Annotated in this window: 45 protein-coding genes and 1 pseudogene; 19 read left to right on the top strand and 27 right to left on the bottom strand. The window is 61.7% G+C overall.

The features are described 5' to 3' along the window. From ABJF10_RS04410 to ABJF10_RS04395, 4 genes and pseudogenes are all read left to right on the top strand, one after another. Positions 1 to 217 (top strand): annotated as a pseudogene (locus tag ABJF10_RS04410) (hypothetical protein); the annotation flags it as partial. Positions 218 to 317: 100 nt separating this feature from the next. Next, positions 318 to 1,622, top strand: a complete 1,305-nt coding sequence (locus ABJF10_RS04405) for a hypothetical protein (protein ID WP_348543309.1) — start codon at positions 318 to 320, stop codon at positions 1,620 to 1,622. 44 nt (positions 1,623 to 1,666) lie between these two features. Continuing rightward, on the top strand, positions 1,667 to 2,674 hold the full coding sequence (locus ABJF10_RS04400; protein ID WP_348543308.1) for a methyltransferase: 1,008 nt from the start codon (positions 1,667 to 1,669) through the stop codon (positions 2,672 to 2,674). A gap of 9 nt (positions 2,675 to 2,683) precedes the next feature. Continuing rightward, on the top strand, positions 2,684 to 3,013 hold the full coding sequence (locus ABJF10_RS04395; RefSeq protein WP_348543307.1) for a cupin domain-containing protein: 330 nt from the start codon (positions 2,684 to 2,686) through the stop codon (positions 3,011 to 3,013). Positions 3,014 to 3,023: 10 nt separating this feature from the next. Here ABJF10_RS04395 and ABJF10_RS04390 read toward each other — a convergent pair whose 3' ends face one another. Both ABJF10_RS04390 and ABJF10_RS04385 read right to left on the bottom strand, forming a co-directional pair. Beyond that, positions 3,024 to 3,371, bottom strand: coding sequence for a VOC family protein (locus tag ABJF10_RS04390; protein WP_348543306.1), 348 nt, complete (start codon positions 3,369 to 3,371; stop codon positions 3,024 to 3,026). Between the two features lie 10 nt (positions 3,372 to 3,381). Further along, a complete protein-coding gene (locus tag ABJF10_RS04385; protein ID WP_348543305.1) occupies positions 3,382 to 3,849 on the bottom strand; it encodes a cupin domain-containing protein in 468 nt (155 codons plus the stop codon). 92 nt (positions 3,850 to 3,941) lie between these two features. Here ABJF10_RS04385 and ABJF10_RS04380 point away from each other — a divergent pair, with 92 nt between their 5' ends. The 6 genes from ABJF10_RS04380 (at position 3,942) to ABJF10_RS04355 (ending at position 6,380) form a co-directional block, all read left to right on the top strand. Then, positions 3,942 to 4,334: a helix-turn-helix domain-containing protein gene (locus ABJF10_RS04380; RefSeq protein ID WP_348543304.1), complete on the top strand. Its 393-nt coding sequence runs from the start codon at positions 3,942 to 3,944 to the stop codon at positions 4,332 to 4,334. Further along, positions 4,261 to 4,710: an SRPBCC family protein gene (locus tag ABJF10_RS04375; protein WP_348543303.1), complete on the top strand. Its 450-nt coding sequence runs from the start codon at positions 4,261 to 4,263 to the stop codon at positions 4,708 to 4,710. Before ABJF10_RS04380 ends, ABJF10_RS04375 begins: the two co-directional genes overlap by 74 nt. A gap of 6 nt (positions 4,711 to 4,716) precedes the next feature. After that, the gene (locus ABJF10_RS04370; protein WP_348543302.1) at positions 4,717 to 5,181 is read left to right on the top strand and encodes an SRPBCC family protein; all 465 of its coding nucleotides are present in this window, start codon (positions 4,717 to 4,719) and stop codon (positions 5,179 to 5,181) included. Between the two features lie 10 nt (positions 5,182 to 5,191). Further along, positions 5,192 to 5,668 (top strand): SRPBCC family protein, encoded by a 477-nt coding sequence (locus tag ABJF10_RS04365; RefSeq protein ID WP_348543301.1) that lies wholly within the window; start codon positions 5,192 to 5,194, stop codon positions 5,666 to 5,668. A 35-nt stretch (positions 5,669 to 5,703) separates the two neighbouring features. Continuing rightward, positions 5,704 to 6,039 carry a zinc ribbon domain-containing protein YjdM gene (locus tag ABJF10_RS04360; RefSeq protein WP_348543300.1) on the top strand — a complete coding sequence of 112 codons (336 nt, stop codon included), beginning with the start codon at positions 5,704 to 5,706 and terminating at the stop codon, positions 6,037 to 6,039. Between the two features lie 101 nt (positions 6,040 to 6,140). After that, positions 6,141 to 6,380 carry a hypothetical protein gene (locus ABJF10_RS04355; protein WP_348543299.1) on the top strand — a complete coding sequence of 80 codons (240 nt, stop codon included), beginning with the start codon at positions 6,141 to 6,143 and terminating at the stop codon, positions 6,378 to 6,380. 69 nt (positions 6,381 to 6,449) lie between these two features. On the opposite strand, the gene ABJF10_RS04350 is transcribed toward ABJF10_RS04355, so the two are convergent. The 5 genes from ABJF10_RS04350 to ABJF10_RS04330 form a co-directional block, all read right to left on the bottom strand. Continuing rightward, positions 6,450 to 6,977 carry a hypothetical protein gene (locus ABJF10_RS04350; RefSeq protein WP_348543298.1) on the bottom strand — a complete coding sequence of 176 codons (528 nt, stop codon included), beginning with the start codon at positions 6,975 to 6,977 and terminating at the stop codon, positions 6,450 to 6,452. 317 nt (positions 6,978 to 7,294) lie between these two features. Next, positions 7,295 to 7,720 (bottom strand): YciI family protein, encoded by a 426-nt coding sequence (locus ABJF10_RS04345; RefSeq protein ID WP_348543297.1) that lies wholly within the window; start codon positions 7,718 to 7,720, stop codon positions 7,295 to 7,297. Positions 7,721 to 7,746: 26 nt separating this feature from the next. Then, the gene (locus tag ABJF10_RS04340) at positions 7,747 to 8,259 is read right to left on the bottom strand and encodes a VOC family protein (protein WP_348543296.1); all 513 of its coding nucleotides are present in this window, start codon (positions 8,257 to 8,259) and stop codon (positions 7,747 to 7,749) included. Positions 8,260 to 8,384: 125 nt separating this feature from the next. Further along, on the bottom strand, positions 8,385 to 8,792 hold the full coding sequence (locus tag ABJF10_RS04335; protein WP_348543295.1) for a hypothetical protein: 408 nt from the start codon (positions 8,790 to 8,792) through the stop codon (positions 8,385 to 8,387). Positions 8,793 to 8,822: 30 nt separating this feature from the next. Next, positions 8,823 to 9,389, bottom strand: a complete 567-nt coding sequence (locus ABJF10_RS04330) for a carbohydrate binding domain-containing protein (protein ID WP_348543294.1) — start codon at positions 9,387 to 9,389, stop codon at positions 8,823 to 8,825. A gap of 143 nt (positions 9,390 to 9,532) precedes the next feature. On the opposite strand from ABJF10_RS04330, the gene ABJF10_RS04325 reads away from it, so the two are divergent. Further along, complete coding sequence (locus tag ABJF10_RS04325; protein ID WP_348543293.1) at positions 9,533 to 9,988, top strand: hypothetical protein; 456 nt, start codon at positions 9,533 to 9,535, stop codon at positions 9,986 to 9,988. A gap of 35 nt (positions 9,989 to 10,023) precedes the next feature. Here the strand turns inward: ABJF10_RS04325 and ABJF10_RS04320 are convergent, their stop codons facing one another. The 7 genes from ABJF10_RS04320 to mnmE form a co-directional block, all read right to left on the bottom strand. Next, positions 10,024 to 10,431 carry a hypothetical protein gene (locus tag ABJF10_RS04320; RefSeq protein WP_348543292.1) on the bottom strand — a complete coding sequence of 136 codons (408 nt, stop codon included), beginning with the start codon at positions 10,429 to 10,431 and terminating at the stop codon, positions 10,024 to 10,026. Positions 10,432 to 10,532: 101 nt separating this feature from the next. Beyond that, a complete protein-coding gene (gene lpxD / locus ABJF10_RS04315) occupies positions 10,533 to 11,582 on the bottom strand; it encodes a UDP-3-O-(3-hydroxymyristoyl)glucosamine N-acyltransferase (RefSeq protein WP_348543291.1) in 1,050 nt (349 codons plus the stop codon). Positions 11,583 to 11,591: 9 nt separating this feature from the next. Continuing rightward, a complete protein-coding gene (locus ABJF10_RS04310) occupies positions 11,592 to 12,233 on the bottom strand; it encodes an OmpH family outer membrane protein (protein ID WP_348543290.1) in 642 nt (213 codons plus the stop codon). A 64-nt stretch (positions 12,234 to 12,297) separates the two neighbouring features. Further along, a complete protein-coding gene (gene bamA / locus ABJF10_RS04305) occupies positions 12,298 to 14,568 on the bottom strand; it encodes an outer membrane protein assembly factor BamA (protein ID WP_348543289.1) in 2,271 nt (756 codons plus the stop codon). Positions 14,569 to 14,783: 215 nt separating this feature from the next. Further along, positions 14,784 to 15,875 carry a cyclic dehypoxanthinyl futalosine synthase gene (mqnC, locus tag ABJF10_RS04300; protein ID WP_348543288.1) on the bottom strand — a complete coding sequence of 364 codons (1,092 nt, stop codon included), beginning with the start codon at positions 15,873 to 15,875 and terminating at the stop codon, positions 14,784 to 14,786. A gap of 55 nt (positions 15,876 to 15,930) precedes the next feature. Further along, a complete protein-coding gene (locus ABJF10_RS04295) occupies positions 15,931 to 16,938 on the bottom strand; it encodes a quinone-dependent dihydroorotate dehydrogenase (protein ID WP_348543287.1) in 1,008 nt (335 codons plus the stop codon). A gap of 28 nt (positions 16,939 to 16,966) precedes the next feature. Continuing rightward, the gene (gene mnmE, locus ABJF10_RS04290) at positions 16,967 to 18,292 is read right to left on the bottom strand and encodes a tRNA uridine-5-carboxymethylaminomethyl(34) synthesis GTPase MnmE (protein WP_348543286.1); all 1,326 of its coding nucleotides are present in this window, start codon (positions 18,290 to 18,292) and stop codon (positions 16,967 to 16,969) included. Between the two features lie 219 nt (positions 18,293 to 18,511). On the opposite strand from mnmE, the gene ABJF10_RS04285 reads away from it, so the two are divergent. From ABJF10_RS04285 to eutC, 4 genes are read left to right on the top strand one after another with little or no spacing between them, the layout of a single operon-like run. Next, positions 18,512 to 19,210: an amino acid permease gene (locus tag ABJF10_RS04285; protein WP_348543285.1), complete on the top strand. Its 699-nt coding sequence runs from the start codon at positions 18,512 to 18,514 to the stop codon at positions 19,208 to 19,210. 13 nt (positions 19,211 to 19,223) lie between these two features. Beyond that, entirely contained in the window at positions 19,224 to 20,045 is an 822-nt protein-coding gene (locus ABJF10_RS04280) for an amino acid permease (RefSeq protein ID WP_348543284.1), read from the top strand. Positions 20,046 to 20,057: 12 nt separating this feature from the next. Further along, on the top strand, positions 20,058 to 21,443 hold the full coding sequence (locus ABJF10_RS04275) for an ethanolamine ammonia-lyase subunit EutB (RefSeq protein ID WP_348543283.1): 1,386 nt from the start codon (positions 20,058 to 20,060) through the stop codon (positions 21,441 to 21,443). After that, on the top strand, positions 21,436 to 22,245 hold the full coding sequence (gene eutC, locus ABJF10_RS04270; protein WP_348543282.1) for an ethanolamine ammonia-lyase subunit EutC: 810 nt from the start codon (positions 21,436 to 21,438) through the stop codon (positions 22,243 to 22,245). Before ABJF10_RS04275 ends, eutC begins: the two co-directional genes overlap by 8 nt. A 365-nt stretch (positions 22,246 to 22,610) precedes the next feature. Here eutC and ABJF10_RS04265 read toward each other — a convergent pair whose 3' ends face one another. The 5 genes from ABJF10_RS04265 to ABJF10_RS04245 all read right to left on the bottom strand — a co-directional run bounded on the left by ABJF10_RS04265 (position 22,611) and on the right by ABJF10_RS04245 (position 29,004). Next, positions 22,611 to 24,104, bottom strand: a complete 1,494-nt coding sequence (locus tag ABJF10_RS04265) for a Tudor-knot domain-containing protein (RefSeq protein WP_348543281.1) — start codon at positions 24,102 to 24,104, stop codon at positions 22,611 to 22,613. Between the two features lie 48 nt (positions 24,105 to 24,152). Continuing rightward, positions 24,153 to 24,995 (bottom strand): hypothetical protein, encoded by an 843-nt coding sequence (locus ABJF10_RS04260; RefSeq protein ID WP_348543280.1) that lies wholly within the window; start codon positions 24,993 to 24,995, stop codon positions 24,153 to 24,155. Positions 24,996 to 25,051: 56 nt separating this feature from the next. Continuing rightward, positions 25,052 to 26,176 (bottom strand): histidinol-phosphate transaminase, encoded by a 1,125-nt coding sequence (gene hisC / locus ABJF10_RS04255; protein ID WP_348543279.1) that lies wholly within the window; start codon positions 26,174 to 26,176, stop codon positions 25,052 to 25,054. Between the two features lie 266 nt (positions 26,177 to 26,442). Further along, a complete protein-coding gene (locus ABJF10_RS04250; protein ID WP_348543278.1) occupies positions 26,443 to 28,287 on the bottom strand; it encodes a protein kinase in 1,845 nt (614 codons plus the stop codon). A gap of 9 nt (positions 28,288 to 28,296) precedes the next feature. Continuing rightward, the gene (locus ABJF10_RS04245; protein WP_348543277.1) at positions 28,297 to 29,004 is read right to left on the bottom strand and encodes a hypothetical protein; all 708 of its coding nucleotides are present in this window, start codon (positions 29,002 to 29,004) and stop codon (positions 28,297 to 28,299) included. Between the two features lie 263 nt (positions 29,005 to 29,267). Between ABJF10_RS04245 and ABJF10_RS04240 the strand changes: the two genes are divergently transcribed. Beyond that, on the top strand, positions 29,268 to 30,137 hold the full coding sequence (locus ABJF10_RS04240; protein WP_348543276.1) for an alpha/beta hydrolase-fold protein: 870 nt from the start codon (positions 29,268 to 29,270) through the stop codon (positions 30,135 to 30,137). A gap of 16 nt (positions 30,138 to 30,153) precedes the next feature. Here ABJF10_RS04240 and ABJF10_RS04235 read toward each other — a convergent pair whose 3' ends face one another. The 4 genes from ABJF10_RS04235 to ABJF10_RS04220 form a co-directional block, all read right to left on the bottom strand. Continuing rightward, positions 30,154 to 30,753, bottom strand: a complete 600-nt coding sequence (locus ABJF10_RS04235) for a hypothetical protein (protein WP_348543275.1) — start codon at positions 30,751 to 30,753, stop codon at positions 30,154 to 30,156. Beyond that, a complete protein-coding gene (locus ABJF10_RS04230; RefSeq protein ID WP_348543274.1) occupies positions 30,753 to 31,400 on the bottom strand; it encodes a DUF1080 domain-containing protein in 648 nt (215 codons plus the stop codon). The genes ABJF10_RS04235 and ABJF10_RS04230 overlap by 1 nt, the downstream gene beginning before the upstream one ends. An 89-nt stretch (positions 31,401 to 31,489) precedes the next feature. Continuing rightward, positions 31,490 to 32,416 carry an alpha/beta hydrolase-fold protein gene (locus ABJF10_RS04225; protein ID WP_348543273.1) on the bottom strand — a complete coding sequence of 309 codons (927 nt, stop codon included), beginning with the start codon at positions 32,414 to 32,416 and terminating at the stop codon, positions 31,490 to 31,492. A gap of 68 nt (positions 32,417 to 32,484) precedes the next feature. Beyond that, positions 32,485 to 33,546: a DUF4105 domain-containing protein gene (locus tag ABJF10_RS04220; protein WP_348543272.1), complete on the bottom strand. Its 1,062-nt coding sequence runs from the start codon at positions 33,544 to 33,546 to the stop codon at positions 32,485 to 32,487. Positions 33,547 to 33,696: 150 nt separating this feature from the next. On the opposite strand from ABJF10_RS04220, the gene ABJF10_RS04215 reads away from it, so the two are divergent. Together ABJF10_RS04215 and ABJF10_RS04210 are read left to right on the top strand one after the other, a co-directional pair. Continuing rightward, entirely contained in the window at positions 33,697 to 34,215 is a 519-nt protein-coding gene (locus ABJF10_RS04215) for a DUF2314 domain-containing protein (RefSeq protein WP_348543271.1), read from the top strand. Positions 34,216 to 34,224: 9 nt separating this feature from the next. Next, positions 34,225 to 34,605 (top strand): hypothetical protein, encoded by a 381-nt coding sequence (locus ABJF10_RS04210; protein ID WP_348543270.1) that lies wholly within the window; start codon positions 34,225 to 34,227, stop codon positions 34,603 to 34,605. 10 nt (positions 34,606 to 34,615) lie between these two features. Here the strand turns inward: ABJF10_RS04210 and ABJF10_RS04205 are convergent, their stop codons facing one another. From ABJF10_RS04205 to ABJF10_RS04190, 4 genes are all read right to left on the bottom strand, one after another. Beyond that, positions 34,616 to 34,993 carry a response regulator gene (locus tag ABJF10_RS04205; RefSeq protein ID WP_348543269.1) on the bottom strand — a complete coding sequence of 126 codons (378 nt, stop codon included), beginning with the start codon at positions 34,991 to 34,993 and terminating at the stop codon, positions 34,616 to 34,618. An 84-nt stretch (positions 34,994 to 35,077) separates the two neighbouring features. Then, the gene (locus tag ABJF10_RS04200) at positions 35,078 to 36,511 is read right to left on the bottom strand and encodes an NAD(P)/FAD-dependent oxidoreductase (RefSeq protein WP_348543268.1); all 1,434 of its coding nucleotides are present in this window, start codon (positions 36,509 to 36,511) and stop codon (positions 35,078 to 35,080) included. A gap of 164 nt (positions 36,512 to 36,675) precedes the next feature. After that, a complete protein-coding gene (locus tag ABJF10_RS04195; protein ID WP_348543267.1) occupies positions 36,676 to 38,079 on the bottom strand; it encodes an OFA family MFS transporter in 1,404 nt (467 codons plus the stop codon). Positions 38,080 to 38,082: 3 nt separating this feature from the next. After that, positions 38,083 to 40,632 (bottom strand): FdhF/YdeP family oxidoreductase, encoded by a 2,550-nt coding sequence (locus tag ABJF10_RS04190; protein ID WP_348543266.1) that lies wholly within the window; start codon positions 40,630 to 40,632, stop codon positions 38,083 to 38,085. Between the two features lie 254 nt (positions 40,633 to 40,886). Between ABJF10_RS04190 and ABJF10_RS04185 the strand changes: the two genes are divergently transcribed. Continuing rightward, on the top strand, positions 40,887 to 41,457 hold a 571-nt coding region (locus tag ABJF10_RS04185; protein WP_348543265.1), incomplete at its 3' end, for a DUF935 family protein.

Below are 41,457 nucleotides of genomic sequence, written 5' to 3'. Positions count from 1 at the left end.
CGAAGTCCTCCGCCAGATCGGCGTCCCGGACCTGCCCCCGCGTCCGGTGAAAGTCCCCCGGGCCAAACGCCCCCGGAAGCCGACGCCCCCGGCCGAGCAGACGCCGACCGAAACCGCCACGGAGGAAACGCCCGAACCAATCAGCGAAGAGCAACAGGAGGCCGTGAGCGCGCCGGAAAACTCCGAAGAATCCGGCGGGTCCGTCGGCGGCGCATGAAGGTAACTCAAGCCAAATCAAGGTAAATCAAGCCTTCTCAAGCCTCGAAATTTTCTCACGGGAGTATTTTCCCGCGCGGCTCGAGCGATCACTATCAGTCATGCCTCTCCCCGATCGCTCCTCCGCACTTCGTCTGGGACTGCTGCTCGCGTTGCTGTTGCTGGGGATAACCGTCCACGGCGTCCGTGGCGAAACACCGGCCGTCCCGGCGGACGACAGCGCGCTCTCAAAAGCCTTCGTCGAGCAGGCGCAGATCGTGAGCAAACCCGCGACCGAGCAGTACGCGCATCAATCCTCGCTGCGCATCGTGAAGGGCATCGGTTACGCGGTTTATCAGTGCAACGAAACGACACCCGAGGAGAACAAGAGCGGGCAGATTGCGCGCCTCGCCATCTTCGAGATCGCAAATCCCACCGCGACAGCGAGGTGGGTGGATATCTCCGCGGCGGGTGATACGTCGAACGGGCTGACCATCGGCGGGAAGTTCGTCTCCGCGCCGATGCTCCATCGCCTCGACGACGACACGCTGCGTATCTTTTTCACCTCGCGTTTTGCCGCCGATCCGGGACCCGCTTTCCGCGTTTTTTTCAAAGACTATACCATCTCCACCGGCGCGCTCTCCGGCCTGCATGCGGCGCGCTGCACCATCGCCAAGCAACCGGAAGTCATGCTCGATCTCACTCCGGATGCCATCCAGCGGCATCTCGATTTCCTCTTCGGGGCTGGCGTGGGGGCGCAGTTCTCGAGCGGCCTCAGCACCGCGGGCGATTTCCTGCCGTTCGACGGCCAACTCTACAGCACCATCCAGATCAAGAATTCGCAGGATGGCCGCACCCGGCTCCTGACGAATGTGCTCATGCGCAGTGCCGACCAGGGTGCGACGTGGGAGTTGCTCGGCGCGCCCGATCCGCGACTTCTGCCCAGCGCGTTCCAGATCCTGGCCGAGCCGGCGCTCACGCAGGACTCGAACCACATCTACCTCCACCTCCGCTCCAATGTGGACACGACCGGCTATGTGCTCAGCAAGGCGGCCAAATCCGATCTCTATCATTTCGATGCCCCCGTCACGAAATGGACTTTCGGCATCGGCCGCCCCGCGATCTGCGATTGCGGTGCACCACTCGGGCTCGTGGCCATGTTCACCGCTCCCACGGTGCACATGTTCCCTTACACCGTGACCCGCAACAAGTGCGACGTCGTGCGGATCGATCCCACTTGCACCACTTACACCCGCGCCTTTTCCATCATCGACCCAAACGCGGTGAACACTCCGTTCCTGCAACTCTACAAGGGAGAGATCTACGTCACCTACACCACCGGCCGCCGGCGCTTAATCCCCAAGTTTGGCACTTCCGAGATCGTCTTCAGCAAGCTGCCGCGGGCGGCGCTGGCCCAGCCGCAGTAAGAACCACTGGCATCGTCACACTTCATCGCTACCGTTTTCGCCTCATGTCCCAGTCCCCTGCCACGCCCTCACCGCAACTGTATTTCGACACGATCAACGCTTTTCAAAAAACCGCCGCACTCAAGGCGGCGATTGATCTCGGCCTCTTCAGCGCCATCGGCAGCCGCCCCTCCACCTCGGCGGAAATCGCCACCCGCTGCGAGTGCCCGGAGCGCGGCATTCGCATTCTCTGCGACTACCTCACGATTCTCGGTTTTCTGGCCAAGGATGGCTCGCATTACGCGCTGACTCAGGACTCGAGCCTCTTCCTCGATCGTCACTCGCCCGCGTATCTAGGCCGATCCGCCGATTTCCTTCTCGCGCCCCAGCTCGTCGAGGCCTTTCACGATCTCGCTCCGACCATTCGCCGCGGCGCTCCCGCCCTCACGTCGACGACGCCCGACCATCCCATGTGGCTCGATTTCGCCCGCACCATGGGACCGATGATGGTCGGCCCGGCGCGCGGCATTGCCGAACTCGTGCCTCTCGATGCCCACCGCAAGACCAAGGTCCTCGATATCTCCGCCAGCCACGGCGCCTACGGTCTCGCCTTCGCGCAGAAGAATCCGCGCGCCCATCTCGTCGCCCTGGATTGGGAACCGGTGCTGGCCATCACCGAGGAAAATGCCCGCGCCGTCGGGATCGCGGAACGGTTCAGCAAGATCGCCGGCGACGCCTTCGCCGTCGACCTGGGTCACGACTACGATGTCGTGCTCGTCCCGAATTTCCTGCACCATTTCAATCCCGCCGACTGCACGCGTTTTCTCCGCCGCGTGCAGGCTGCGCTCCGTCCGGGGGGACGCGTGGTGATCGTGGATTTCGTGCCGAATGAAGATCGCGTGTCCCCGCCAGCCTCCGCGGGCTTCGGCCTCGTGATGCTCAGCAGCACGGCCGAGGGAGACGTTTACACTTTCGCCGAGTACAGCGCGATGCTGAAGGACGCAGGCTTCCAGGGCTTCGCCTTTCGTCCTCTCCTGCCGACCGCCGCGAGTGCCGTCATCGCAACGAAGTAACATTACCTTATGTTTCCCTACGTCGCCCTCGCCGAAGACAAACCGTGGCAGCCGGGGCCGTATGCCGGCGTCGAGCTGAAGATCCTGCACAAAAACGAAGCCACCGGCGGCGTAGTCGTCCTGCGGAAATTTCATGAAGGAACGACCGTGCCCGCCCACACGCATCCCGAGGCTAATGAATGGGCGTGGGTTCTCTCCGGCGGCTGGGAGGAAGGCGACGTTATCTACACGCCGGGCACGCTCTTCCACGCCCCGAAGGGCGTGCCACACGGGCCGCACATCGCCAGGAGCGAAGTCATCAGCCTGACGGTATTCGATGGACCGTTGACCGTGGTGTGAACGCGATCCTTTAGGAGCGCTTCCGCGTGAGCATGATTTCGTTGCCCTCGCTGTCCACGCACATGGCCAGGTGCGGCGGCTCATCATCTTCCGGTTGCGGTTCGCGGACGAGTTGCCCGCCGGCCGCGACGATCTCCTGCGCACCGGCGATGACATCGGGCACTTGAAAGCTCATCCCAGTCCAGGTGCGCTTGCCTTCGCCACCACCGTGAATGCCGATGACGCCCCCGGCGATCGCCACCTCGCTGATGATGTCGTTCTGCTTCAGCACCGAGCCGCCGAAGACCGTCGCGTAGAAATGCACCGCGCGTTTCATGTCCGCAGCCCAGATGACATATTTGAGTCGTTCAACATTCATGACAATATTCCTAGTTGGTTTTCTTCTTCAGCATGCCCGGCGAGTTCCACTTGACGACGTGATACGTCGCCGGGATCTCGCCCACGTTGCGAATGGCATGCAGTTGGTTCGACGCTTGGAAGACGACAGACCCGGGGCCAATCCGCTTCCACTCGCCATTCACCAGCGCTTCGACCGTGCCTTCCTTGATGATGAGCAATTCCTCGTCGGGATGCTGGTGCGGAGGATGGGCCTGCTCGCCGGGATTGAGCGTCGTGATGTGAATCTCGAGTTCGTCCAGCGTGGCCGTGGGCGACTGACAAACTTTGCGCGATTCGCCCTTGGGCGACTTGTGCACGGCGAGTTGCGTCCAGTCGAATACCGCCGAGCCCATCACCTTTGGGTCAGGCGTGGCGGCGGCCTCCTGGGCCACGGCGATCAAGCCGAGGGCGACGTAAATGGTGGCGCAGGTCACGAGCAAATTGCGGCAGGGGGTCATGGGCGGAGCGTCCACGATTTCCGCACGAAGCCAACCCGGAAAAATAAACCCGTTTGACAGGCAACCATTTGGTTGCCTATCTTGTCCGCGTCATGGACGAAGCATTCAAAGCCCTGGCCGATGCCAGCCGCCGCAAACTGCTCGACTTGCTCCACGAGAGCAGCGGGCAAACGCTGGCCGCTTTGTGCGAACACCTCGACATGACCCGCCAGGCTGTGACCAAGCACCTGAACCTGCTGGAGCGAGCCAACCTCATCGCGGTCGTCTGGCACGGCCGCGAAAAGCTGCACTACCTCAACCCTGTCCCCATCCACGAAATCTACGAGCGCTGGATCAGCAAGTACGAGCGCCATCGTCTGCAAGCCTTGAGCGATTTGAAGAAGCACCTCGAAACCCCAACTCCTGAACCGCATGGAAAAACCAAAGTTCGTCTACGTCACCCACATCAACACAACCCCGGAAAAGCTGTGGGACGCGCTCACTAATCCGGATTTCACCCAGCAGTATTGGGGCGGGCGCCGCGTCCAGTCCGATTGGACCGTCGGCGCCTCCATCAAACACCTCAAGGCCGACGGCGCAGTCGAGCTGCGCGGCGAAGTCCTGCAAGCCGAGCCGCCGCGACTGCTCTCCTATACCTTTCTCACCGCCGCGGGCGACCGCGTCCCCGACGAGAAAGCCACGCGCGTGACCTTCGAGATCACCACCGCCTTCGGTGTCACCAAGCTCACCATCGTTCACGACGGATTCGAGCCCGATAGTAAGCTGATCTTCGAAATCAGCAACGGCTGGCAGGCCATCCTCAGCAGCCTCAAGACCCTCCTCGAAACCGGCGCACCGCTCCCCTTCAACTACAAATGCTAGTCACTAATGAATACCAAACCCAAATTCGTTTATCGCACCCTCATCGCTACGACGCCGGAGAAACTCTGGGCCGCCCTCACCGACCCCAAGTTCACCGTCCAGTACTGGGGCGGCACCAGCGTGGAGTCCGACTGGCAGGTCGGCTCGCGGGTCGTCTTTCGCTGGCAGGGCAAGATCGTCCACGATGACACCGTCTTGAAATCGGAGCCGCCGCGACTCCTTTCCTACACGTTCAAGCCACTGCACATGGAAGAGCTGCGCGCCGAACCGGCCTCCCGCGTCACCTTCGAGATCGAAGAGTTCACCGGTCGGGCAGCGGAGCGAGGCCCCGTGGTAAGACTGACTGTGACCCACGAGGAATTCCCAGCGGACAGCAGGATTTTCCCGATGATATCCAGCGGCTGGCCCGACATCCTGAGCAGCTTGAAGTCGTTGCTCGAGACCGGCCGCGCTATTGAATTCAAATGGTAACCGCGACGCCATGAACCTCGATCATTTCAAACCCAAGACGGTCTATGTTACCTATATCGCCACCACGCCGGAGAAAGTCTGGCAAGCCCTCACCACTGGTGATTTCACCAAACAGTTCTTCTTCGGCCGCCGCATTGCAATCGAACTGAAGCCCGACGGGGCATTTCGCTTTTGGCAACCCGACGGCAAACTCGACGTGGAAGGCAAGGTGATGGAGTGCGATCCACCGCGAAAGCTCTCCGTGACCTGGCGCGTGATGTGGATCGAAGAAATGCGCAAGCTGCCCGAGTGCCTCGTCACCTACCAGATCGATGACCTCGGCCAAGTCGTGCGCCTGACTATGACGGAAGCCCACCAGATCGAGCTCGACGACCAGATGCTGGAAGGCGGCCGGCGCGGCTGGCCGGTGATCTTGAACAATCTCAAGACCCTGCTTGAGACCGGCAACCCCATGCCCGAGTTCGACTTCATGAGCGATGCCAGTTGAAACCCAGCCCACAGCGGTGCTAGCGTGCTTCTCTGATGAGTATTCCCGCCTGCCCCATGTGCGAAATGACCGATGTCTTGGATCACCCCGACCACTGGGAATGCGTGACCTGCGGCCACGAGTGGCCTCACGAGGCCCAGGCAGACGAAGCGGCCGGACCACGAGTCGTCAAGGACGCCTTCGGCACCCTGCTCACGGATGGCGACGCCGTGACCTTGATCAAGGATTTGAAGCTGAAGGGTTCGTCACAAGTCATCAAAGGCGGAACGAAGGCGAAAAGCATTCGGCTGGTAGACGGCGATCACGAGATCTCCTGCAAGATCGATGGCAGCGCCATCGGACTGAAGGCTTGCTTCGTGAAGAAGGCCTGAGGCCCGACTACCTGGAAGATATTGAAGCACTGAGCGTATATCGCACAGCGGCGCGACTTTCAGCCATCCTATCGGCCGACAAGTAGCGATCTATCTGCGTTATGAAACTCCTCACGCTTGTTACCCTCACCGCTCTCACCCTCGCCGCCTGTGACTCCAAACAGGAGCAGGCCCGCAAAGCCGAACTCGACGCCCAAGCCACCAAATTGGACGCCGCCGCCGCCGCGACCAAAAAGGGTGCTGAGGCCGACGCAGAAGTAGCCAAAAAAGAAGGCGCGGCCAAGGCGGAGGCGCTGAAAGACCAAGCCGACCGCGTGCGCGACCAGAAGAATAACAACTGACCCCTGACAATTCGCAGAGATCTGCCTGGCGGAAGGGCGGCGCGACTACGGCTTCGCAGGTTCGGCGTTTCAGATCTTGATGTCGTCGAAGAAGCCGTCCTTGCCGGCGCAGCCGAACTCCACTCGCGACTTCGTCTCATGCGCAATGCCGGGCGATTTCAGGAAGCCCACGGGCTGGCCGTCGAGCGCCGCCCGCATGGTATCGCCCACGGTTTCCACCACGGCGTCATGCCACTTGTCGGATTCGATCACCACCGGATAAGTGACACTGCGTCCCACGAGGAGCTTGGCACGCTCTTCCTTCTTCGAGGGGTCTTTCATCTCGTAGATGTCATTGCGCATCGAACCTTCCTTCTGATCGGTCAAAATCACTCCCTTGGGCGTAAAGCGCACCATGCAGATGTGGCCGTAATGGGAGCCGGTAAACTTGCGGTAATCAAACTCGGCGGACATCGCCGTCGCGCCCGCAAACTTGAACTTGAATGCGATCACACTGTCCTTGGTCGGCACGTCGTTGCCGACGACCGCCTGGTGCCCCACCACCGCCGGCTTGCCATCCGCCGCCGGCGCATCCCAGCGCATCTGCGTGCCCTTCATCGCGCCGTTCTCGAGAGTGAAGAGGCACCACCTGTAGCCACGCCTTGCCCAATTCCGGTCCACTGAAATCATCGGAGAAGAAGAGCTCCTTTTTCTTCGCAATCGGCTCGGCAGGAACGGGCGGAAGATCGACAGCGAAGGCAGCAGAGGTAACGAGGAGCAAAGGGGCGAGGAGGCGCATAAAAATGGAGGGGTGGGGATTCGGGAACGATGGTTCACCTGTCGCTTGCCGTTGGCGAGCACAAGTCGCCTCGGGATCGATCCAGCACCACAACGCATCTCCGCACGAGTCCGGCCCGCCCGGAACCGGGCATCCGCTACCCTGCGGCGGCGAGAGCCAGCTTCTGCCGCACGCGATAGAAGTGCGGGCAATCGCTCGCGACCTCCCGTACCTCGGTGATCAGGCCGTGTTTCAGCATGGGATTCGACCGCGCCACGGCCACGGCTTCCTCCATGGAGTTCACGTTCAGCAAGACGAAGCCGCCGATGGCTTCCTTGGCCTCGGCGAACGGTCCGTCGACCACACTTCGCCCGCCGTCGCCGGTAACCGTCGTCGCACGATCCATGAGCGGACTGCCGCTCACGAATTTGCCCTCCTGCTGGAGTTTGTCGAACCACGCGGTCACGCGGTCCATGATTTGTTGCAGTTCCTCGGTGGAATGACCCACATTATCCCACGGGTTGCCGCGGAAAAGGAGCAGGTAGCCATCGACGTGGGGAGGCGTATCGCGATCAGTACTCATAGTTCAATATGTTTGATGATTTCTGATTAAGGTTGCTGACACATTGCCTGCGCCGCGGCGGCGTGCAACTCCGCCGGCGAGAGGTCCACCAGGCGATGGGCGATCGACCAGTGGTGGCCGAACGGATCTTCCACCACTCCATAGCGATCGCCCCAGAACATGTCACTCAGCGGCATCTTGACCGTCGCTCCGGCCTTCACCGCCTGGGCAAAAGCGGCGTCCGCGTCCACGACCTGCAGATGAATCGTGATCGGCGAACCCTTGAGCGATTTCGGGCTCAGCATGCCGCATCCTTCGTTTTCATCGACCAACATCAGGCGCGAATCGCCGATCTGGACGCTGCCATGCATGAGCATCCCGTTGGGCGCGGCCAGTTTCACGAGTTCGGTGGCGCCGAAGGCTTTCTTATAAAACTCGATCGCCTTCGCCGCGCCGGCGCAGACGAGGTGCGGCGTAAGGGAGTGCATTCCCTCGGGAATGGATTTGGCAGGAGCCGCCTTTTTGGCGGGGGCTTTCGGTGCAGCGGTCGTGGATTTCATGGTCATGATTTCTGGTTGATGGATCGAACGCCCGGCACATCGCCGGAGAGTCGCTTCAAAACTATGACGAACGGGAAAGTCCGTGGAGGACAGGCAGGGACGACTTTTTTCGGGAAAAGAACGCGTCAGATCGCCACGAGACCACTGACCAGTACGCCGCGCGCCGTCCAGAAGAGGGTGCGCAGCCAGTTGGAAAGGATGAGGCGGCGGATAACAGCGGCGTCGAAGCCCTTCATCAACTTCACGTGCATGGGAGCTTGAACGAACACCGTGCAGAGCCAATTCAAGAAGATCAGGCCCACGCTGATCAGAAAGGACCGCTCCCGATGGCCCAGATTGAAGAGGACGGCGGCAGACGCGGTCTCGACGGCGAGCAGCGGGGCAATCAACAGGCCGATGCGCCAGCAGTGGGCGAAATGATACTGGATGAATTCCGCCCCACCCACGCGCCGAAACTGCGGATAGGCCACAATCTGGATGGTCCAGATGAGCCCCACGAGCATCCAGGTGCTGGCCACGTGAACGGAAAGCATGAAGGCCATGCGATCGCTCGTGACGTGCCCCTACGGCTTCTCTTCCACGGCCACACCGGCCAGGTCGACGGCCCCCGTGTCCTTCACCACAAACATCAGGAACGCGTCGAGTTCCATCGCCGGCGTGAAGGTGAACTCGAACGGCTTCCAGGCCGCACCGGCCGCCAATTCCTTCTCAAAATAAAACTCGTATGGCTCCATTTTCTGCCGCGCGCCGACGGTGATGCTGAGCGAGCCCGGACTGCGCACCCAACCGGTCACCACATACTTCACCCCTTTCTTGAACTTCTGCAGTCCCTGGTAAGTCGTCATCTGAAGCTGCCCCTCATCCACCTTCTCGATTTTGATCCGCACTGCTCCGGCGTCCTTGTCCGGAGAGTCGGTGAGCTTGGTGTAGGTGGCATTGACCGCCGCCCAATCGGTGTTGTCGATCCAGTCCTTCGGCAACCAGCCCTGCACGGTATGCCCGTCCTTTGCCTTGACCGTGAATTCGGTTCCATCGTTGCCGAATGCGGGCAGCACGCTCTTGGGCACATCGGCCAAGCCCGACAGTTCGCAGGCGGAGAGGAGCGCCACTGCGACCAGAAGGCCTTTCATCGAATGTCGAGCGGAGGAGTAACGGGGAAACATCATATTGCTGAGACAGTAACGGGAAGCGAACCGATGTCGATAGCCAGATAGCGTGCACCGCCGCCCGCGACCAAAAGGAATCCTCTTCCCAACCATGATACGTTTTCCTCATGCCCAATCTCTTCCGCACTCTCGACGGCAAAATATGGAAAGCCAGCGCGCCCGTCCGCCTCACTCTCCCGGACGGAACCGCCGTCGAAGAAATCTGGGCCGGTTCTGCCCAAGACGAAACGCTCGACGAGAAATGGTTGTCCAAAGCGGGACACCAAATCGCGCAAAGCGAGATCATCACCGCCGTCGCCAGCAAGGCGAATGACAATCACGAAATGATCTGGGGCGATGCTCCACCGAATGCCCGACTCTTCTTCGTCCTCGCACCCGAACCTGGCAAAAGCTACCGCCTGGCCAAAATGGTCACCACGGCGGTAACGCCCGCACAAGAAGCGCATTTCCGACATCATCGCTCCGCTCTTTTCGGCTATCTTCAGCCTGACGGCACCATGGTCAGAATTCCCCCGCTCGATCCCCCACCACCGCCACCTCCGGCGCAAAGGGAGCTTTTCTAAGTTACCAACTTCGAGCGGAGCAAGAGGCCAACCTCTTACTGTAAAAAACGGGCGAGGTTTTCCTGCTCCCAATTCTTGGCGCGGCGGAACCAGTGGAAGCGGCGTTCCTTCGCGAGGAACTTATCGTGGTGCACGAGACGCCGGCCACTGTCATCGTACTGGTCCGGCACCATGGCGTGTAACATCTCGTGATAGACGACATATTCCAGAAACCAGGTAGGAACGAAGGAGCGATCGAGCAAGGGATGAATGCGGATCATCCTATCTTCCTCCTGGATGGTGCCGAAGACCATGTAAGTCTTGGGGCGTTGCTTGCGCTTGCGGCCCCAGACGATGGTGTAATCGCGGAGCCGGTTGCGGAAGTACTTCGCGTTGATTTTATCGAAGACTTCCCGGAGGTCGAAAAAGCGGCCTTTTTCGGCGAAGGAAAACTGCCGTTGCATGGGCAGTTTTGGAGTTAAGACTTTGCGCTTGCGCGTAGCCATTGGGCGGTCGTGTTAAGTAACGCGCGCAGGCTACGGGCGGCCCATGGGACCAACAAGGATTAGCTTGCCGGTGGCGAAGATTTCCCCTGCGAGTCCGAAACTTGCTCCAGCTTCTTGACTCTGGCATAGAGCCTCGGCAGGCGGGCAATACAGGCCAATTGCTCCTTCTGTTCCTTGATCGGCGTGGCGGGATAGCCGAAGAACACCTCTTTAGGTGCGACACTTTTACTCACTCCACTCTTGGCCGCGACGATAACCTGATCGCCAATCTCCACGTGCCCGACGATCCCGACCTGCCCGGCGAGAGTCACATAATTGCCCAACCGGGTGCTGCCCGAGACTCCCGTTTGGGAAACAAGGATGCAATGCTTCCCAACCACCACATTGTGAGCGATTTGCACAAGATTGTCGATCTTGGTGCCCTGCTGGATCCAAGTGCGTCCAAAACGCGCCCGGTCGATGGTCGTATTGGCGCCGATTTCCACGTCGTCGTCCACCTGCACGATCCCCGTCTGGGCAATCTTGATATGTTTGCCGCCGACGGGCTCGAAGCCAAAGCCATCGCTGCCTAAGACGGCGCCGCTGTGGATAATAACCCGGTTACCTACCTCGCAACGTGCCCCAATGGTGACCCGCGCGGCGAAGTGGCAGTTTTGGCCAATGTGCGCTTCATGGCCAATATAGCCATGCGCGCCGACGATGGTATTGGCGCCGATCTCCACGCCATCCTCGATAACCACAAACGGCTGAATGGAAACGTTTTCACCCAGCACGACATTGCGTCCTAACACTGCCGTGGGATGCACGCCCGGCGAGTAACGGATGGACGCCGGGGCAAACTTCTCCATCAAGCGGGCAAAAGCCAGCGACGGATTTTCCACCAGGATGGCGAGCGCGGGAATCGCCTCGGCAAAGTCCAGGGGGACCAACGCCGCAGTGGCCCGCGAGGCTTTCAGCTGCGGAAGATATTTCGCGTTGCCGAAGAACGTAATCTCCCCGGATTCGGCATCCGCGACGGCCGCAACTCCGCGGATTTTGGTCGTCGAACCTGTGTCGGAGGCCAGTCGTCCGCCGACGAGCGCAGCGACTTCCTGGACCGTGAATTCCACGGTCAAACGTTAGTTGCCGGGCTTCTTGGGCTTGCCGGCAGGCGTGACCGGCGTGGCCGCGGGGGGCGCATCCGAAGTGGTGCGATTCTTATTGAGCGTGGTGATCACCGTATCGGTGAAGTCGTAACTATCGCGGGCAAAAAGGACGATCGGCACGCCATTGAGGCTAGGGCCGGACTTATCGAATACGAAATCGAAATTCTCGGCCTTCACCTTATCGGTCACCACCTTGTTGATGTCATCGACGATGCCGGCACGCATGCGCACAGACTGTTCTTGAAGCTGCTTTTCGCGGGAGGCCTGAAATTCGCGGATTTCACGATCCATGTTCTGCAGGTCGGCGGCCTTGTCGCTGCGAATCTTGGCTTTCTGCTCCTTGGCTTCCTTGCTCAACTCCGGCTTCTGGATGTCTTCGTCGAGTTTCTTCACGTCCTCGAGGGCCTTCTTCGCGATGTCCATCCGGTCTTCGAGTTCCTTCTTGGCCGTGTTGCGGGCTTCGTTGATCTTGGACTCCGCGTCCTTGGTCTTGTAGTAGGAGTCAAAGACACGCTTCATGTCGACAGTGCCGAACTTGGTGGTCTGGGCGGAGGCCGTGCCCGTGGCAAAAACCGCCGCGAGAACGAGAACTGGAATAACGAGGTATTTTTTCATCAGATTGGGAGATAGTGAGTGCGGGAAAGCGGAGGAGAAACAGACCCAGCCGGGCCTGATTCGTTCAAAATTGATAGCCGATATTGAAGTTGAACTGACCGCTGCCGCTGGAGAAATTGTCCTTCTGCAATGGGAAGCCGTAGTCGATGCGCACGGGGCCGATGGGTAGATCAAGGCGCACGCCGATGCCGAAGTCGCTGTTCACATTGCCGCCGCCGAAGTCGTAGGTGCCCGAATTGACGAAGCCGGCATCGTAAAAGATCGCGCCGCGGACCTTCTCGACAATCGGGAAGGTGTATTCGACCGTGATACGGGCGAGGGTATTGCCGCCAATGGCTTCGCCGTTTTCGTCCTTCGGACCGACATCGCGGAACTTGAAGCCGCGCAGGTTGTTGGCGCCGCCGAGATACTCCCGGTCCCAGATCGGAACCTGGTCACCACCCGCCCAATTGCTCACCGTGGCGATTTCGCCGTTGATGGTCAGGATGCCGTCCCAAGGCAGCGAGAAGTATTTGGATCCCTCGAGGTCGAAGCCATATATATTTTCCTGGCCACCGAGAAATCCGCCCGCGACATAAGCAGTAAGATCGACGCGCTCGCCCTTGCGGGTGAGGAACAGGGAATCCCGGGTATCGTACGTGAGGCCGACGGAAACCTGGCTCTTCAGGAGGCTGCCCTCCTGGGCCTTGATGGTGTCGGAAGCGCTATTATCAACCTGGAAGATACCGATGTCCTCCAGGCGATATTCCGCGCGACCGGTGAGGAATTGCGTCAGACGTTTCCGCGCGGTCAGGTCGAAGCCGTAGTGGCGTTCGTTGTAGACGTTCGAGGTAAATGACGCCTCGCGATAGAACACGTCGCCACCCACGGCAATCTCCCGGTCCATGAAGTAGGGCTCGGTGAGCGAGAGGATGAAGTCCTTGCGCTCGGTGCCGTACTGCGCACGGATGCGGAATTTCTGGCCGCCGCCCGTGAAGTAGGGCCAGCGGGTAACGTCGAAGTTGCCCTGCGTGATTTCGGCAAAGCCGAGCAATTTGTCGATCGAGCTGAAGCCGGCGCCGAAGTTGAAAGAACCGGTGCGTTGCTCCTCGACGATGACGTTCAGGTCCTTCCGGCCCGGAACCAGCGTATCGGCTGGGTAGGTCTCCACTTTGGAGAAAAACTTGGTGTTCATCAACCGCTGCTTGGCCGCGTCGACGCGGACGGTGTTGAAGATGTCGCCCGGGTCCAGCGGGAACTCGCGGCGGATGACCTTGTCCTTGGTGCGGCTGTTGCCGGTGATGTTGATGTGCTCGAGGTAGCTCTGCACGCCTTCCTCGAGGTTGAAAGTCACATCGATGGTATTGCCTGGACCCGGCGTGGTGGCCGCTCCGGCTTGGAAATCGATGTAGCCACGTGTCCCGTAAAGGTCCTGGATGTACTTGACGTCGGCGCGGACGGCTTGCGGCGAGTAGATATTGCCCGGCTTGATTTTCGCGGTTTTGGTGACTTCCTCAATCGTAAACACCTTCGCCCCAACGTAATTGACTTTGCCTACGTGATATTGCGGACCTTCGTGGATGACAAAAGTGATGTCGGCCTTTTCTTCCTGGCGGTCGATGCGCGGCGCGGCGATGCTCACGTCCATGTAGCCCTGTTCGAGATACTTATCCTTGAGCGCCCCGACGTCGGTATCGAGCGTGTCGGTGTTCAGTTTTCCGCCGCCGGAGAAAATGTATTTGATGCTTTTCGGGCGGGTCTTGATGACCTTGAGCAGATCGCCGCTCTTGAAGACAGTGTTTCCCTCGAACTTGACATCGTGGATGACCAGCTTGCCCCCTTCGTTAACCGAAAAGGTGACGATGGCGGTGCCGGCGGCGTCGTTCATCTCTGTGTTGTACTTGACGTCGATTTCGGAGAAGCCCTTGTCGTTGTAGTATTTGATGATCTTCTGGCGATCCTGCTCGAGGCTGGATTCGTCGAGGGTGTCGCCGGGCTTGGCGGCGATCTCCTTGCGGATGCGGCTTTCCTTGAGCCGGGTGATGCCATTGAGGTGCACCTCAGTGATTTTGGCCTTGGACTGGACAACGACGATGACCTTCACGCCATCGGTGACCGGCTCGCCGAAGATACGGACATTGGAAATGTTGCCGGTCTTGTAGAGGTTGCGGATATCTTCCTCGACGGCCTGCTCGGAATACGGCTTGCCGACTCGCGTGCGCATGTTGGCCAGCAGCTTCTCCTTACTCACCGAGCTGGCCCCGGCATATTGCACCTCGATGGAGCGCACGATCGGCCCGGCGGGCGCGGGCGCGCCTGCGGGGGCAGGACTCTGCGCGTGAAGCGAAATGGCCAAGGGGTCCGCGGTCAGGGCGCCAATTGCGACAAGGACCGGGAAAAGATTGCGAAAATTCATGAATGGATGGGCTGCTGCAAATCGCCAGCCGGGAGCACACTCCCAGCGGAAAGCTCGCGTATATGAGGGGTCGGGATGGGAGGCGTCAAGCAGCCTTTTTTCCACCGTCCTGAGATCACTTGGGGGCCATCAAAGGCCGCGTGGTATAAACTGTGCTAATCCCACAATTGATACCAGTTATTTCGGCGCCTCGCTTCGTAGCCGGCATCGCGGATCAATACCTCAATTTCCTCTTTAGCCAGCCGGAAACTGGTGCCGGCGGAACTGACCACATTTTCCTCCATCATGACCGATCCGAAGTCGTTGGCGCCATACTTCAGGGCCACCTGGCCGATCTTTGGGCCCTGCGTCACCCACGAACTTTGCAGGTTCTCGATATTGTCCAGATAGATGCGGGAAAGGGCCTGCATGCGCAGGTATTCGCCGCTGCCCACGGGCTCCGCGCGCAGCTTGGTGTGCTCCGGTTGGAAGGTCCAGCAGATGAAGGCGGTGAAACCACCGGTCGCGTCCTGCTGCACGCGCAGCCGCTCAAGGTGTTCGATGCGGTCATCGAGCGTTTCGACGTGGCCGAACATCATCGTGGCGCTGGAATTGAGGCCGAGCTCATGGGCGATCTCCATGACTTTCAGCCAGTGGTCGCTGTCACACTTGAGCGGGGCGATGCGATTGCGCACGCGGTCGACGAGAATTTCCCCACCGCCGCCGGGAATCGAGCCCAGGCCGGCTTCCTTGAATTTCGCGATCACCTCGCGCAGCGGCATCTGGAAGACCTCGGCGAAGTGATTGAATTCCGGGGGAGAAAACCCGTGGATATTGATGTGCGGATACTTTTCCCGGATGTGATGGAGCATCGCCAGGTACCAATCGAGATCGAGCTTGGGATGATGGCCGCCCTGCAGGAGGATTTGCACGCCGCCGATGGCGGAAAGCTCATCGAGCTTTTGGTCGAGCTGCTCGTGGGAGAGCACGTAGTGGTCGTCGTCCTTCTCGGTGCGGTAAAACGCGCAGAACTTGCAATACACGTTGCAGACGTTCGTGTAGTTGATGTTGCGGTCGATGATGTAGGTGACGATGTCGTTGCCGCGCCCGTCGAAGGCGTCCTGCTTGGCGAGATTGCGGCGGCGGTTCGCCAGTTCACCCAGTTCAACCAATGGCAGGCGGTAAAGGGCGCGCGCGTCATCAGGCGTGACGCGCTCCCCGGCGAGGACTTTGTCGATCAAGGCATCTTCGAGCGTGGCAGCGGGCATAGCGGAGCCAACATCCAATATCCAACACCCAACGTCCAACATCCAATTTGCGCCGTCACCCCCGCTGTAGCAGCGCCCGGCAAATCTTCCCGATCAGCCCGGGGCCTTCGTAAATGTAGCCGGTGTAGAGTTGGACGAGCGCGGCGCCGGCGTCGAATTTCTCCAGCGCATCGTCGGCGCTCATGATTCCGCCCACGGCGATGACCGGCGCTTTGCTCCGTTGGGCGATGAAACGCACGACCTCGGTCGCGCGAGCGCGCAGCGGGGCGCCGCTCAAGCCTCCCTGGGTCCGGTGCTCCGCGGCGACGCTGGAATGATCGATCGTGGTGTTGGTCGCGATGATCCCCGCGAGCTTGTGTTCTTCAGTCAGCGCGAGGATTTCCTCGATGGCCGCCCATTCGAGATCCGGCGCGATTTTCAATACCACCGGCTTGCCCGCGGTGTTGCGACGCTGGATGTGGCCGAGCAATTCATCGAGCGCCGGGCCATCCTGCAGATTGCGCAATCCGGGCGTATTGGGAGAGGAGACGTTGAGCACGAAATAGTCGCCGAAGTGCTGGAGGCGCTCGAATGACAGCAGATAATCCGCGGTCGCTTCCGTAAGCGGGGTGACTTTCGATTTGCCGAGATTGATGCCCACGGGGATCGACGGCCACTGCGTAGTCTCGCGCAGGCGCTGCAAACGCGCGGCCACCGCGTCGCAGCCGTCGTTGTTGAAACCGAGGCGATTGATGAGCGCGCGGGATTCCGGCACCCGGAAAATGCGCGGCTTGGGATTTCCCGGCTGGGCCCGCGCGGTGATCGTGCCGATCTCCGCAAAGCCGAAGCCGAGGCCCTGCCAGGCCGGCAAGGCGACGCCATTCTTGTCAAAGCCTGCCGCGAGCCCGACAGGATTGGGAAAGCGCAAACCGAACACGCTGCGCGCCAGTCGCGGATCGGATACGGGGGCGAATCGGTGCAGCAACGGGCCGAAGAGTGCGAGCGAATCCATGGCGAAATGGTGCACTGCCTCGGGGTCGGCTAGGAAGAGGAAGGGGCGGACGATTTCTTTGTAGAGATTCATGCAAAAACAGCCGGATGGGGCCTGGTAGCTATTTACCAATACAGAACGTGCTGAAGATTTTGCCGAGAACTTCCTCACTATCCGCTTTGCCGACAACTTCGCCCACCGCCTCGAGAGCGCCCCGCAATTCCTCGGCAACGAATTCCGGTGAGAGCCCGTCGGTCATCACGTCACGGGCCGCCGCAGCGAGGCCGCCGGCGCGACGCAGGCAATCCGCATGGCGCGCATTGATGGCCAGGGACCAGTCGCGGTGCGCCGTCGCACCGCCAGCGATCCGGGACACGATGGCTTCCGCGAGCGCTTCGATCCCCTCGCCTTTCAAGCAGGAGATCCGCACCGCTTCGATGGCCCGCCAGCCGGGATGTTCGCCGAGGTCCGTCTTGTTCAAGACTGCGAGGGTCACATCACCGGCCAATTCGAGCGGCGGCGGCTGGCTGGCATCGAAGATGTGCAAGGCGAGATCCGCGCGCGCGAGTTCCTGCCGGGTGCGTTTCATGCCTTCGCGTTCGATCTCGTCATCGCTCTCGCGCACTCCGGCCGTGTCGATGAGACGGATCGGCAACCCGCGCAGGTTGATCGTCTCCTCGATCACGTCGCGCGTGGTGCCGGGGCGCGCACTCACGATAGCGCGCTCGTGGCCGAGCAGCAGGTTGAGCAGCGACGACTTGCCCACGTTCGGCGCGCCGTAGATGACGGTGCGCACGCCTTCGCGCAGGACTTTGCCGCGGTCGGCCGTGGCCAGCAGCGCCGCGATCTCGCTGCGCGCGGCATCGAGCTTCGCCAGCAAGGCTTCACCCGTCGCCGGGTCGATGTCTTCATCGGGAAAGTCGATGTAGGCCTCGACGTGCGCGAGCAGTTCGATGAGCGCTTCGCGCAAGGCGCGGATGCGCTCGCCGAGCCGGCCGGCGAGTTGTTCGCTCGCCGCGCGCAGGGCCAGGTCCGTCTGCGCGCTGATCAAATCCATCACCGCCTCCGCCTGGGTGAGATCCATCTTGTGATTGAGATACGCGCGCTGCGTAAATTCACCCGGCTCGGCGGAGCGCGCGCCGTGTTGCAACAGCACCTCGAGAATCCGCCGGGTCACGAGCACGCCGCCGTGGCAGGCGATCTCAATCACCTCCTCACCCGTGTAGCTGTGCGGCGCGCGAAAGACCGTGAGCAGCACATCGTCCAGCTTGCGTTCCCCATCCAGCACGGCACCCAAATACTGGGTGCGCGGGGCAAGATTGGCGACGGGGCGCTTTCCGCGAAAGACGCCGCCCGCAATCTCGACCGCCCGCGGCCCGCTGAGCCGCAGCACGGCGATGGCACCTTCGCCAAAAGGCGTCGAGATGGCGGCGATGGTGTCGTTCATGGGTGCGCAATGTAGAGGCACCGGCGCGCGAGGGAAAGCGCTGCTGCATTTTCACCACGACGGCGCTTCTTACGCAGCTCGCGACCGCCGCGTACCGACCTTTGCCAGGCGGGCCGAAAATGCAAAGCCGCCCCCGCCAACACCTTCCCGACCCGCATAAAATCAGCCTTCGCGGAGGCACCCCCTATGCTGTCACGGCAGCGCAACATTACAGGGAATATGACTACAGGGAAAAACATCGCACCGGACGTCGACATCTCTGCCGACGTGAAACTACTCGAGAGCATGGGATACGCGCAGGAGTTGAAGCGACGCATGAGCGCTTTTTCCAACTTCGCGATCTCCTTCTCGATCATCTGCATCCTCGCCGGCGGCATCACGTCGCTCCAACTCGGCACCAGCGCCATCGGTGGCGCGGCGGCGGGCATCGCGTGGCCCATCGGCGTCGTCTTTGCGCTGCTCGTGGCGCTCTGCATGGCGCAGGTGGCCAGCGCTTATCCGACGGCGGGCGGGCTGTACCATTGGTCCTCCATCCTCGGCGGCAAGGGCTGGGGCTGGGCTACGGCGTGGTTCAATCTGCTTGGCCTCATCTTCGTCACCGCGGCGGTGAACGTGGGCGTTTACACGCTCTTCATCAACCTGATCCTGCCGCTCTTCGGTATCGATCCGGCGAAGCTCACGCTGGTCCATCAGGCCATCGGCGTCATCCTCATCACCGGCACGCACGCGCTCTTCAATCATCTCGGCATCAAGGTGACCACGATGCTCACCGACCTGAGCGGCTACCTCATCTTCGCGGTTTCGATCATCCTCACGCTGTGCATGCTGATCTTCGCCAAGTCGCACGATTTCGGCCGCCTCTTTAGCTTCGCCAACGTGAGCGGCGATGCGGGGGGGCGGCGTGTGGCCCGCGAGTGAAAACGGCGGCTTTATGCTGCTGCTCGCCCTCCTCTGGCCGATCTACACGATCACCGGCTTCGACGCCTCGGCGCATACCTCGGAGGAAACGGTGAACGCCGCGACCAACGTGCCCAAGGGCATCCTGCGCTCGGTCTATCTCTCAGGCATCTTCGGCTTCATCATGGTGGCCTCGTTCATCATCGCGCTGCCCAGCGTCGCCGACGGCGCCAAGCAAGGCGGCAACGTCTTCTTCTGGCTGATGGACAACGTCATCCCCGGCGGGCTGAAAATCCCGCTGGAGATCGGCATCGTCATCGCGAACTACCTCTGCGGCCTGGCCTGCGTCACTTCCACCTCGCGCATGACTTACGCGTTCGCTCGCGACGGCGGCCTGCCGGCGCTGATGAAAGTGGTCTCGCCCAAATTCAGCGTGCCCGTCGCCGCCATCTGGATCGGCTCCGCCGCCGCCGTGGCCTGCACGCTCTACGCCCCGGCCTACACTACCCTCACCGTGGCTTGCGTCATCATGCTCTACATTTCCTACGTCATGCCGACGATCGTGGGCATCTTCGCCTACGGAAAATCGTGGACGAAGATGGGGCCGTTCGACCTCGGCCCGGCGCTCTACAAAGGAATCGGCGTCATCGCAATCCTTGGTGTGGTCGCGCTGATCTACGCCGGCATCCAGCCGCCGAATGACAAGGCGCTACCCGTCACCGCCATCACCGCCGTCCTGCTCTTCGTCTCCTGGCATCTCGGCGTGAAAAGGAAGTTCGCCGGTCCGCCCATGCTCGTGCCGGACAAGGTGGCCACGCCGGCGACTACGGCTGGCCTCGCCGGCGAACCTGCGTAAGCTTCCAAGCCGATGACCTATCGGCTCACGCTCGGCGCCACCACTCACGCGTTCCGCGACCTCAAGACGCTCCTCGCCAAAGCCACCCCGCTGCGCTCTGGCGATCAACTCGCCGGAGTTGCCGCGGCGAGCGCCGAGGAGCGCGTGGCCGCGCAGATGTGCCTGGCCGAGGTGGGACTCGCCGACTTTCTCGAGGAGCCGCTCATTCCCTACGAGGAAGACGAAGTCACACGGCTCATCTGCGACCGGCACGATCGCGCGGCTTTCGCGCCGGTCGCGGGCTTGAGCGTCGGGGAATTTCGCAACTGGCTGCTCCGTTACGAGACAGATACACCGACGCTCACCGCGCTCGCGCCCGGGCTCACCCCCGAGATGGTCGCCGCGGTGAGCAAGCTGATGGGCAATCAGGACCTCATCCTCGTGGCCAGCAAGGCGAGGGTCGTCACTCGCTTCCGCAACACCCTCGGCCTGCCCGGCACGCTCGCGGTGCGCTTGCAGCCCAATCATCCGACCGACGACCCGCGCGGCATCGCCGCTTCGATCCTCGACGGGCTGATGTACGGCTGTGGCGATGCCGTCATCGGCATCAATCCCGCGACTGACTCCCCCGCCGCCTACGGCACCCTCCTGCGTCTCATCGACCAGCTCATCCAGGAGTATGAAATCCCTACGCAATCGTGCGTGCTCGCCCACGTCACCACCGCTTTGCGCTGCATGGAGGCGGGTGAACCAGTCGATCTCGTCTTTCAATCCATCGCCGGCTCCCAGGCGGCCAATACGAGCTTCGGCATCGACCTCGCGCTCTTGAAGGAAGCGCACGAAGCCGCCCTCGCGCTACAGCGCGGCACGGTCGGCGACAACGTGATGTATTTCGAAACCGGCCAGGGCTCGTGCCTTTCCGCCAATGCCCATCATGGCATCGACCAGCAAACGCTCGAAGCCCGCGCCTACGCCGTCGCGCGCGAATTCTCGCCGCTGCTCGTCAACACCGTCGTCGGCTTCATCGGTCCCGAGTATCTCTACGACGGCAAGCAGATCATCCGCGCCGGGCTGGAGGACCACTTCTGCGGCAAGCTCCTCGGCCTGCCGATGGGCTGCGACGTGTGCTACACCAACCACGCCGAGGCCGACCAGGATGACATGGATACGCTGCTCACCCTGCTCGGCGTGGCCGGTTGCAACTACATCATGGGCGTCCCCGGCGCCGACGACATCATGCTCAACTACCAGTCGACCAGCTTCCACGACAGCCACTATCTGCGGCAGGTGCTCGGCCTGAAACCCGCGCCAGAATTTGCGGCGTGGCTGGAGAAAATGGAGATCGCGCGCGAAGGACTCCGGCTGCAACCCGCGACCGCCAAGCACTCACTCGTCGCCCCGCAATTGCGCCATGGGTGACCTGAGCCTCACGCCCGATCCCTGGGAAGAGTTGCGCGGCATCACCGCCGCGCGCATCGCCCTCGGGCGCAGCGGGGGCAGCGTGCCGACCCGCGCGCAGCTCGACTTCCGACTCGCCCATGCCCGCGCCCGCGACGCCGTGCTTTCTCATTTCGATCCCGATGAGTTGGGCGAGGACCTGCGCACTCTCGGCCAGCCGGTGCTGGTCGCGGAAAGCGCCGCGCGGGACCGCGCCGAGTTTCTCCAGCGGCCCGATCTCGGCCGCCGCCTGGGTCATGCCTCGCGGGCCGATCTGGTGGAGCACGCGGCCCGCGGCGCACGCTGCGATCTCGTGATCATCATCTCCGACGGGCTGTCCACGCTCGCCGCGACGACCCAAAGTGCCCCCCTCCTTGCGGCGCTGCTTCCGCTGCTGCACGCGAGCGGATGGGTGCTGGCCCCGCTCGTCGTCGCCCGCCACGGGCGTGTCGGCCTGCAGGATGAGATCGGCGAGATCTTCCGGGCGAAGATCAGCCTGATGCTGCTCGGCGAGCGCCCCGGGCTCGGCTCGGCCGACAGCCTCGGCGCGTATTTCACCCATGCCCCGGCGATCGGCATGACTGACGCCGACCGCAACTGCATCTCCAACATCCGCCCCGGCGGCCTCACAGCGGCCGAAGCCGCGCACAAACTCCACTATCTGCTGACCCAGGCCCGAACCCTCGGCCTCAGCGGAGTCGCCTTGAAAGACGATGCACCTATGCTCCCCACCAGCGCGAGCACTGGACCACTTCCACATTCGGCGACTCACCAAGAGGACTAAATGCCATGGAATGGCATTATGCCGACCTGTACGGCGTGGATCGAGACCCCCGGTTTAAAAAAAAACTGACCTCGATTAGCCTTTACTGGCCTTGACCAGGCTTGACCGGCCTCAGACTTCTCTGGGCCATCCATAGGCCAGTCAAGGCAGTTGGACAGCCGACTCCGAGGCCCATCCAAGTCCGTTGATGCAACTATTTTGCATTAATTGACCATTCTTCCATTTCAAAGAACCTCATCTCCATCGATGCCGCCCCGCACAAAATTCATCCATTCACGCCTCCTCTCATTTCTGGTGGGTAATATAGCACCCCAGTCGCCGAAAGTCAAGCGGAAAATCCGCGACGACATTGGCGACTCGAATCTTCAGCGCCGAATGCGGGCGAGGCTATCGAGCGGCACTTTGCTCGGCGGGCTGCCATCCTCCCAGCGGACGGTGGCTTTCTGGGGGCCCACCCCTTGCACCCGGCCGGGATACATCTGCGCGTGGTCACCCCACACGGCGAGCACGCGGTCGCCGACATGCAGCTCCGCCGGCTTCGAGACGGCGATCACTTCATCGCCGCTCAGTTTGCCATTGGTGTCGTCGTCGTAACGCACGGCGAAGGTGCCATTGACCAGGCCGGCAATGCGGCCGCGATACCAATCGGTGTGCCAGCGGGCGGCCACGGCTTCACCGACAGCGGGAGCGTGCGGTTCAGCAGCGGCGAATTCGGGGGCTTGCTTGCTGTTTTTCTGTTTCGGCAGACGGGCACGCCCGGCGGTAATCCATTCGTCGTCTTCGCCTTCATAGCCTTCGTAGTGCACGAAGTAGAAGTAATCCTCGACCGTCTTGGTGATGGTCGCCGGATACCACTGCTTCTGCCATTGCACCTCGTAGTGCTGGCCGACATTGAGCTTCCCTTTCACGATGGGCCGCAGGCGCGTCGCATCCACCCACTCGTTCCATTTGTCGTCCCAGCCCACGTAATGCACGTGGTAGGAACTGCCGTCCGGTTTCGCATCGAGGATTTCGGACGGGTACCATTTGCCCTCGCTGTCGCGCGCGTCCAGCACCTCGCCGATCTGGTGCGACCCGCGAATCTCGCGCGTCGCGGAGCCCCTGGCTACCGAGCGCAAAATGAAGTCCTTTTCAAAACTGGCCGAGAGCGCAAGGGCGGCGAGCTGGTCTTCCTTGTATTTCATCTGGTCGTGCAGGAAGCGCTCGATCTCGTCCATCGTGAGCTGGCCGTCGTGGTTGCGGTCGATGATCGGGTCCCCGGCAAACGACCGGATGAGGCCCTCGGTGAACGTCCAGTTGCCAGTGGAAGAATTCGACGCCGCGACCGAGGCCAGCGTGGCCACACGCACGTCCGGGCGCTTCTGCTCAAACTGCCGCAACACGCTGTGCAACGAGCCGGAACAGCAGCAATCGCCGATCAGAAAGAGGCGGTTCCCTTTCCACACTTTGTTGAGGATGGGGAAGATCTCATCCATGTGAAAAACGGTCTCGTCCGGGCGCGCGGAATCGTAATCGTAGCAGTAAAGGAGCTTGCGGCCGCCATGGCCCTGGAAGCAGAAAATGAGCGTATCGCCCGGCGCGCACCGGGTGGCGAGGGCGGCCAACGAGCTGCTCATGGCCGCATGCGTCGCGGCGCTATCCTGGAGGAAGACGATATTTTCCGCCGGGACGCCCGCTGTCTTGAGCTGCTGGATGAAAACTTCGTCGTAGCGCGTGCCAGGAAAGGAGATGAGCCCGGCCTTTTCGGGCCACTTCGTGATGCTGGCGCAGAAGACAAAAGTGCGAGCCGGCTGCCATTCGGGGGCGCCGTGGGCCACACCGGCGAGCACGATGAGAAGGCAAATGAGCAGGTTCTTCATCAGGGAGCCGATTGGAGCAGAGGCAGCGCTGTTTGTCACCCGCCGCCGCTAGTTGGCCGGGGGCTTCGGCAACCCTTTGCCGGACCAAACCTCCGGTTCCTTCAGGGAGAAGCCACGAACTTTTGGACCGATAAATCTCAGGGATTGCGAATTCCACGTGCACACAGTGGCGATTGATTGTTCCCGGTCTTCTTTTCCCTCCTCCGTCCAAATTCTATGAATCGCAATGCGCGGACGGCCTTGACGGACACTCACCTGCACATCTTGCGTGAACTCCCGGTATGGATCGGCAGGGCTGAGGTAAGCGCCGACATTCTTCAACACCAGAGTGCGGTGAAATCGCCCCCCGCTCACGACGTAGAATTCCTCAGAATCAAATCCCCATTTCCGTCCCCCGAGATACTCCGTGAAGTAGAAATGATACAGCCCGCTGGGCCGCAGTTTGACCGGCTGCGGATCGCCAATGTACGAATAGCTCTGGTAGCGTGCCGACCGACGGATGAAATCGGCGACATGAAAGCGACGCTCCTTTCTCTCGAGCAGAAAGACGACTGCGCAAAACGGCGACACCCGGCCAGGCTTGTTATCGGCGAAGACAATCGCGAAATTCCGCGCGCGATGAATGACCTTCACGTGATCGGTCAATGCTGCGTGAAAGTCATCGGGGTTATCGAATTGCGGATCCACTTTCGGCGTGAGCAGATTGTCCCATGGAGCGCCTCTCGACTGCACCGCATCCACGAAATCCTCCACCGTAGAGAAGCCCGGCCGGCGGAAAGCGAGATCGCAAGCCACCGCCTCATCGGCTTTCACCTCCGCACGGGCCGAAAGGCACCAGCAGTGAGCAGCCAGGTACGTCAGGACCACCGAGAGTTTTCGCACGCGAATCACCACGGGAATACGTGATTCCCGAGGTCGATCTTGCAAAAAAAGTTCCGCCTGCCCTCTCAGACCGCAGCCGGCTCGCGGGCTGGCATGGGCAGGCCGGGGAGGCGCTGGAGATCGGAGAGGAAGCGGGTGTTCTGCTCCATCGTCCCGATACTCACGCGGATCCACTCCGGCAGGCCGTAGCTGGTCATGTCCCGCACGATGATGCCGTGCTTCATGAGCGCCTGGAAGACCGCTTTGCCGTCGCCGACTTTGACGAGGATGAAATTAGCGAAGCTGGGCACGAACTCGAGCCCGAGCGCGGCGAACTCGCGCTGGAGGTAATCGCGGCCCTCGATGGTGATCTCGCGGGTCTTGCGCTGGTGCTCGTCGTCGAGCAACCCCGCAAGCGCGCCGGCCTGGGCGATGCCATTCACGTTGAAGGGCTGCCGGGTCTTTTGCAGCACGTCGATCAACTCGGGCTTGGCGAGACCGTAGCCGATGCGCAGATTGGCCAGCCCTTGGATCTTCGAGAAGGTACGCAGGACGACCACGTTGCGACCTTCGCGGACGAACTTCAGGGTGTCCGGCGGGTTCTCGAGGAACTCGTGATAGGCCTCGTCGAAAACGACGATGACGTGGTCCGGTACTTTGGCCATGAAGCGATCGATCTCGGCCTGGGAAAGGAGCGTGCCGGTCGGGTTGTTCGGATTGGCGATGAAGACTTCCTTGGTCTTCGGCGTGATGGCCGCGGCCATGGCGTCGAGATCGTGGGCGAAATTCGGGTCGTCCACTTCCACGGTCGTGGCGCCGAAGAGCGTGGCCATGAGCTTGTAGACCACAAAAGCGTGCCGGGCGGTGACGATCTCATCGCCGGGATTGAGGAAGGCCTTGCCGATGAACTCGATGATCTCATTCGAGCCGCAGCCGAGAATGACCTGGCTGCGCGAGAAACCGAATTTCTGCGCAATGCCCTCGCGCAGATAGTAGCTGCCCCCATCGGGATAAAAATGAGCGCGCTCCAGCGCTTCGTGCATGGCGGCGAGCGCCTTGGGCGAAGGACCGAGCGGGTTTTCGTTGGAAGCCAGCTTGATGATCTCGCTGGGCTTGAGGCCGAGTTCGCGCGCCACGTCCTCGATGGGTTTGCCCGGCTCGTAGGAAACAAGGTCGTGCAGCCAGGGGTGGGCGGTATTCCAGAGTGACATAGGGGCGGAGACGTTACCCAGCGGCGCACAAAACGCCAGCGCCAGTTCACTGATTGAGATTCGGTGGCCTCAGAGTGCGGCGACAAGCAGTTTTAAACCGCAGAGAGCGCAGAGGGTTTGGAGAGAACCGCAGAGGGATTGGTTGCCCGCTCTCCCCTCTGCGATCCTCTCCAAACCCTCTGCGCCCTCTGCGTTTTCAATCATCAGCCGGATCGGCCTGAGGTCGGGAAGGATGTGCCGCGTGAAATCCCCGCGAAGCGATACGTTTATTCGCGCGGGAGCGAGCGGAGCGTGTTCTCGATCTGGTCGACGTACTTCTGCCGATCTCCACCGTCCTTGCCGCCGGTCATGTGCTTGAGGGTCTGGCGGCCGTGCTCCAGGGTCTGCCGGGCCTCGGCGAGCGAGCCAAAGCTCACCTGAAAATTGGCGACCTTCTTGCAAAGCTGGGCGACATCGGCGGCGGCAATCTGGCGCCCGTCGGTAGCGAGATCGAAGGCATTGAGGTAGGCCTCCAGCGCGTCGTCCCGTTGCCGTTGCTGCATGAGGGCATCGCCCCGGCTCACGAAGGCGTGCCAATCCTCGGCGGGTTGGGGCGCTTCGGGCGGCGTCGCTTCCGGGGTGGTCGCCGGTGGCTGGGTGGGCGGCCGGGAGACCGGTTCCAGGCTCGAAGTCGCCACGGGAGCGGGCACGATCTGCGCAACTTTGGCTGGGCCGGGTAAGGTGGTGACAGCGACGGGGGGCTCGGAAGGCGGAAGCGCCACGGGGGCCGGAGGCTCCGCGTTGGGATCGAGCTTGGCCGGAGTTGTCGCGGCTGGTTCCGCTTTGGTTGCCGGCTGCTCGGTGGGCGTGGCTCCCGGTTCCGCTTTGGCCATCAGCGGTTCGGATTTTTGCGGCGTGACGTCGGCCACCGGCGGCAGGGCGGCGGATTTGATCGGCGCCAACTCCGGGGCGGGTGGCGGAACGACCGGACCGGTGGCGGCGGGCACCGGTTGCTTCAATTGAATGATCACCACGCTGACCGCCACCAAGGCGCACACGGCGGCGATGCCCGCCAGCCATGGGGTCGCGTGCTTTTCGCGCGGCGCCTCGGCGGGCGCACCCGCTGCGCCAGCCTTTTTTGCGGGGCTGGGTGCCTCTCCCTTTTTGCCACCGGCCACCACTTTCGGCAGCGGCGTGAGGCGGATGTTCTCCACTTCGCTCTTCATCTCCCCGGTATTCGAGTAACGGCGATCCGGCTCCTGCTGCATCGCGCGGATGACGACCTGATCGATGCGTTCATCGACCGTCACGCGCTGCGAGGGCGGATCGAAAATGCCCTGGGGCACCTGCCCGCAAAGCATCTCATAAAGCATGACGCCGAGACTGTAGATGTCCGCGCGATGATCCACCCGCGAGCCGCTCTTCTGCTCGGGCGCCATGTAGTCCGGCGTGCCGAGCACCATGCCCGTCATCGTCTGGCCCCATTGCTCGGAGCTGGGCGTGTCCATGCGCGCGAGGCCGAAATCGGCGACCTTCACGCGGCCCTTCGTGTCCACGAGCACATTGGCCGGCTTGATGTCACGGTGCACCACGCCCTCGACGTGCGCGTACTGGAGCGCCTCGCAAACGCTGACGATGAGTTCCAGCGCCTGGTTTGGCTTGAGCCCGGTGGACTTGATCAAATGATGCAGCGTCGTCCCCTCGACGAACTCCATGACGAAATAAAGATGTCCTTCGGTCGTGGTGCCGAAATCAAATACCGAGACGATGTTCGGGTGGTTGAGCTTCGCCATCGTGCGCGCCTCGCGCACAAAGCGATCGGCGAAGTCGCGGTCGATGCTGATCTCGAGCGGGAGGAGCTTGATCGCCACCACGCGGTCGAGCGCCGTTTGGATCGCCTTGTAAACCGCGCCCATGCCGCCACGTCCGAGCACGTCGACCACCTTGTAATTCGGGAACAGCCGGGCCGCTTCCTCCACCGTGGGCGGCTCCCAGTTTTGCATGCTGCCCCCGCCGGTCATACGCACGGACTGCATGCCGCGCGCGAACAACTCGTCGGGGCTTACGCCGCCGAGCAAGGAGGGCGCAGAAGCGTCATTCTCGGGCGACGGATTTTCCGGGGCAGTCGGCATGGCAGCCTGTTAGCTTGCCGACACCAGCAGTTTAGTCAATTCGCTATCCACTTCATCCTCCCGGCGGACGGTGTCGCCCACGAGCCGCCGGAGGATCTCCCGGTAGCGCTGCCGGTAGCGAAAGACGGCCACGTGCAAGGCGCTGATCGAGGTGCTGGTCTTCTCGGCCACCTCGGCGTAGCGCTCTTCCCCTCCGCTGAAACTGAGGAATTGCTGAAGGTACGGGACGAGAGCGGCCTTGCCATCGTTGGTAAACTCCTCGCGCAGCGTTTCGACGGTCAACTCCAAGGCGCCCAGCGCCCAGCGGCGGGTGAAGACGTCGTCCGGGTCGCGCTGCGTTTCGCGCAGGAAGCGGCGTTCCGCCTGGGCGCGATCGAAAACAGGGCGCGCCTCGAGGCCCTTTTCGTCGGCATCGGGCAGGCCGGCGGCGACGTAAGCCGAGAGCCGGCGCTGCAAGAACTCCTGCAAACGCTCGACATCCTCTTCATTCGGATCGGGCGGCTCACTGGAAAGCAGGCGGCCAAAAAAGTGCTCGGTCCGGGCCACGGCTTCCGCCGGCATGGAGCCATTCGCCCGCAACCACGCGTAGACGCTCGGCGCGGTGCGACTGGCGAGCAACACCAGCGCCTCGCGATGCCCCACCAGGGCGGCTTCCCACAGGCTGCGATGGGGCTTGCTGGCCACCGTGGGCATTTCGTCGGGGATGGGCGGCGGCATGGAAGGGGGACATAGCGCCATACCGCCGCGCCAGCGTCAAGGCCGTGTGGCATTTTCACCGGAGGACGGGTGGGTTCACCACGAAGGCACGAAGACACAAAGGGGAGCTGGGACGCGGTGAAGCAAAAAGCACCGAACTCTTTCTCCTCCCCTTCGTGTCTTCGTGCCTTCGTGGTAAAAATCCCCGCGCGAATTCCCCTGCGAAGTCGCCCGCTCACGGGTTTGCATTTGCGTCGGGCTCCCGACCCAGCCACAAAACCACCATGCGATTTCTCCCCTTGTTCACTGCTCTCGTCGCCGCCACGCCGGTCTTCGCCATCGACGACTACAAGCTCGGCCCCGATTCCCAGCCGCAGGACGTGCCCCACGGCGAGGTGAAAAAGGCCGTCTTCGATCACAGCCAGATCTTCCCCGGCACGACCCGCGACTACTGGGTCTACGTGCCCAAGCAATACGACCCGGCAAAGCCCGCCTGCCTCATGGTCTTTTTCGATGGCGGCGGCTACCAGAAGCCGAACGGCGGCACCCGCGCCACGGTCGTCTTCGACAATCTCATCGCGAAAAAGGACATGCCCGTGACCATCGGCGTCTTCGTGCAGCCTGGCATCTTCAAGGCCACCGAGCCGCCCGCCAAGGACCGGCCCAACCGCAGCTTCGAATACGACTCGCTGGGCGACGCCAATGCGCGCTTCGTCCTCGAGGAACTGCTGCCCGAGGCCACCAAGGGCCTCAACATCACGCCCGATCCGAATGGCCACGCCATCGCCGGGGCGAGCAGTGGCGGCATCGCGGCCTTTACCGTCGCGTGGGAGAAGCCCGAAGCCTTCCGCAAGGTCGTGAGCTGGATCGGGAGCTTCACCAACATCCGCGGCGGCTACGTCTACCCTTCGCTCATCCGCAAATCAAAGGACGCTCCGAAGCCCCTGCGCGTCTTCCTGCAAGACGGCTCCAACGATCTCGACAACCTTCATGGCAACTGGCCGCTCTCCAGCCAGGATATGGCTGCCGCGCTCAAGTTTGCCGGCTACGACTACAAGTTCGAGTTCGGCGACGGTGGCCACTCCGGCAAGCACGGCGCCTCCATTTTCCCAGACACCCTCCGCTGGCTCTGGCGCGACTGGCCGAAGCAGTAGCTCGCGTCCTTGCAGCCTAGTCGTCCACGGTAGTCTTTGACTTGCCGACCTTGTGGACGGAGGCGTGATGCCGTTTGTCAAAGGCCAGCGTGAACGTCACCTCGCCGGTGTAACTCTTGGAGTTCACTCGCGACAGCATCATCAAGTCGCTCGACATCTGCAGTTCGCCGGATTTCAACCATCGCACCGGCCTCGCGGCGCCGCCGTAGTTTTTGACATCTTCGCCCGCGCCTTTGCCAAATTTGATATCGGGACGCGGCAATTCTTCCGGCAACGTCACTTCCACGAAAGCTGATCCATTCCAGAAGTAAACACTCGCTTCGCCCTCCTTATCGCCCCGAGTGCCATAAGCCGCCCACTTTGAATTCGCCGACCACACCAGGACGGTATCGCCCAAATGCGATGGATAAGCCTCCCCCAGCTCGACCATCACCCTGCCGGATTCCTTCTCGATCAATGTGACCTTTGGATTCGAGGGTTCCACTCCGCTCTGGTCGGCAATCCGCAACACAAAACGCCCGTCTGGTGAGGGGCATTTGATCGTCGCGGCATCCGCGGCCCAGCCCGCGCTCGCAGTCCAGCAAGCCGTCAGAAAGACAACGAAACCCCGATACATCAGTCGAGCGTCTTGATCTTGATGTTGCGGTACCACACGGGCGACTGGGCTTTGCCGTGGAGGCCTTGCAACCCGATCGGGCCAGTGTGGGACCAGTCCTTGAGCGCAACCTTGAATTTGTTGGGCGTGCCGTCGGGATTCTTGCCCACTTCCGTCCAGTCGTTGAAATCGGCGTGGATGACTTCCTCGCCGTTGAAGACCACGATCACGACGCTGTCCTTGCAAGTGATGGTGTAGTGGTTCCATTCGCCCACCGGCTTCGCCATGTCCTTCTTCGGCGGCATGGCGTCGTAGATTGCGGCGACCATACCGTACTTGCTGCCGTCGGTGTTTTCATGCACCTGGATTTCCGGGGCGGCGAGCACGTCCTTGATATTGCCAGAGCGGAGGAAGACGCCGCTGTTGGATTCCTTGGCGACCTTGAAGTCGAGATCGAGGACGAAGTTCGAATACGAGTCCTTCGTCCACAGGGTCTCGTGGTCCTTCGCGACCAACTCGCCGTTCTCCCACTTCCAATGGTCGCCATTCGTGGCATTCGCCAGGTCCGGGGCGAAGAGATCTTTCTCTTCGGCGAAGACGGAGGACGAGGCTCCACAAAACAAAAGGAGTGCGGCGGCGATGAGCGTTCGAGGGGCGAGGAGATTCATGGTTCCGAAGAGTGCCGGTACGGGGCGGGTTCTCAATCCCGAAATTGCGGACGGAAAGAATAACGAGGTGGATTGCCCACGGCGATTTTTTAGCGCGGATAGCCGGTCCACAGCCAGCGCAGCGTATCCGGCAAGATCGACGCGCCGTGCTTCGGGTTGTGGGTCCCCTCCCCGACGACGAACTTATGTTCGTAGCCCTTCTCATCCAGGGCCGCCGCCATGGCGATGTTGGCCTCGGGCCACGAGCCAAACTGGTTCACGATGTCGTTCTTTCCATCCTGCTGGAAGATGCGGATCGGCTTCTTCGGCGCCTTGCGCACCATGTCGGGATACGCGTTGCCGCCGCGGATATTGGTAAAGCTGCCGATCCAGCTAACGACCTTGCCAAATTGTTCGGGATGCTCCCACGCCACGGTGAACGCGCAGATGCCGCCGGAGCTCGAGCCGGCGATGGCGCGCCCGGCTGGATCGCTCGTGACTTTCACCGTCTTCGCCACCTCGGGCAAAATCTCCTCGAGCAGAAAACGCGAATAGGTCCCACCCAGTGAATCGTACTCCACCGAGCGGTCCTTCGGCGACGCGGGCCGGCCATCGGCGCGCTTGCGCGGTGGCTCGCCGGGTTTCAACGGCTCATCGCCCGGATTGATGAAGACCCCCACCGTCACCGGCATTTCTTTCTTCGCGATGAGATTGTCGAAGACCACCGGCACCCGCCACGTGCCGTCTTTCTTCACATAGCCACCGCCGTCTTGAAACACCATGAGGCACGCCGGTTTCGCGGCGTTGTATTGCGCCGGCACATAGACCCAGTATTTGCGCACCGTGCCGGGATAGACTTTCGAGTTGTTCCACTCGTATTCGGTCACCTTCCCCTCGGGCACGCCAGTCTGGGGCTGCGAATCGGGTCCGAGTTTGTATTGATCGTCTGGCGAAACCGGCTTGGTCTCCTGGCCCATCGCCAAGCCGGCGACTAAAGACGTGACGAGGGTGGCGACAACGAAGCAGCGGGGGAACATGCCCCAAAGAGAGCCGCAGCGGCGCCTCTTCGACAAGCCGGATCTGCTCCCGCGATGCCAGAGCGCGGTCACTGTCCCGCGGTGCGCGGTTCGAATCCCGGGCGCCCTGCACGGATGCGGTCCGAGAAATCCGACGCGGTATCGGCGGCATTGGCCGCCTCGTTGATCCGGGCGCGCTGCTTCAGCTCGGGAAAGGGCAGGCCGCCGGCCAGGACTCCACGCTCGTACATCATCTCGTCGCCGTAACCGTTGAAGAGGATGCGCCAGTCCCACGGCGCGCGCTGCGCCGCAGCGTGTTGCGTGCGAATGCTCGTGGTGCAATTCGTCGTCGCCGCATTGTACCAGCGCGGGTGCGTGTGCAGGTCATTCATCGCCGCGACGTATTCCCGGAAACGCTGGCGCGCCGCGTCCGGCGTGGCGGTGGTGTGGTAGAGAAAGATTTCCTCGCCGTGGCGGTAATTCGTCCGCACGCGCAAGACATCGCGTTCATCCGCACAGACGTAGATGAGCTCAAATTGCCGGTAGAGACCGCCCACCGCGGAGTAGCTCTCCCCGATCTCCTTGCGCGTCTCGATGGAAAAGCAGACCGGCGGCGCATCGTCGAACTGGAAGCTGGCAATGGGATGCGCCATCCACGCCGAGCCCCAGTAGTTGATGGCGAGGTCCAGGCCATGCAATTTCGAGAGGTCCACCTCGCGCGTTTCCCAACGCGGCGTGTAATCGGTTTCCGTGCGGTACTCGCAGTTCCGGACGTTGTGCAGGGTCACGTGATCGCCATCGATCTCCGCCCAAGGCGCCTCCGCCACATCGGGCTGCCAGGGGCGGTCGTTCGAGGGTCGCAACATCAGCCAGCAGGCCAGCACCACCACGAAACCACCAGCAAGGATTCCGATCTTGCGCCACTGCCCCCGGACATTCGCCACCCAGGCGACCATTCCGATCGCGTAGACGATGGCCACTCCATGCCGCAAGATTTTCACTGGAAAATCAAACCACAGCGCGCCGATGGCCCACAGGGTCATCCCCACCAGCAGCAGCCAGCCGACGGCCAGGCAGAACAACCCGGACCACGAACGGCGTGGCGCCCGATTGCCATATACGGTGTATTGTTGCCGGAGAAGCGGACTCATCGCCCGCCATCTTTGGCTGCCAGCGTCTCCCGGGCCAGAAAATCTTCAACAAGGGTGAATATAAATTCCCGCACGCCTGGCCACGACGGGCCGGGAAAGACATCCACCCCTCCCCCCGGTCACGTATCTAACAGACACACTCTTCCGCCCATGAAACTCCTCGTCCCATCCCTCATTACTTTGGCCACCGTCGGTATCGCCGCCGCGGCCACCGAGAGCACTCACCTGGCCGGCCGCGAAAACAAGACGCCCGGTCCTCCCGGATACACCACCGTCGAGGACAATGATAAGGCCATGGACCATGCTACCCGGTGCGCGCACCGCTCCCTCGGATTCTTCCTCACGGCACTTCGGGCCAGGAAGGCTGGCGATAGCGGCTTCGAAGTCAAAAAGGCGTTTGTCGATGGCAAGACCGTCGAACACATCTGGATCGGCAGCCTGACCTTCGACGGCAAGAATTTTCATGGGAAAGTGAATAACAAACCGCTGGATGTGCGCACCGCGCGGCTCGGACAGACCGTGACGGTGGCGCCAGGCGAAATCTCGGACTGGATGTTCGTTAAAAGCGGCAAGCTGATGGGCGGCTACACGACCCGCGTCCTCTACGCCCGCCTCTCCCCGCGCGACAAAGCGGAGTTCAACAAGGAAGCGGATTTCAAAATCGAATAAGCCACTGCTATGAATGAAACTTTCGATAACTTGATCGCCGGATGCAGGAATCGGCTGACCGGCCTGCGCCTTTTCTCTTCCAGACACGCCAGGTGGGTAAAATGCGCAAAATCAGCGGGAGCGGTGCTTTTGCTCGGCAGCTTCGCGCTCGGCTTGGGCGGATGCGCCGGCTACTACGAACCCGGCTATGCAGGCGGGTACTATGATCCCAATTACGCCCCGTTTTACTCCGATTACGGATATAACGACAGCACCTTCGGTGGATTCGGGGCCTACAGCGGTGATGTCTTCGTGGGCGGAATTCACCATCGCGGCTACTACGGCGGCCATCACTTCAGTCACGATTTTCGCGGTGGCGGCGGCCATGGCGGCGGTGGGCATCACCGCTAAAGCGAGGCATTCAGCCAGTTGCTACCCGCCTCGGTGTCGGTAGAAGCGCCGAGATGGCCTCCACGAGATCCGTATGGAGGAGGTTCTTGGCTACGAACCGGTCAATTCCGGCGGCCTCCCCCAGTTGCCGGGCGTCGTCGCTTCCCGAAACGAAGACAATCGGAATCGATTGCTTTTGTTCCCGCAGCGTCCGCACCAAGGTAGGCCCGTCCATATCCATCATGTAGCAATTGGTAATGAGCAAATCGACCGTGCCCGTTTCGATTTCGTGAAAGACATGCCGTGCGGAGGCGTAATCAACAATCTCCGCAATGGGCCATGCTTCCCTAACTACGTCACATATGACGCTACGAACGAGGGCTTCGTCGTCAACGATCGCAATTTTCAAGGTGGACATCACTCTTGATCCCCAATTCGGCAGTTACGTGTCAATGCGCAAGCCAGCACGCCCTAACATCGGTATAACATACAATCATTGCTGGTGTAACATCGCAAACGATTCGCCATCCCGTAACGACCACCGCGCAGCGTGATATCCGCACATGCCATGGACACCACCACCGGGCGGCGTCGAGGAAGAGCAAAGATAAAGATGAGTGTGGCCCAGACGATAGGGGTTCGGGCTCGCCACGGGGCGCGCGAGAAGATGCCAGAGGTCGCAAGCTCCCCCGGTGATGTCGCCGCCATCGAGGTTTGCGTTGCCGGCTTGAAGATCGGCGGGCCTTGAGACATGCCGGGCAAGGACACACCGGGCAAATCCGGGGGCGAAGCGTTCGATCTGGGCTTCAATCGCGCCAGTCATATCCAAGGCGCAGCCCCGCGGGACGTGGCAGTAGGCCCACGCGATATGGCCCCCGGCAGGCGCCCGGCTCGGGTCGCAAATAGTCGGTTGCGCGAGAAGCACGAAAGGGCGCGCGGGCACATGGCCACGCGAGACGTCGCGCTCCGCACTGGCGATCTCGTCGAACGTCCCACCGAGATGAATCGTCGCTGCCTCGCGACACGCTTCGGCCTTCCACGGGATTGGCCGATCAAGCGCATAGTCGATCTTGAAGACGCTCGGGCCGTGCGGGAATGAGGCGAGCGCTTTTTGCAACCGCGGCGGAAGACGGTCTCGGGCAAGACGGGCGACCTGCCAGGCCGTCACGTCGAGCAGGATGGCACGGGCGGCGGACAGACCGTCCAGCGAGGAGATCGCCCGCCCCGTTTCGATCGTGCCTCCCAGCGCTCGCAAATGCGCCGCGAGAGCGTCACTGATCCGCTGGGCGCCACCACGCGGGAGCGGCCAACCGACGGCGTGCCCAAACATTCCAAGCACCAGCGCGAAAGACGCCGAACCACGCGCCTCCAGCGAAAGAAACGAGTGCGCCGCAAGGCCACCGATGAGCGCTTGGGCGGCGTCGGAAGAAAAGCGCGACGCCAGACCGCGCGCCGACCGCAACGCCAGCAAGCCGAAACGGGCGAGCAGCCATGGATGACGGGGAATGTGCAGCAAAGGCTGGAGAATTTCGCCGGCGAGCAGCTCCCATCGATCCACAAGCGGCTGCATGAGCTCGCTATACGCCTCGCCATCGGCGCCCAACGCGGCACCGGTTTCCGTCACCGATCGATGCAGCACGGCAGCAGTGCCATCGTCCAGGGGATGCGCCAGCGGATATCTCGAGTGGACCCATTCCAAGCCATGCTCGCCGAGCGGCAGATCACGAAAAAATGGTGACCCGACGGCCAGTGGATGGATGGCGGAACAATGATCATGCACAAATCCCGGCAACGTCAGTTCCATCGAGCGCGCGCCACCGCCGATGGTTGATTGCGCCTCGATCACCTGCACCTCGGCCCCGGCTCGAGCCAGCGTGATCGCCGCGGAAAGGCCATTGGGGCCGGAGCCAATGACCGTGGCCTTCATCGATTGGAATCGGGAGACTGAATCGGCTACTGAAAGAGAGCAGGCAACTTGATCACGGTCTTCCAAATTCCCCAGATCAGCGGCAGGCTGACCACGGTCCAGTAAATCGCAGCTTGAAGACCGGATGTTTTTATTGGCTCTGTTTTATCCATGGCTAGTGGTAATTAGGCGTGTGCCGGACGGGGATGATGGGGAATGTCGTCGTCCGGCCCTACCGGCCGGCTCGGGTCACCGTGACAGTGGTAGCGCTCGTCGACGGGGCGGACGAGAAGGTTGCAAATGAGGCCGATGATCAATAGCCCGGCCATGAGATACATCGTCGGCGCGTACAGACTGACACCCGTGACACCGCTCGCGTGCAACCGGTCGCGCAGTTCATTGACGAGCACAGGACCGAGGATCCCGGCCATCGACCACGCGGTCAGCAAGCGACCGTGGATCGCGCCCACTTGCATCGTGCCGAAGAGATCTTTCAAGTACGCCGGGATGGTGGCGAAGCCGCCGCCGTACATGCTCAAGAGAATCACGCAGATCGCCACGAAGAGCGTCGCGCTGCCGGAATGAGCGGCGAGAGGAATGAGACAATACAGCACGGCTCCGAGCAGCAAATAGATGACGTAAACGGCCTTGCGCCCCGTATAGTCGCTCAAGGAAGACCACAGGAAGCGGCCCGCCATATTGAAAAGACTAAGCAGCGCGACAAATCCACCCGCCGCCGCGGCGGTGACGCCTTTGTGCACCCCACCCGCCGGAAACATCTCCTGAATCATCGGCGAGGCTTGCGCGAGGATGCCGATGCCTGCGGTCACGTTGAAACAGAGCACCACCCAAAGCAGCCAGAATTGCGGTGTCCGCCAGGCCTGATCGAGAGCGACATTGGCCGTGGTGACCAGCTTTTGCGGAGTGGTGGACGGCGTGTAACCGGCGGGTTTCCAATCCGCCGCAGGAACCCGCACGATCCACGCGCCAAACAGTATAAAGACAAAATAGATCGCACCCATGGCGATGAAGGCCGGAGCGACGCCGGGGTCGGATGAGGACTTGAAGGCGTCCATGAGCGTGAGGCTCAGGTTGGAGCCGATCAGCGCGCCGCCGCCAAATCCCATGATCGCCATTCCTGTGGCCATGCCGGGCCGATCGGGAAACCATTTCACGAGCGTGGAGACTGGCGAGATATAACCGAGACCGAGGCCGCATCCGCCGAGCACGCCATAGCCGAGATAGAGGATCCAGAGCTGATGCAATCCAACTCCCAGCGCCGACACGAGGAAGCCGCCGCCGAAGCAACACGCTGCGGCCAGCATCGTCTTGCGCGGGCCACTTTTCTCCACCCATTTGCCGAAGACCGCCGCGGAAATACCGAGGAACGCGATAGCGATGCTAAAGATCCAAGCCAGCGAAGCCTGCTCCGATGGTCCCACGCCCAGGACCTTGGCTAGCGGCAGTTTGAAGACACTGAAGGCATAAACCTGCCCAATGGACAGGTGGACCGCCAAGGCGGCCGGCGGGATCAGCCAACGATTGAAGCCGGGCGGGGCCACGGTGCTTTCACGATCGAGGATGGACATAATTCAGGTCTCCATGGAGTGACCGATACTTTCCGCGAGGCCGGCTTGCAGCCCGGCAAAGGCCTGCTCCGTATCGGGAGACGGGGCAATCGAAATGATGACGCTCTTGCTCGTCGGCGTGTTGCTTCGCTCCGCCGTGCTGTTGATCGGCACGAGCACGTTGGCCTCGGGAAAGTAGGTCGCCGTGCAGCCGCGCGGAATCGAGAACGGCGCCACCATGAAGTGCCGCGCGACCCTTTCCTCATCGTGATAGTGGCTGGTCAGGTCAACAAACTGGCCCTGCTGCAACCCCGCCTCACGCACATCCTCAGGATTCATGAAGACCACCCGGCGGCCATGGTAAACGCCGCGATAGCGATCGTTCAGCCCGTAGATCGTCGTGTTGAATTGATCGTGCGAGCGGATCGTCATCATCAGGAACGTGCCCGGCGCGAGATCGTGCCGCTCGATAGGGGAAACGATAAACTTCGCCTTGCCTTCACCGTTATTGAACTTCCGCTTATCGCGCGCCTCGTTGGGCAGATAGAAGACGTCGCGCCGGATGCGCGCGTTGAAATTCTCGAAGCCCGGAATGACATGCTCGATGTGATCGCGGATGCGATTGTAGTCCGCCACGAGCCCTTCCCAATCGACCGTCGTCCTCGATCCCAGCGTAGCCCGCGCGAGCCGCCCGACAATCGCCGGCTCACTCAACAAATGGGCGCTGGCCGGTTCCAGTTTCCCGCGCGAAGAGTTGATGATTCCCATCGAATCCTCGACCGTGACGAACTGTGCGCCGCCCCCCTGCCGGTCGTGCTCCGAGCGGCCCAGGCAAGGCAGGATCAGCGCGATTTCGCCGGTGATGAGATGCGAGCGATTGAGCTTCGTCGAGACGTGCGCCGTCACCCGACATCCTTGCAGTGCCTTTGCGGTGAATTCCGTGTCTGGCGTGGCCGAGAGAAAATTGCCGCCCATCCCAAAGAAAAAGCGGATCTTTCCCTGCCGCATATGCTTGATCGCCTCCACGGTATCGGTGCCGTGCTGCGCCGGGGGCGAGAAGTGAAATTCCCTGCCGAGCTTCGCCATGAAATGGTCGTTCATGCGTTCCCAGATTCCCATGGTGCGATCACCCTGCACATTCGAATGCCCGCGCACCGGGCACGGCCCCGCGCCCGGCCGTCCGATATTTCCACCGAGCAGAAGAAAGTTCATGACCTCCTGGATAGTCGCCACGGAATTCTTATGCTGGGTGAGCCCCATCGCCCAGCAGCAGATGATGCTCTTCGCCCCCATCGCGATCTCCGCCGCTTCGCGAATCTGCGCCCGCGTCAGGCCACTGCCGGCGAGAATTTCCTCCCACGGAGTCAGCCGCAGGTGCTCGAGGAACGCGTCAAAGCCGCATGTGCTTTCGTGAATGAAAGCGAGATCGAAGACGCCGCCCGGTTTCTTGTCCTCCTCGGCGAGCATCTCCTTCATGATCCCGCGCATCGCCGCCATGTCCCCATTGATGCGCACCGGCAGCCACAGGTCGCTCAGTTTCACCCCTTTGTTGGCCAGCAGCTTCAGCGGATAGAGCAGAATGTTGTCATACTCCTCGGGATTCGGATTCGACACGCGCATCAACCCCGGCTCGGGCAGCGGATTGACGGCCACGATTTTCGCGCCGTTATTCTTCGCGCGCTCCAGCGTGGTCAACATGCGCGGATGATTCGTCCCCGGGTTTTGGCCGAGGATGAAAATCGCGTCCGCCTTCTCGAGGTCGTCGAGGGTCACGCAGCCCTTGCCGATACCGATGCTTTCGCTCAACGCCGACCCGCTCGATTCATGGCACATGTTCGAGCAATCGGGCAGATTGTTCGTGCCAAATTGCCGGGCGAAAAGCTGGTAGAGAAACGCCGCCTCATTGCTCGTGCGGCCACTGGTGTAAAAGACCGCGGCATCCGGCTTGGGCAGCGCGTTCAGCTCACGAGCCAGAAGCGCAAAGACCTCATCCCACGTGATCGGCTCGTAGTACGTCGCACCTTCCCGTTTGACCATCGGCTCCACCAATCGTCCCTGCTGTTCCAGCCAATAGTCACTCTGCTCCCGCATCTCGGCGATGGAGTGGTGGCGGAAGAAGTCGGCATCCGCATGCTTCTTCGTCGCCTCGCTGGCAAAAGCCTTCGCCCCATTCTCGCAAAACTCGAATAGGTGCCGCTTCTCATCCGGGCTCGGCCACGCGCAGCTCTGGCAATCGAAACCGTCCTTCTTGTTCACGTCGAGCCACGCCTTCACACCGCGCACCGCCCCCATCTGGCCGAAGGTCATTTTCGCGCCTTCCAGGATGGCTTTCAGGCCGGCTGCCACATGTTCCGCCTCGCCGAGTCTCGGCGAGCGTTCCAGCGGCGGTTGCGCACCGGAAGTGGGCGTCGCGTTGTCATGATGCGCGTCATCGTGCGGCTCCGTGACCGGAGCCCCCAAGCCAATATCCGTGGGCTTTTGCGCGACCGTGTCCAGCGCGGGCTCGTGCTTGGAATCTCCGTTACGGCGAGCGTCGGGCGGTTGGTGTCGGTGCTTCGGATGGTTTCGATCCATACACAACTCTTCTATTTCTTTTTCGCAACGGGGGTTCCCCGTGCGTGTGTCAGGAAAGCGGAATACGTCACGGTCACCCTCACCGAACCCGCGGTCAAATCTGCCGAATTACTCGCGAGCGGCGGCCACTCTCCGCGAAATTGTTCAGCAAAATGTCCGTTTTTGGAGCCCCAAAAGACGATTTTCCGCAATGGAGCCAATAGAGCCAATGGAGCAATGCACTTTTTTTTCGAAGTCATGCTTCAATCGCGGGCATGGAGACATCCCTAACTCAACCACCCGCCGCGAAGGCGAACCTCCGTTCCCGCCTCGCCGGCTTCGCCCGCACTGCCCTAGCCGCCGCCGCGCAGCGCAAACCTCGTCCATCTTCCATTGCCCATCGACCATTGGCAGCGCCTCAGGCGCTGGCCACCATCATCCGCCCGCAAGCCCGCGAGCGCTGGCTGCTCCCGCAAGTCGCCGCGATCACACCCACCTACATCGAGATGACTCTGCGCGGCGCCCTCGCCGGCGCGCACATTCCCCAGTGGGAGCTCTTCAACCTCATGGAGGACACCTGGCCACGCCTGCGCAAGAACGTGCTCGAGTTGAAGATGGCCGTGCGCAGCCGCCGTCCCGTCTTTGAAGCCTATCGCGACGAGGACGCAGAGGAATCGCCCACCGCCACCGAGCGGATGAAGCTGGTCAGCGCCGCCCTGCGCCACATGCAGCCCGACCCGGCGGCGGATGAAGGCGCGTTCGACGACCTCGTCACCGACATCCTCGATGCCTGGTTCAAGGGCGTGAGCGTCCTGGAGATCGACTGGCACATCACCCAGACCCGCG

Origin of the sequence: Chthoniobacter sp. (assembly GCF_040003245.1) — a bacterium.
Classification (GTDB): Bacteria; Verrucomicrobiota; Verrucomicrobiia; order Chthoniobacterales; family Chthoniobacteraceae; genus Chthoniobacter.
This window is presented reverse-complemented; position numbering and strand designations above follow the sequence as displayed.

Bases quoted from the DNA above. Each gene is read 5' to 3' on its own strand.
- ABJF10_RS04405 (WP_348543309.1), top strand. From the start codon at position 318: ATGCCTCTCCCCGATCGCTCCTCCGCACTTCGTCTGGGACTGCTGCTC.
- ABJF10_RS04400 (WP_348543308.1), top strand. From the start codon at position 1,667: ATGTCCCAGTCCCCTGCCACGCCCTCACCGCAACTGTATTTCGACACG.
- ABJF10_RS04395 (WP_348543307.1), top strand. From the start codon at position 2,684: ATGTTTCCCTACGTCGCCCTCGCCGAAGACAAACCGTGGCAGCCGGGG.
- ABJF10_RS04390 (WP_348543306.1), bottom strand. From the start codon at position 3,371: ATGAATGTTGAACGACTCAAATATGTCATCTGGGCTGCGGACATGAAA.
- ABJF10_RS04385 (WP_348543305.1), bottom strand. From the start codon at position 3,849: ATGACCCCCTGCCGCAATTTGCTCGTGACCTGCGCCACCATTTACGTC.
- ABJF10_RS04380 (WP_348543304.1), top strand. From the start codon at position 3,942: ATGGACGAAGCATTCAAAGCCCTGGCCGATGCCAGCCGCCGCAAACTG.
- ABJF10_RS04375 (WP_348543303.1), top strand. From the start codon at position 4,261: ATGGAAAAACCAAAGTTCGTCTACGTCACCCACATCAACACAACCCCG.
- ABJF10_RS04370 (WP_348543302.1), top strand. From the start codon at position 4,717: ATGAATACCAAACCCAAATTCGTTTATCGCACCCTCATCGCTACGACG.
- ABJF10_RS04365 (WP_348543301.1), top strand. From the start codon at position 5,192: ATGAACCTCGATCATTTCAAACCCAAGACGGTCTATGTTACCTATATC.
- ABJF10_RS04360 (WP_348543300.1), top strand. From the start codon at position 5,704: ATGAGTATTCCCGCCTGCCCCATGTGCGAAATGACCGATGTCTTGGAT.
- ABJF10_RS04355 (WP_348543299.1), top strand. From the start codon at position 6,141: ATGAAACTCCTCACGCTTGTTACCCTCACCGCTCTCACCCTCGCCGCC.
- ABJF10_RS04350 (WP_348543298.1), bottom strand. From the start codon at position 6,977: ATGAAGGGCACGCAGATGCGCTGGGATGCGCCGGCGGCGGATGGCAAG.
- ABJF10_RS04345 (WP_348543297.1), bottom strand. From the start codon at position 7,720: ATGAGTACTGATCGCGATACGCCTCCCCACGTCGATGGCTACCTGCTC.
- ABJF10_RS04340 (WP_348543296.1), bottom strand. From the start codon at position 8,259: ATGAAATCCACGACCGCTGCACCGAAAGCCCCCGCCAAAAAGGCGGCT.
- ABJF10_RS04335 (WP_348543295.1), bottom strand. From the start codon at position 8,792: ATGCTTTCCGTTCACGTGGCCAGCACCTGGATGCTCGTGGGGCTCATC.
- ABJF10_RS04330 (WP_348543294.1), bottom strand. From the start codon at position 9,389: ATGAAAGGCCTTCTGGTCGCAGTGGCGCTCCTCTCCGCCTGCGAACTG.
- ABJF10_RS04325 (WP_348543293.1), top strand. From the start codon at position 9,533: ATGCCCAATCTCTTCCGCACTCTCGACGGCAAAATATGGAAAGCCAGC.
- ABJF10_RS04320 (WP_348543292.1), bottom strand. From the start codon at position 10,431: ATGCAACGGCAGTTTTCCTTCGCCGAAAAAGGCCGCTTTTTCGACCTC.
- ABJF10_RS04310 (WP_348543290.1), bottom strand. From the start codon at position 12,233: ATGAAAAAATACCTCGTTATTCCAGTTCTCGTTCTCGCGGCGGTTTTT.
- mqnC (WP_348543288.1), bottom strand. From the start codon at position 15,875: ATGCCCGCTGCCACGCTCGAAGATGCCTTGATCGACAAAGTCCTCGCC.
- ABJF10_RS04295 (WP_348543287.1), bottom strand. From the start codon at position 16,938: ATGAATCTCTACAAAGAAATCGTCCGCCCCTTCCTCTTCCTAGCCGAC.
- mnmE (WP_348543286.1), bottom strand. From the start codon at position 18,292: ATGAACGACACCATCGCCGCCATCTCGACGCCTTTTGGCGAAGGTGCC.
- ABJF10_RS04285 (WP_348543285.1), top strand. From the start codon at position 18,512: ATGACTACAGGGAAAAACATCGCACCGGACGTCGACATCTCTGCCGAC.
- ABJF10_RS04280 (WP_348543284.1), top strand. From the start codon at position 19,224: ATGCTGCTGCTCGCCCTCCTCTGGCCGATCTACACGATCACCGGCTTC.
- ABJF10_RS04275 (WP_348543283.1), top strand. From the start codon at position 20,058: ATGACCTATCGGCTCACGCTCGGCGCCACCACTCACGCGTTCCGCGAC.
- eutC (WP_348543282.1), top strand. From the start codon at position 21,436: ATGGGTGACCTGAGCCTCACGCCCGATCCCTGGGAAGAGTTGCGCGGC.
- ABJF10_RS04265 (WP_348543281.1), bottom strand. From the start codon at position 24,104: ATGAAGAACCTGCTCATTTGCCTTCTCATCGTGCTCGCCGGTGTGGCC.
- hisC (WP_348543279.1), bottom strand. From the start codon at position 26,176: ATGTCACTCTGGAATACCGCCCACCCCTGGCTGCACGACCTTGTTTCC.
- ABJF10_RS04250 (WP_348543278.1), bottom strand. From the start codon at position 28,287: ATGCCGACTGCCCCGGAAAATCCGTCGCCCGAGAATGACGCTTCTGCG.
- ABJF10_RS04245 (WP_348543277.1), bottom strand. From the start codon at position 29,004: ATGCCGCCGCCCATCCCCGACGAAATGCCCACGGTGGCCAGCAAGCCC.
- ABJF10_RS04240 (WP_348543276.1), top strand. From the start codon at position 29,268: ATGCGATTTCTCCCCTTGTTCACTGCTCTCGTCGCCGCCACGCCGGTC.
- ABJF10_RS04235 (WP_348543275.1), bottom strand. From the start codon at position 30,753: ATGTATCGGGGTTTCGTTGTCTTTCTGACGGCTTGCTGGACTGCGAGC.
- ABJF10_RS04230 (WP_348543274.1), bottom strand. From the start codon at position 31,400: ATGAATCTCCTCGCCCCTCGAACGCTCATCGCCGCCGCACTCCTTTTG.
- ABJF10_RS04225 (WP_348543273.1), bottom strand. From the start codon at position 32,416: ATGTTCCCCCGCTGCTTCGTTGTCGCCACCCTCGTCACGTCTTTAGTC.
- ABJF10_RS04220 (WP_348543272.1), bottom strand. From the start codon at position 33,546: ATGAGTCCGCTTCTCCGGCAACAATACACCGTATATGGCAATCGGGCG.
- ABJF10_RS04215 (WP_348543271.1), top strand. From the start codon at position 33,697: ATGAAACTCCTCGTCCCATCCCTCATTACTTTGGCCACCGTCGGTATC.
- ABJF10_RS04210 (WP_348543270.1), top strand. From the start codon at position 34,225: ATGAATGAAACTTTCGATAACTTGATCGCCGGATGCAGGAATCGGCTG.
- ABJF10_RS04200 (WP_348543268.1), bottom strand. From the start codon at position 36,511: ATGAAGGCCACGGTCATTGGCTCCGGCCCCAATGGCCTTTCCGCGGCG.
- ABJF10_RS04195 (WP_348543267.1), bottom strand. From the start codon at position 38,079: ATGTCCATCCTCGATCGTGAAAGCACCGTGGCCCCGCCCGGCTTCAAT.
- ABJF10_RS04190 (WP_348543266.1), bottom strand. From the start codon at position 40,632: ATGGATCGAAACCATCCGAAGCACCGACACCAACCGCCCGACGCTCGC.